The 46,608-nt window shown below is 71.2% G+C and carries 42 protein-coding genes and 1 tRNA gene; 16 read left to right on the forward strand and 27 right to left on the reverse strand.

The window, feature by feature from the left end:
* Positions 1-333 precede the first annotated feature (333 nt).
* Positions 334-1,467, reverse strand: a complete 1,134-nt coding sequence (locus tag LCD35_RS19980) for an Ig-like domain-containing protein (protein WP_308016929.1) — start codon at positions 1,465-1,467, stop codon at positions 334-336.
* 357 nt (positions 1,468-1,824) lie between these two features.
* On the opposite strand from LCD35_RS19980, the gene LCD35_RS19985 reads away from it, so the two are divergent.
* A tRNA-Lys gene (locus tag LCD35_RS19985) sits at positions 1,825-1,900 on the forward strand.
* A gap of 82 nt (positions 1,901-1,982) precedes the next feature.
* On the opposite strand, the gene LCD35_RS19990 is transcribed toward LCD35_RS19985, so the two are convergent.
* From LCD35_RS19990 to LCD35_RS20025, 8 genes are all read right to left on the reverse strand, one after another.
* A complete protein-coding gene (locus LCD35_RS19990) occupies positions 1,983-3,266 on the reverse strand; it encodes a tyrosine-type recombinase/integrase (RefSeq protein ID WP_308016930.1) in 1,284 nt (427 codons plus the stop codon).
* Between the two features lie 1,045 nt (positions 3,267-4,311).
* Entirely contained in the window at positions 4,312-4,518 is a 207-nt protein-coding gene (locus tag LCD35_RS19995; RefSeq protein ID WP_225044635.1) for a helix-turn-helix domain-containing protein, read from the reverse strand.
* Between the two features lie 581 nt (positions 4,519-5,099).
* Complete coding sequence (locus LCD35_RS20000; RefSeq protein WP_225044636.1) at positions 5,100-6,335, reverse strand: DUF3987 domain-containing protein; 1,236 nt, start codon at positions 6,333-6,335, stop codon at positions 5,100-5,102.
* A gap of 616 nt (positions 6,336-6,951) precedes the next feature.
* Positions 6,952-7,269, reverse strand: coding sequence for a hypothetical protein (locus LCD35_RS20005; RefSeq protein WP_225044637.1), 318 nt, complete (start codon positions 7,267-7,269; stop codon positions 6,952-6,954).
* On the reverse strand, positions 7,266-8,009 hold the full coding sequence (locus LCD35_RS20010; RefSeq protein ID WP_225044638.1) for a hypothetical protein: 744 nt from the start codon (positions 8,007-8,009) through the stop codon (positions 7,266-7,268). The genes LCD35_RS20005 and LCD35_RS20010 overlap by 4 nt, the downstream gene beginning before the upstream one ends.
* Complete coding sequence (locus LCD35_RS20015) at positions 8,009-8,383, reverse strand: helix-turn-helix transcriptional regulator (protein WP_225044639.1); 375 nt, start codon at positions 8,381-8,383, stop codon at positions 8,009-8,011. Before LCD35_RS20015 ends, LCD35_RS20010 begins: the two co-directional genes overlap by 1 nt.
* Positions 8,383-8,790, reverse strand: a complete 408-nt coding sequence (locus LCD35_RS20020; protein ID WP_225044640.1) for a hypothetical protein — start codon at positions 8,788-8,790, stop codon at positions 8,383-8,385. Before LCD35_RS20020 ends, LCD35_RS20015 begins: the two co-directional genes overlap by 1 nt.
* Positions 8,791-8,792: 2 nt before the next feature.
* A complete protein-coding gene (locus LCD35_RS20025; protein ID WP_225044641.1) occupies positions 8,793-9,068 on the reverse strand; it encodes a helix-turn-helix domain-containing protein in 276 nt (91 codons plus the stop codon).
* A 175-nt stretch (positions 9,069-9,243) separates the two neighbouring features.
* Between LCD35_RS20025 and LCD35_RS20030 the strand changes: the two genes are divergently transcribed.
* Positions 9,244-9,612 carry a GntR family transcriptional regulator gene (locus tag LCD35_RS20030; protein WP_225044642.1) on the forward strand — a complete coding sequence of 123 codons (369 nt, stop codon included), beginning with the start codon at positions 9,244-9,246 and terminating at the stop codon, positions 9,610-9,612.
* A 266-nt stretch (positions 9,613-9,878) separates the two neighbouring features.
* The gene (locus tag LCD35_RS20035; RefSeq protein ID WP_225044643.1) at positions 9,879-11,111 is read left to right on the forward strand and encodes a tetratricopeptide repeat protein; all 1,233 of its coding nucleotides are present in this window, start codon (positions 9,879-9,881) and stop codon (positions 11,109-11,111) included.
* 387 nt (positions 11,112-11,498) lie between these two features.
* Here the strand turns inward: LCD35_RS20035 and LCD35_RS20040 are convergent, their stop codons facing one another.
* The 3 genes from LCD35_RS20040 to LCD35_RS20050 form a co-directional block, all read right to left on the reverse strand.
* On the reverse strand, positions 11,499-11,720 hold the full coding sequence (locus tag LCD35_RS20040) for a hypothetical protein (protein WP_224961979.1): 222 nt from the start codon (positions 11,718-11,720) through the stop codon (positions 11,499-11,501).
* Positions 11,721-11,869: 149 nt separating this feature from the next.
* The gene (locus LCD35_RS20045; protein WP_224967189.1) at positions 11,870-12,838 is read right to left on the reverse strand and encodes a zinc-binding dehydrogenase; all 969 of its coding nucleotides are present in this window, start codon (positions 12,836-12,838) and stop codon (positions 11,870-11,872) included.
* A 37-nt stretch (positions 12,839-12,875) separates the two neighbouring features.
* Positions 12,876-14,291 (reverse strand): MFS transporter, encoded by a 1,416-nt coding sequence (locus tag LCD35_RS20050; protein ID WP_225044644.1) that lies wholly within the window; start codon positions 14,289-14,291, stop codon positions 12,876-12,878.
* 370 nt (positions 14,292-14,661) lie between these two features.
* Here LCD35_RS20050 and LCD35_RS20055 point away from each other — a divergent pair, with 370 nt between their 5' ends.
* Genes LCD35_RS20055 through LCD35_RS20065 form a run of 3 tightly spaced genes read left to right on the forward strand, consistent with a single transcriptional unit; the run spans position 14,662 to position 18,337 of the window.
* Entirely contained in the window at positions 14,662-15,231 is a 570-nt protein-coding gene (locus tag LCD35_RS20055) for a (2Fe-2S)-binding protein (RefSeq protein ID WP_224961974.1), read from the forward strand.
* Entirely contained in the window at positions 15,228-16,220 is a 993-nt protein-coding gene (locus LCD35_RS20060) for a xanthine dehydrogenase family protein subunit M (protein WP_224961972.1), read from the forward strand. The genes LCD35_RS20055 and LCD35_RS20060 overlap by 4 nt, the downstream gene beginning before the upstream one ends.
* On the forward strand, positions 16,217-18,337 hold the full coding sequence (locus LCD35_RS20065; protein ID WP_225044645.1) for a xanthine dehydrogenase family protein molybdopterin-binding subunit: 2,121 nt from the start codon (positions 16,217-16,219) through the stop codon (positions 18,335-18,337). Before LCD35_RS20060 ends, LCD35_RS20065 begins: the two co-directional genes overlap by 4 nt.
* Here LCD35_RS20065 and LCD35_RS20070 read toward each other — a convergent pair.
* The 8 genes from LCD35_RS20070 to LCD35_RS20105 form a co-directional block, all read right to left on the reverse strand.
* Entirely contained in the window at positions 18,303-18,947 is a 645-nt protein-coding gene (locus tag LCD35_RS20070; RefSeq protein WP_225044646.1) for a YbaB/EbfC family nucleoid-associated protein, read from the reverse strand. The genes LCD35_RS20065 and LCD35_RS20070 overlap by 35 nt on opposite strands.
* Positions 18,948-19,009: 62 nt before the next feature.
* Positions 19,010-19,504 (reverse strand): hypothetical protein, encoded by a 495-nt coding sequence (locus tag LCD35_RS20075; protein WP_225044647.1) that lies wholly within the window; start codon positions 19,502-19,504, stop codon positions 19,010-19,012.
* Between the two features lie 171 nt (positions 19,505-19,675).
* Positions 19,676-20,455 carry an ESX secretion-associated protein EspG gene (locus tag LCD35_RS20080; protein ID WP_225044648.1) on the reverse strand — a complete coding sequence of 260 codons (780 nt, stop codon included), beginning with the start codon at positions 20,453-20,455 and terminating at the stop codon, positions 19,676-19,678.
* A 70-nt stretch (positions 20,456-20,525) separates the two neighbouring features.
* Positions 20,526-20,690, reverse strand: coding sequence for a hypothetical protein (locus LCD35_RS20085; RefSeq protein WP_225044655.1), 165 nt, complete (start codon positions 20,688-20,690; stop codon positions 20,526-20,528).
* Positions 20,691-21,145: 455 nt separating this feature from the next.
* Entirely contained in the window at positions 21,146-21,778 is a 633-nt protein-coding gene (locus LCD35_RS20090; protein ID WP_224961963.1) for a PPE domain-containing protein, read from the reverse strand.
* Between the two features lie 496 nt (positions 21,779-22,274).
* Complete coding sequence (locus tag LCD35_RS20095) at positions 22,275-23,342, reverse strand: zinc-binding dehydrogenase (protein WP_224961987.1); 1,068 nt, start codon at positions 23,340-23,342, stop codon at positions 22,275-22,277.
* Between the two features lie 444 nt (positions 23,343-23,786).
* Entirely contained in the window at positions 23,787-24,407 is a 621-nt protein-coding gene (locus LCD35_RS20100; RefSeq protein ID WP_224961989.1) for a TetR/AcrR family transcriptional regulator, read from the reverse strand.
* 23 nt (positions 24,408-24,430) lie between these two features.
* The gene (locus tag LCD35_RS20105; RefSeq protein WP_224961991.1) at positions 24,431-25,240 is read right to left on the reverse strand and encodes an acetoacetate decarboxylase family protein; all 810 of its coding nucleotides are present in this window, start codon (positions 25,238-25,240) and stop codon (positions 24,431-24,433) included.
* Between the two features lie 190 nt (positions 25,241-25,430).
* On the opposite strand from LCD35_RS20105, the gene LCD35_RS20110 reads away from it, so the two are divergent.
* Positions 25,431-26,795, forward strand: a complete 1,365-nt coding sequence (locus tag LCD35_RS20110) for an MFS transporter (protein WP_308011316.1) — start codon at positions 25,431-25,433, stop codon at positions 26,793-26,795.
* On the opposite strand, the gene LCD35_RS20115 is transcribed toward LCD35_RS20110, so the two are convergent.
* Complete coding sequence (locus LCD35_RS20115; RefSeq protein ID WP_225044649.1) at positions 26,782-28,008, reverse strand: MFS transporter; 1,227 nt, start codon at positions 28,006-28,008, stop codon at positions 26,782-26,784. The genes LCD35_RS20110 and LCD35_RS20115 overlap by 14 nt on opposite strands.
* A 255-nt stretch (positions 28,009-28,263) precedes the next feature.
* On the opposite strand from LCD35_RS20115, the gene LCD35_RS20120 reads away from it, so the two are divergent.
* The 3 genes from LCD35_RS20120 (at position 28,264) to LCD35_RS20130 (ending at position 31,259) form a co-directional block, all read left to right on the forward strand.
* Positions 28,264-28,545 (forward strand): metal-sensitive transcriptional regulator, encoded by a 282-nt coding sequence (locus LCD35_RS20120; RefSeq protein WP_224961995.1) that lies wholly within the window; start codon positions 28,264-28,266, stop codon positions 28,543-28,545.
* 38 nt (positions 28,546-28,583) lie between these two features.
* Entirely contained in the window at positions 28,584-28,793 is a 210-nt protein-coding gene (locus LCD35_RS20125) for a heavy-metal-associated domain-containing protein (protein ID WP_224961997.1), read from the forward strand.
* Positions 28,794-29,024: 231 nt separating this feature from the next.
* Positions 29,025-31,259 (forward strand): cation-translocating P-type ATPase, encoded by a 2,235-nt coding sequence (locus LCD35_RS20130; protein WP_224962001.1) that lies wholly within the window; start codon positions 29,025-29,027, stop codon positions 31,257-31,259.
* Positions 31,260-31,469: 210 nt separating this feature from the next.
* On the opposite strand, the gene LCD35_RS20135 is transcribed toward LCD35_RS20130, so the two are convergent.
* Together LCD35_RS20135 and LCD35_RS20140 are read right to left on the reverse strand one after the other, a co-directional pair.
* Positions 31,470-32,612, reverse strand: a complete 1,143-nt coding sequence (locus tag LCD35_RS20135; protein WP_225044650.1) for a DUF1015 family protein — start codon at positions 32,610-32,612, stop codon at positions 31,470-31,472.
* 121 nt (positions 32,613-32,733) lie between these two features.
* Positions 32,734-33,177, reverse strand: a complete 444-nt coding sequence (locus tag LCD35_RS20140; protein ID WP_224962006.1) for a hypothetical protein — start codon at positions 33,175-33,177, stop codon at positions 32,734-32,736.
* A 359-nt stretch (positions 33,178-33,536) separates the two neighbouring features.
* On the opposite strand from LCD35_RS20140, the gene LCD35_RS20145 reads away from it, so the two are divergent.
* Positions 33,537-34,505, forward strand: a complete 969-nt coding sequence (locus LCD35_RS20145; protein WP_225044651.1) for a hypothetical protein — start codon at positions 33,537-33,539, stop codon at positions 34,503-34,505.
* 428 nt (positions 34,506-34,933) lie between these two features.
* On the opposite strand, the gene LCD35_RS20150 is transcribed toward LCD35_RS20145, so the two are convergent.
* The 3 genes from LCD35_RS20150 to LCD35_RS20160 all read right to left on the reverse strand — a co-directional run bounded on the left by LCD35_RS20150 (position 34,934) and on the right by LCD35_RS20160 (position 36,679).
* The gene (locus LCD35_RS20150; RefSeq protein ID WP_224962010.1) at positions 34,934-35,167 is read right to left on the reverse strand and encodes a hypothetical protein; all 234 of its coding nucleotides are present in this window, start codon (positions 35,165-35,167) and stop codon (positions 34,934-34,936) included.
* A 4-nt stretch (positions 35,168-35,171) separates the two neighbouring features.
* Positions 35,172-35,906, reverse strand: coding sequence for a TNT domain-containing protein (locus LCD35_RS20155; protein WP_224962012.1), 735 nt, complete (start codon positions 35,904-35,906; stop codon positions 35,172-35,174).
* A 512-nt stretch (positions 35,907-36,418) separates the two neighbouring features.
* Positions 36,419-36,679: a helix-turn-helix transcriptional regulator gene (locus LCD35_RS20160; protein WP_224967202.1), complete on the reverse strand. Its 261-nt coding sequence runs from the start codon at positions 36,677-36,679 to the stop codon at positions 36,419-36,421.
* Between the two features lie 743 nt (positions 36,680-37,422).
* Between LCD35_RS20160 and LCD35_RS20165 the strand changes: the two genes are divergently transcribed.
* The 4 genes from LCD35_RS20165 (at position 37,423) to LCD35_RS20180 (ending at position 43,481) form a co-directional block, all read left to right on the forward strand.
* Positions 37,423-38,829: a family 2B encapsulin nanocompartment shell protein gene (locus tag LCD35_RS20165; RefSeq protein WP_225044654.1), complete on the forward strand. Its 1,407-nt coding sequence runs from the start codon at positions 37,423-37,425 to the stop codon at positions 38,827-38,829.
* 273 nt (positions 38,830-39,102) lie between these two features.
* Positions 39,103-40,959 carry a hypothetical protein gene (locus tag LCD35_RS20170; RefSeq protein ID WP_225044652.1) on the forward strand — a complete coding sequence of 619 codons (1,857 nt, stop codon included), beginning with the start codon at positions 39,103-39,105 and terminating at the stop codon, positions 40,957-40,959.
* 59 nt (positions 40,960-41,018) lie between these two features.
* A complete protein-coding gene (locus LCD35_RS20175) occupies positions 41,019-42,434 on the forward strand; it encodes a family 2B encapsulin nanocompartment shell protein (protein WP_224978244.1) in 1,416 nt (471 codons plus the stop codon).
* A gap of 15 nt (positions 42,435-42,449) precedes the next feature.
* A complete protein-coding gene (locus LCD35_RS20180) occupies positions 42,450-43,481 on the forward strand; it encodes a family 2 encapsulin nanocompartment cargo protein polyprenyl transferase (protein ID WP_224962277.1) in 1,032 nt (343 codons plus the stop codon).
* A gap of 319 nt (positions 43,482-43,800) precedes the next feature.
* On the opposite strand, the gene LCD35_RS20185 is transcribed toward LCD35_RS20180, so the two are convergent.
* The gene (locus LCD35_RS20185) at positions 43,801-44,754 is read right to left on the reverse strand and encodes a sporulation protein (RefSeq protein WP_224962279.1); all 954 of its coding nucleotides are present in this window, start codon (positions 44,752-44,754) and stop codon (positions 43,801-43,803) included.
* Positions 44,755-45,388: 634 nt separating this feature from the next.
* Between LCD35_RS20185 and LCD35_RS20190 the strand changes: the two genes are divergently transcribed.
* Positions 45,389-46,608: amidohydrolase (locus tag LCD35_RS20190; protein WP_225044653.1), on the forward strand; the 1,220-nt coding region annotated here is incomplete at its 3' end.

Here is a 46,608-nt window from a genome sequence, read left to right on the forward strand (position 1 = left end):
TTCCCACATTTGGAAGACCAGGGGTGTGTGGCCCCGGGTGGCGCGGCTTCCACCCCGCTCACCCACCCCGGGGTAAACGCCCCGCGCGGTGCGCGGCGGGGGCCTTTCGCATTGCAGGGGGCGGAAACCGAGGCGGACCGCCGCCTTTCCCCGTTCGCGGCGAAGCCGATGAGCGGCGACCACGTGCGCAACGGGACCACCCGCGGGTTCTCAGCGGGCCCCTCGCGAGGACGGCCTGCGGCGGAGAGCCACCTGCGCGCACGAGCCCGCAGCGAGGGGGCCGCTGAGATCCCGCCACCCGCCCCGGGAAGCAGGGCGAGCGACCACCGAGGCTCACCGGTTCCCGGCGGTCCATTCGGCCCAGGGGACCTGCCAGTCGCCGAAGCCGTCCCAGGACCGCAGGTTCGGCCCGCCGGAGTTCGTGATCTCCACGACGTCGCCCTTCTTGAGCAGGTCGTAGACCCACTTGGCGTTGGCGTCGCTCATGTTGATGCAACCGTGGCTGACGTTGCTGCTGCCCTGCTGGGCGACCGACCACGGGGCCGCGTGCAGGAACTCACCGCCGTTGGAGATGCGCACCGCCCACTTCACCTCGGTGCGGTAGCCGCCGTCGTCGACGTCCAGGCCGTAGCTCGACGAGTCCATGATCTTCGTGGCGTGGTGCTCGGTGACCACGTGCACGCCGTTGTTCGACGGCCACGCCGGCTTGCCGAGCGACACCGGCATGGTGCGCCGGGTGGCCCCGTTGACCTCGACGGACATGGTGTGGCTGGAGCCGTCGGCGCGGAGCACGACGGCGTCGCCGATGGTGATGGTGGCGTTGCGGCTCTCCTCGCCCCAGGAGCCGTTGCCGAGGTCCTTGCCGTAGACGTCCGCGTTGATCGTGATCTTCGTGCCGGGCTTCCAGTACTCCTGGGGGCGCCAGTGCACCTCGCGGTCGTCGAACCAGTAGAAGGCGCCTTCCACGGCCGGTTCCGTCTGGATGCGGATGGCTTCTTCGGCCTTGGCCTTGTCCGGGGCGGGCGCGTTCTCGGAGAAGTAGAACGCGAGCGGCTGGCCGACGCCGACGGTCTCCCCGTCGAGCGGGTTCATCGACACGTAGGTCTGGTTCTCGGGATCGACGGTGCTGAACGTGGATTCCTGGACGACCGGGGCGCCTGCCGCGCCCTGCAGGGTGAGCTTCGCCGTGTAGGTCTTGCCGTAGCCGAGCGGCTCGGAGGCGGACCAGCTCGCGCCGTCCGGTGCGACGGTGTTCGCCACCGGCTTGCCGTCCTGGTTCACCAGTTCGGCGGCGGTGATCCGGCCGTCGACGGCGGTGGCCGTGATGGGCGCGGTCGGCGAGATCCGCTGGGCGCCGTTCGCCGGATCGAACCTGGCCGACGCGGGCGGCGGTGGCGGCGGGGCCGGGCTGCTCGCCCCGCCACCCGTGCACGACGCGAGGAGCATCCCCACCAACGCCACGACCACGGCCGGCACCGCACGAGACGACGCCCCCAGAACTCTCCCGACAGAGTTAAGACACAGCTTCATGCGTGACTGTCCGTTCGATCCGATCCCCACATCCGCCTGAGAACAGTGTGCATCAGCCCCCCGACCGTGTGGCCGACGACCAGCCCTGCACGAAGAGTCAACCGCGGATCTTCACCCGGGAGACGGATGACGACCCTCCTCGGTTGCTCGTCCAGCCACATCGGACCCCGCCGACCGGCTGAAACGCCACCGCGCACCCCGAAAGGCACCCCCCGATTCACCCCCCGGAACGGGGTGCTAAAGTTTCTTTCGTCGCCAGGGAGACGGCAAGAACGAAAACCTGGTGAACACCAAGCGCCAATAGCTCAACTGGCAGAGCAGCTGACTCTTAATCAGCGGGTTCGGGGTTCGAGTCCCTGTTGGCGCACCAGTGCTGAACTGCACAAACGAAGGCCCGTCCCAGTGGGACGGGCCTTCGTGGTTTCAGATGTGGTCTCACTACCCCTTCTTCGCTACGGGAACGCTGGCTCCCCCTGCCCTTCGGCGCCGCCGTCACGCTCGCCGCCGGCGTCCGCCCAAAGCAGCTTCCCGACGTCGGTGGCCACGCCGTCCAGGACTTCGTCCGGCACGTGCTGGTAGCGCTTGAGCATCGACTCCTGCGACCAGCCCATGATGGTCATCACGGTCCGGGAGGGGATGCGGAGGACCAGGAGCATGGTCGCCATCGTGTGCCGAGCGTCGTGCAGCCGGGCCGGGCGCACGTCCGCATCGGCGAGAAGATCAAGCCACTCGTCGTAGTCCCGCCGCGGGTCGATCGGATTGCCGTTCGGCTGGGCGAACACCCAGTCCTCGCCGGACCACTCGCTACCAGCCTCTTCACGTTCGCGCTCCTGGGCCATCTTGTGCACCTTCAGCGCTCGCACAACCGGATCGGGGATGCCGACCTTCCTCCTTCCCGAGTTCGATTTCGTGTCGACTTCCACCAGGCCGCCGCCATAGCGCTTAGGGCAGTCCGCGCCGCGCTTTCGCCCACAAGTGCCCTCGCACCCGTGCTGCCAAGTTCGCCGCTGAAGCGCCTTCCTCACCCACACCGTTCCGTTGTCGAGGTCGACGTACCGCCACCGCATCGCAAGCGCTTCCCCTTGGCGAATTCCGAGCGCCAGCGCTACGACAAACCGAACGCCGTTCCTGCGTTTCCCCGCACGCTCCAGCAACGCACGCGTTTCTTTGACCGTCAGAGGGTCGATTTCGCGTTCCTCTCCCGGCGGGGACTTCACAACCTCCATCGGACTGCTCTTGATGTAGCGCCTGCGGTATGCCTCGTTCAAGGCTGCGCGCAACGTCCGGTGCACCTGCTGCACGGTGCTCGGCTTCTTACCGGCATTGCGGAGCCGCGTGTACATCTTCTCGATGTGGTCAGGCTCTAGCCGATCGAGCCAATGCGCGCCGATTTCGGGAACGATGTAGTGCACAACAGCAGTGTGGTAGTACGACCACGTTTTCGGCCGAACGTTGGGGGGCACTGCGATGTGCTCGTGCCAGTGCTCCAACCACGCTTGGACTCGCCACCTGTTCCCCGGCTTCGAGATTCGCCCGCCTTCTCGCTCCCTCTCCAGTTCGCGAACCTTCGAAACGACCTCGGATTCGGTCTTTCCGCGAACATGGCGTCGATCGGGCTTACCGTCATCACGTACACCCATGGTTACTCGCCCGTGCCAGCGCCCATCCTTATCTTGGTAGATGCTGCCAGAGCCATTGGGTGCGCGGGTTCCTTCGGGTCGTTTTTTGCGCGGCATGGTTCGGTTCCTTCTCGGTCGCTTGTAGAGATGCTGGAACAGGGGTGTGGGTTTGCGTGTGGCGGCTTGGTGTTGCCGGGTGTGGTTCCGGGGTGCTCGGTGGATGAGCGTTGGCAGAGGGCTTCTCAGGGCGCGTTGAGAGCGCCGTGGAGGGCTTGGAGCGGGGTGGGTGGGGTGTTGGCACCGGTGGCCGGTCCGGGTGCCGAGACCCCCCACTGTTCCAGCCTCTTTTGCGGTGCTGGTGTCGTGCGTGTGGTGCGGGGCTGGGATTGGCGGTTTTATAGCCGCAAACCCGCAAAACGGGGTGTGACCTGGGGTTTTGGGGTGCGGGTTTGGTTCGGCTTGCCGGTTTCTAGACCCGCAAAGCAGCTGCTTTGCGGGTTTGGAGGTGTGGTTGGCGGGTTTGGTTTCGAGGGGTGTTTTCGGGTGTTGTTGCTGGTCAGGGTGGGGTTCTGCGGGTTTGCGGGTTTGCGGGTTTGATTCCGGCTGCTGTGAGCTGCGGCTCGGTGCCGGTGCGGCGCTTGGTGGGCTCGGAGGTCTCAGTGAGCGTCGGGCGGATGCAGGGTGGATGTGGTGGTGGATGCGCGGGTACGGGGTGGATCTCCACCCGGTGGTTCACCTGGGGTGGCCACCACGGTTGAGCTGCGCGAAGTGGTGTGTGGGTGGAGGGGTGGATGGGGTGGATGCCGGGCGGCAGAACCCCGCGAGGGCGGGTTCCGGTGTCCTGCTGGTGGGTGGCCTCTAGGCACTAGGCGCCTGGTCACCGCGCCCCGCGGGGTCTAGGCGGGGGGGGAGACCTAGACCCCTGGCGCTCTAGGTCTAGAGCCCCCGGACGAGCCGAGGGAGGGAACGCCGGCGTTCCTGCCCGAAGCACGTTCCGGCGGGGTTCCGCGCGGAACGTTCCCTTCGGTCCCTCGTTCCCTTCTGGCGGGTTCGTGCAGGTCGCCCCGAGGGAACCGGTAAGGGAGCGGGGAAGGGGAAATTCCCTTCGGGTGGTGGCGTTCCCTTCCCGAGTCCCTCTCGGTTCCCTTGCCCGCGGTGCGGTTCATGCGGCCCGCTGCTGGCTGGTCGAGAGGCGCCGGACGTAGTCGCCGATGGCCTCGGTGGGGACGCGGCGGGCGCGGCCGATGCGCACGGAGTGGAGTTCGCCGGTGCGGATGAGGCCGAACACGGTGGTGCGTCCGAGTCCCAACCGGCGGGCGGTCTCTTCGACGGTGAGCAGGACGTGCCGGGTCTGGTCGGTGTGGGTCATGGAAGTAATTCCTCGCTTACTCCCGCCAGGGGCGGGCTCGTGGACGGTGTGGATGGGGCGGTTCACTCGGGTCACTCGCTCACTTCTGTCGGTGTCGGTGCTGGTCGCACCGAGTGGGTGTCAGGAGTGGGCGGTGAAGTGGGTTCCCACTCGCCGCGGCCCGGTTCACTGGCCCGCTCACTCGCCGCGCCGACGTGAGAGCAGGGGTTAGCGCCGCCGCGGCGGGTTAGATTTCTAACCCGGCGCCTCACCGGCCCTGACCCGCCGGTGACCAGCAGGGAGTTAGCAAGTTAGCCGAGTTAGATCCCCGCGCGAGACCCGCTGCAACCCCCCGGAAACGGTCTCCCGCCACCACGCCGGTTCGCCTAACTCGGCCTCCCGGCGTGGCGCCGCCGACCGGGTTTCCGGGGCGGGGCGGCTACGCGGTTTACGTGGTTACGTGGTTTGGCCTTGACCTGCGGTTTTGCTGCACCCCTAACCACGTTCGCTACGTGGTTAGGGACCAAACCACGTGCCGTACGTGGTTAGGTCTGCCGTGTTTGTGCTGGTCAGCCCCTAACCGCGTAACCACGTAAACCACGTCAGGTCTCGGTGGTGTGGGTGGCGATGTAGACCTCCTTTCCGCGTCCGGGCTTGCCGTCGGCGCGCGGCAGCTTCGTGCAGGCGATGCGCCCGGCATCGACCAGGTCATTGAGGTGGCCGGTGATGGTGTCCTTGTCGGCGTTGCCCCGGAAGAACTTCGCCCGGACCTCCTCTCGGCTACGGCCCTGTTCTCCGGCTTGCGCAATCCAGTCGGCCAGCCGGTCGGCCGCGCTGCTCCCGAAGATGGCGCGGGCGGAGTCGACGGCGTAGCGGATGAAAGCGGCGGCTGCTTCGAGGTGGGTAGGGGTGATCAGGTGGGAGCCGTCGAGCGCGGCATGGATACCTGCGATGCGCAGGCAGTTCGGTGCGGCGCGGGAGAGGAACTGGACTACGGGGCCGTCGTCGGTGGTGTAGCCGCCGAACTCGACGTAGAGGCGCCGCCACAGGTAGGCGGCCTGGTCGGTGAGGTCGAGCCCACGCAGCTGCCCGCCGGTCTCCAGCCTGGTGCCGAGGTCGGCGCCGAGGCGGGTCAGCAGGTGCGGGTCCGCGCCGGTGCCGCCGGGCAGGAACCGGGTTTGGGCGACCAGGACGGGCAGGAACCGGTTGTAGGTGCCCCCGGCCAGGTCCGAGCCCGACAGCTTCGAGCGGAACTCACCGGGCGTGATGTGGGTCAGGATGCCGATGTGGGTGTCGCGCACGATGCGCGCGTTCACCCCGAGGGTGGACAGGTCGCCGCCCTCCCACGCGGCGCGCAGCGTCGCCGACAGGGTGTTGCCGTCGCGGCGCATCCGGGCCATGACCGAGGCCCATTCCGGCTCGAACGCCAACAGGCGCCGGTCCCCCGGCGGCAACAGCCCACCGCGCCGCTTCGCCTTGCCCGCGGAGTCCTCCGCCGCGTCGTCGGTGGACTCGGTGTCGTCGGCGGCGAACATCTGCGCCAGGCCCTCACCGGAGGTCAGTCCGGAGTGGACGTGCGAGGCCAGAAACCACGGATCAGCCCCGTGGAGAAGGCGTTTCGCCGCCGACCACCCGGCGCCCTTGCGGCCGATACCGGTCCGGCCGATCACCATCGGCCACACCAGCAGCGGATGCCGATCGTCCCCGGCCCGGATGTGCGGACCGCTCCCGAGGTGCACGCCGGTGGTGGCCAGCAGTGAGGCCAGGATGTTGACCGGGTCCGCCTCGCTGGTCGGCTCGACCTGGCCGACCAGGTGCCCGAGGAACGTCGAGAACATCGCGTCGTCGCGTTCGGGGAGTTCGACGCGGGCGCGCTGGATCTGAGCGTGCGCCTGCCGGTCGATCTCCGGGTCCGGCGGCAGGGCTACCGCAGGGCTACCGGGGGCGCGGCCAGCGCCGGTAGGGGTCTCGGTAGCGGTGGGGTTACCGGGGTTACTGGCGGTGCGACCGGCATCGGTAACCCCCGGCGGGTCGCCGACCAGGTGCAGCCGGGGCCGCCCTGGTTCGGTGCCCGAAGTGGGCTCGTGTGTGCTCATCGGTAGGGGTCTCCCGTTCGTCACCCACCGGCCCGACAGAGGCCGGGACAGTGGGGGTCAGCGGTAGGCGGAAGGGGTGCGGCGGGAGGGGTATCCGGGGGTATCCCGTTGCAGTTCACCGGCCCCGAGAACCCGGTTCTCGGGAGGGGCCTCGGCCCCTCTCCGGCGGGTTCTTCCCATGCAGGTCACCGGGGTCTCGGACCCGGCTCAATCCGGGGTCGATCGCGGGGGTCGATCGCCCTCGATCCGGCCTCGATTCGTGCTGGTCGCAGCCCGATCGAGGCACGACCAGCACCAATCGGTGTTCCTGCTGGTCGCGTCCTCGCGACCAGGCCGGACACCCCGTCCCGCCGGGCGACTAGTTGGGGTGGCAGTGGTCCGGTGCGAACTCGACCGGGTGCACCGCCACATCCAGCTCCATCGCTGTCAGCGCGTCGGTGAGGGCCTCGGCCAAGGCGTAGCGCGTCCGATCGAGGTACGGGCCGCGCTGGTCCACCAGCACCCGCAACCCACGACCCAACCGGTCCCACTCCGAGCGGGGCGCGATGGTGTAGAGCCTGGCGACGTAGGCAGCCAGCTGCGGCACCGTCGCCGCCCGAAGCTCCCAGTCCTCCACCGGGCACAGGTACAGGGCCGTAAGCACCCCGTCGCGGGTGATCTCCTGATCGACCCTCACGAGATCACCCCCAACTCGACCGGGTCCGCGGCGGCGTCGGCCAGCGCCCGCAGGTGCCGTGTCAGCACGGAGCGGGTGCCGCCGTTGTCCACCGCGGTCAAGCACACCTTGATCCAGTGCGGGGCCGGGCCGTGAGCACAGGAGTGCGCCACCGCGCCCTCCACCGCCGCCTGACACGACACCACGCCGTGCACGTACGCCCGGTTCGCCCGGCCCCCGTACCCGCCTGACCTGGTCGACCAGGTCAGGCCCGCGACGTCCCCGAGGCGATAGACGGCCCGCAGGGGGCTGTTCCAGTGCCGCCGGACCGTGACCGGGGTGTCCGGTGGCAGCCACCGCCCCCGGTGCTCGACCAAAGCCGCCTGGTGGCGCGGGCTGACCTTGCGGGCCAGGTGCCGGTCCTGCCGGTAGGCCCACGCCCGTTCCAGGTCCACCCGATGCGCCCCGTTCTGAAGCCACGAGTGCAGGCGGCCGAACGCGGCCCGCTGCCCGGTCTGCGCCTGCCGGTGGTGCACCGCCTGCACCGCGCGCACCGCGGTCTGCGACCAGGTGTCCTGCCCGTACCCGGACAACGTGCCCGAACACAGGATCACCCCCTGTTCCAGCCCCGGAACCCGCACCGTCACCAACGCCTGCTGCTCTGCGGGCAACAGCGGCACGAACCGGCCGATCTCGGTCCGCACCCCGAACCCGCCACCACCCGGCGCGGGGTCGCCGGGCCGCCGCGTCAACGCCGGCATCACGCGGTCACCCCCCACTCGCCGGAAGTAGCGACGGCGTCCGTGCAGATCAGCAGCGACAGGTGACCGCGCCGACGCACGCAGCGCCACCCCTGCGCCTGATCGCCCGGCTGCTGGACGGGGCCGGACTCGGCGAACCCGAGCGTCGCCGGGGACACCCCGAACACCTCGCACAGCTCGGCGCACCAGTCCGTCGGCGACACCCTGCCCAGTTCCCACTCGGTGTACATCCGCTTCAGGCTGGCGTCCTTCGGCGGCATCTTCCCCTGCCCCCGTCGCGCGGCCTTGAGCTTCGCCCGGACCTCGCCCTGCGTCATCCCACTGGCCGCCCGCGCCTGCTTCAGCAACGTCACACCTACCTCCGCTGCGGCCATCACGCGCTCACCTCCGCCAGCGCGCGGCGCCGCGAAGCGCTCTTCGCCGACCGGGACGCGGTCGGAGCGAACACCTCGACCACCCGCGCCCGCAGCGCCTGGGCCAAGGCGTACTCGGCCGAACCGGACCGGGCCTCCTCAAGATCCACGCTGACGCTGGTCAGGAACGCGCTGTCCTCGGACAGCAGCGTCTCCACCACCACCCGCCGCACCATGTCGTCGTCGGCCAGCTCGTCCAGCCCCATCCCGCCGGTGGCCACGATGTAGAGCGCGGCCACGATGTCCTCATAGGACATCGGAACCGTCATCGACACCTGCACCGCCGCAGGCGTGTCGTTGCCATCCCGGTGCGCCGCCTGGAAAACCACGCCGTGACCACCGATCGAACCCTTGGCGAACTCACCCATGATCACGCCACCTCTCCAGCCGAACCCTGCTCGTTGTCGGCCAACTCGCCCGACAGCGATTCCTCGCCGGTCACGAACGCCTCGTAGGCCGCCTGCGAGCACTGCTCGACGTAGTGGTTCAGCGCCTCCCCCTGGATCCGCACCGCGCCCTTGCCTTCACCGAGCTTCATCGCGTCCAGCCGTCCGGACTCGATGGCCCGGTAGATCGTGTTCACCGACACGTCGAACATCTCGGCGACTGCCTTGACCCGGTAGAACCGGCTACCCTCGAACTGCATCGAGATCTCCCAACTTCGATGTCCGCCCCGATCGGTGTGCCAGCACCGGTCGGGGCTTTTGCTTGGCTTCCGCTGGGATCAGCGGGACATGTGCAACGTTAGACAACTTAGCCGACCTAGTCAAAGCTATGTCGCCTAGTTGGCCTAGCGGCGAGATCTCGCTACCCTTGCTGACATGCGAAAAGTCGACCCAGATGACCCTCAAGCGCCCTTTCAACAGGTAGCCGATGACCTCCGCTCCTCGATCCACTCCGGCGAGCTCCAGCCCGGCGTCCGCCTCCCCAAGCAATCCGAGCTGGCGGACGGCTACGGCGTATCCCTGGGCACGGTGAAGTCGGCCCTCGGCGTTCTGCGCGAGGAAGGCCTGATCGTTAGCCGCCAGGGCGAAGGTTCCTGGGTACGCCGCTCGCTTCCGGACCTTGTCGAGCGGGCGGCATCCGCCTCCGCGAATGACGTGCCCGCCATGCTGGAGCGGGTCCTGCAACAGCTCGATCAGATCAACACGCGCCTTGCGCGTATCGAAGAACGTCAAGAGCGCTTGTGATCCGCGCAGCACCTTCGCCCGCGCCGAGGCAGCCGACGGCGGAGGCCCGCCGACCGTCACCCGCAATCCACTAAGGACCCACGAAAGCCCTTGTGTGCCTGCTATTTCCATGACTCCACAATCACCTGGGCCCCCACGTGTCCCACAGTGTCGGGAGGGGGTCACCGAGGTGACACGGTGATACGGCCGTGTCACCTCGGTGACACCGCCCGCATCACGGACGGGCAGTGCCACACTGGAGCCGGGCACCTACCTTGGGAGGCCGGATGACCGAGGACGCACCGACCTGGGCGCGCCGAATCCGTGCTATGCGCGAAGCACGCGGATGGTCGCAGCCGAAGGCGGTTGAGGAAATGCGCTCGCATTCCTCCGACGAACTGCCGAGCGCGGAACATCTGCTTCGCCGCTGGAAGGCATGGGAGCGCGGAGAGAACAAGCCCAGCGATTTCTATGCATCGATCGTTGCGGCAACACTGGGCACGGTCACCGCCGCCCTATTCCCACCCCCCACGCGCCCCGGAAACGATCTCGATCTCGTCAATGCGACGGGGATGGATACGCTCGAAATTGTCAGCCATCTTCATCGATCTGACGTCAATGACGCCACCCTCGAAGCTGTACGCATCACGGTGGACAAGTTGTGCTCGGAGTACTCCCGCCTTCCAGCGAAAGACCTGATCGGCGAGGGGCGCCAGTGGCTACGCCGCCTTGTTGAGATGCAAGAGCAGAGGCTCACCTTCCGTCAGCGCCGCGAAACGCTCGAACTCGCCGGTTGGCTGGCCTTGTTGGTTGGCTGCCTGGAGTACGACTTGGGCGACCGCCGACGCGCCGAGTCCACTCGCCGGTCGGCACTCAGCCTTGGCAAAGAGGTTGGCAGCAATGGCATTCTCGGCTGGGCGCACGAAATGCAAGCTTGGTTCGCCCTGACGTCAGGGAACTACCGGGGCGTGATCTCGGCAGCAGCAGCCGGGCAGCAAGCCGCAGGAAACCACAGTGTGGCCGTTCAGCTCATCGCGCAGGAAGCGAAGGCATGGGCACGAATGGGACGTACCGAGGAGATGCGCAACGCCCTTGAACGGGGCCGCCTGGTTCTCGACGGAATGCCCTACCCCGAGAACATCGAGAACCATTTCGTCGTCGACCCGTCGAAGTACGACTTCTACGTGATGGACTGCTATAGGCACGTCGGAGAGAACCGCATGGCGCGAGAACTGTCCGAGGAAGTCATTCGGGCAAGCAAGGACTTCAACGGGTTCGAGCGCTGGCCGATGCGAATCGCCGAGGCCCAGGTGACACTCGGAGTCGTGGCCGCACGAGAGGGGGACTTGGAGGAGGCGGTGACGCATGGCCGACGGGCGCTGAGCGGCGACCGGAAGTCGCTTCCCTCGCTCACGATGGTCGCCCAAGACCTGTCCCAGGTGCTCGGCGAGCGCTACCGGGGTGAGCCCGAAGCAGACGCCTACGTGGAGCAGCTCAAGGCGCTTCGGCCTGACGTCTGAGCCTTCGGAGGCCCGGGCACGGTGGGCTCAGTTGTGGGCTCAGTTCGCCGCCGTTCGCCGTTCCCCTGATGTCCCGCGACTCACGGTGAGCAGGGCGGTTGAACCCAGCCGCACCCCGGTGAACTCCGCGCCCAATCCCTCTTAATCAGCGGGTTCGGGGTTCGAGTCCCTGTTGGCGCACCGAAACCCCAGGTCATCGACCTGGGGTTTTTCTTTTGCCCATCGAGCCGGTGAGAATCCCGCGCCTTTCCGCGATCGCGTCCAGCAGGGCGGAAGAATCCGGGGGCCGGAGATCCGGCATCGGCCGGTCCCGCCCCCCGCGAGGAACGGGACCGGCCTCGTCGGTGCCCCGCGGGCACGCGCCGCGCACCCGGGAACCGCCGCCGATCAGCGGACCGAGCCGACCATCTGCCCGTCCGGAGCGCACTCGGCGCCGCCGACGTCCGGCCGCGACACGACCTCGTCCAAGTGCTTGCTGCAGTTCTCGAACGTCCCGTACTCCCCGAGGACCTCGTTGTGCCAGGCGAGCGCGGTACCCGCGCCCATCAGGGAGGCACCGGCGCCGGTGGCGCAGAGGACCATCGCAGCCATGCTCTTGCGGAACCGCATCAACAACACCTTCTCCACGAGGATCACGTGCGAGCGGCGCTCTGCCGCTCTGCCGCCCGCGACCCTAGGAACCACCCGCGGCCGGCCTCGGGGCTCGTTCGGCCGGACGGGGGATCCCCTCACGGGAGCGCCGCCCCGGAGCTCGCGGTTCAGGGGATGAGCAGGACCCGGCCGAAGGCGCCGCGGCCCTCGATGTGGCGGTGCGCCTCGGCCGCTTCGGCGAGCGGGAACTCGCGGTCGACGACCACGGTCAGCTCGCCCGCGGCGACCCGGGCGATGAGGCGTTCGATCAGCGCGCGGGTGCGGGCGGGGTCGTGCGCCATCTCGCCGCCGAAGTAGACGCCGTTGAGCGAGGCGCTCTTGAACATCAGCGGATCCAGCCGCGGCGGGTTCGGCTCCCGCCCGGCCTGGCCGACCCAGCTGATCCGGCCCCGGTAGGCCAGCGCGGCCACGCTGCTCTCCAAGGTGCGGCCGCCGACCGGATCCACCACCAGGTCGACGCCGCGGCCATCGGTGAGCTCGGCGACCCGGGCGGCGACGTCCTCCTCCCGGTAGTTGATCGCGTGGTGCAGGCCGTGCTCGCCGAGCCGCGCCAGCTTCTCCGCGCTGGAGGCGGTGCCGAGCACCGTGGCGCCCGCCGCCGCGGCCAGCTGCACCGCGGCCAGGCCGACACCACCCGCCGCGGCCTGCACCAGCACCACCTCGCCCGCGCGCAACCGGCCGAACTCGAACAGGCAGTCGTCGGCGGTGCCGAACTCGACGGGGATGCCCGCGGCCAGCCGCGGATCCAGGTCGTCCGGGACCCGGTAGGCGTTGTGCTCCGGCACCGCGGCCAGCTCGGCGTGCGAACCGTGCGGCATGAACGCCACCGCCCGCTGCCCCTCGCGCAGGCCGGTGACGCCCTCGCCGACCGCGGCGACCGTGCCCGCGGCCTGGTAGCCGACGACGTGCGGCGTGGTCTCCGGCGGCGCGGACTGCCGGTGCAGCAGGTCGCCGCCCTGCACGCCGACGGCCTCGATGCGCAGCAGCACCTCCCCCGGACCGATCTCCGGGTCGGGGACGTCCGCGTAGCGCAGCACGTCCGGCCCGCCGTTCTCGTAGTACACCGCTGCTTTCACGACCACCACTCCCGATTCGATCGACGTCCGTTCCCGATCATGCCTCGTCCCGCTCGCGCATCTCCCGCACCGCTTCGCGGGCCTCCGCGCGGGAGGACGCGGTGGGCTTCGCCCCCGGCAGCGGCAGCCCCGCGGACTCCCGGGCGAACCAGGCCGCGACCAGCCCCACCACCCCGGCGGCCATCAGCAGGAACGCGGGCGCGGTGCTGTGGCCGGTGCCGGTGACCAGCGCCTGCGACAGCAGCGGGGTCGTCCCGCCGAACAGGGCCACCGAGATGTTGAACCCGATCGACACGCCGCCGTAGCGGACCTCGGTGGGGAACAGCGCGGGCAGGCTCGACGGCATCGTGGAGCTGAACGCGATGAGCATCAGCCCGATCAGCACCAACCCGGCCACCACCAGCCCCACCGAACCGCGGCTGATCAGCCAGAACGCCGGCCAGGACAGCACCACCAGCGCCCCCGACCCCGCCGCGATGATCGGCAACCGGCCGATCTTGTCCGAGGCGCGCCCGAGCCGCACCACGAAACCCATGATGATCAGCATGGTGACCAGCACGAACACCAGTGCCGAGGTGTGCGCGTAGTGCAGGTCCGCGGTGATGTAGGTCGGCATGTAGGAGGTGAGCATGTAGTTGACCACGTTGAACACCGCCACCATCGCCACGCACAGCAGCAGCGGCCGCCAGTGGTCGCGGAAGATGGTGCGGTAACCGGCCAGCCGGCCCTCGTCCTCGCCGCCGCTCTCCTGCTGCTGTTGGGCGGGCGTCTCCTCCAGCCGGAATCGCAGGTACAGCCCGATCACGCCGAGCGGCGCCGCCAGCAGGAACGGGATCCGCCAGCCCCAGTTCACCATGTCCTGCTCGCCCAGGGTCGTCAGCAGCGCGGTGACCACGGCGGCACCGAGCGAATACCCCGCCAGGGTGCCGAACTCCAGCCAGCTGGCGAGGAAACCGCGCCGCTTGTCCGGCGAGTACTCGGAGACGAACGTGGTGGCCCCGCCGTACTCGCCGCCGGTGGAGAAGCCCTGCACGACCCGGGCCACCAGCAGCAGGATCGGCGACCAGATGCCGATGGTGGCGTACGAGGGGATCAGGCCGATGGCGGTGGTGCCCGCCGCCATGGTCATCATCGTGATGGCCAGCACCTTCTTCCGCCCGATCCGGTCCCCCAGCGGGCCGAACACGAACCCGCCGAGCGGCCGCACCAGGAACGCGACGGCGAACGTGGCGAAGGTGGCCAGCAGCTGCGCGGTGGCGTTCCCGGCCGGGAAGAACACCTTGCCGGTGATGACCACGAGGTAGCTGAAGACCCCGAAGTCGAACCACTCCATCATGTTGCCGATGCCGGCCGCGGTGACCGCCCGCCGCACGTTACCGACCTTGACGATGGTGACGAGGTCGTCGAGCCGACGAACCGGCCCGGTGCGACGTCCCGTCCTCGACGATGGCATCCGCTGCGCCTCCTCGGCCTGGTTCCGGGTCCGGGCCAGGGGGTACCCGAGATCGGGTCCGGGCACGCCCGCCGCTCCCCGACCGGGTGCACGAGCACCGCTGACCAGGCACGTCGCCTGCTGGGATTTTTTCCGGGCCCCCGTTCGTTGATCCCTTCCGACGGATCGGCCTGCGTTTGTGCCTGGGGGGTGGTGTGGAGCAGTCCGGACGCACGTTCCCCGCACCTCCGGCAGCGCGCCCGGTCCGGCCGCGCGAAACCGGCCGCGCCCGTTCCCGTCCAGCACACTCGGACGCGGCCTGCGCGGCGCGTTCCGGGAACGACCGCGCGGCACCTCTTCCCGTTCTTGTCGGACACCGACGGAGATCTCCATGTCCCACCACACCACCATCTCGCTGCGGGTGAACGGCGAGGACCGTTCGCTCGCGGTCGACAACCGCACGACGCTGCTCGACGCGCTCCGCGAGGGCCTCGACCTGACGGGCACCAAGAAGGGCTGCGACCAGGGCCAGTGCGGCGCCTGCACCGTGCTGCTCGACGGGCAGCGCGCCGTGTCCTGCCTGCAGCTGGCCGTCGCCGCCGACGGATCCGAGGTCACCACCGTCGAGGGCATCGCCGACGGCGACCGGCTGCACCCGGTGCAGCAGGCGTTCCTCGACTTCGACGGCTACCAGTGCGGCTACTGCACGCCCGGGCAGATCTGCTCGGCGGTCGCCGTCCTCCAGGAGCACGCGGCGGGCTGGCCCAGCGCCGCCACCGAGGACGTGCGGCCCGAGGCCGGCGCCCCCGCCCTGGACGCCGCGGAGATCCGCGAGCGGATGAGCGGCAACCTGTGCCGCTGCGGCGCGCACAACTCCATCGTCCGCGCGGTCGCGCAGGCCGCCACCATGCACGAGGTCGAGAGCACCGTGTCCCGCGGTGGAACGGAGGTCTCGGCGTGAAGGAGTTCGAGTACCGGCGCGCCACCGACGTGCGCACCGCCACCACCCTGCTCGCCGAGAACCCGGACGCGCGGTTCCTCGGCGGCGGCACCAACCTCGTCGACCTGATGAAGGTCGGGGTGGAGACGCCGCCGCAGCTGGTGGACGTGCGCCGGCTGCCGCTGGACGCCATCGAGGTCGCCGCGGACGGCGGGCTGCGCATCGGCGCCACCGCCACCAACAGCGACGTCGCCAACCACCCGGAGGTGCGGCGCCGCTTCCCCGCGCTCGCCCAAGCGGTGCTCGCGGGCGCCTCCGGTCAGCTGCGCAACGTGGCCACCGTCGGCGGGAACCTGCTGCAGCGCACCCGCTGCGGCTACTTCGCCGACGTCACCCAGCCCTGCAACAAGCGGGTGCCGGGCAGCGGGTGCCCGGCCATCGAGGGCGAGCACCACAACCACGCGATCTTCGACTGGTCCGAGCAGTGCGCGGCGACCAGCCCGTCGGACATGGCGGTGCCGCTGGCCGCGTTCGACGCCGTGGTGTCCTACGAGACCGCCGACGGCACCGGCGAACTGTCCTATTCGGACTTCCACCGCCCGGTGGGCGACCGGCCGGACGCGGACGTCGCGCTGCCCGCGGGCGCGCTGATCACCGGGATCACGTTGCCCGGAGCGGAGATCGCGGCCCGCTCCCGGTACCGGAAGGTGCGGGAACGGGCCTCCTACGCGTTCGCGAACGGCTCGATCGCCGCCGCGCTCGACGTGCGCGACGGGGTCGTCTCCGACGTGCGGATCGCGTTCGGCGCGGTCGCCAACCGGCCGTGGCGGGCGCGCGCGGCGGAACGCGCGCTGCTGGGCCGCCCCGCCACCGCCGCCGAGTTCGGGGCCGCCGCCGACGCCGAACTCGCCGCCGCGACACCCCTGCCGGACAACGCCTACAAGGTTCCGCTGGTCCGGAACCTCGTGGTGTCCGTGCTGACCGAGCTCGCCGAGGAGGCCACCCGATGACCACCGTCGACCCGCGGCTGAGCGCCACCGGCACCACCACCGCACCCGCGGACACCGGCACCGCCGGATCCGCGCGCACCCGGCTCGAAGGCCGCGCCAAGGTCACCGGCGAAGCCCGCTACGCGGGCGACCACCCCATCGAGGACCTCGCGCACGGCTCGCTGGTGCTGTCCACGATCGCCCGCGGCCGGATCCGCTCCATCGACGACGCCGCGGTGCTGGACATGCCGGGCGTGCTCACCGTGCTGCACCACGGCAACGCGCCGCGGCTCAACCCGGAAGCGGGGATCTTCGGCCCCGACGCCGGGCTGCAGCTCCTCCAGGACGACCGGGTGCAGTACGTGGGGCACCCGGTGGCGCTGGTGGTGGCGAAGACGCCGGAGCAGGCGCGCGCCGCCGCCGACGCGCTCCAGGTCGCCTACGAGGAGGAACCGCACGACGCCGAGTTCCGCGCCGACCACCCCGCCGAGTACGCGCCGCAGGGTGCGGGCACCGTCGACAAGGGCGACGTGGACGCGGAAGCCGACGCGGCCGCGGCCGTCGTCGAGCACACCTACACCACCCCCGAAGAGCACCACACGGCGATGGAACCGCACGCCTCCATGGCCCGCTGGGAGGACGGCAGGCTGGAGGTCGTCGACGCCAACCAGGGCTCCTACCTGGTCGCGCAGGTCGTGGCGACGCTGTTCGACCTGGACCCGGCGGCGGTGCGGATCCGCTCCGAGCACGTCGGCGGCGGTTTCGGCTCCAAGGCCCTCGGCCCGCAGCTGGTGCTGGCGGTCATGGCCGCGACGCGGCTGCAGCGCCCGGTGCGGGTGGTGCTGACCCGGCCGCAGGTCTTCGCGATCACCTCGTTGCGCTCGGCGACCGAACAGCGGGTGCGGCTGGCCGCGGACGCCGACGGCCGGTTGCGCGCCGTCGACCACGAATCGCGCTCGTTCACCTCCACCGTGAAGGAGTTCGTGGAGCTCGGCACCGAGCTCACCGGCGTGATGTACGCGTCCGAGGCGATCCGCACCCGAACCGGGGTGGTGCCGCTGAACGTGCCCTCGCCCGGCTGGATGCGCGCGCCCGGCGCGGCACCCGGCTCGTTCGCGCTGGAATCGGCGATGGACGAGCTCGCGCAGCGGCTCGACGTCGACCCGGTGGAGCTGCGGCTGCGCAACGAACCGACCGTCGGCCCCGCCTCCGGGAAGCCGTTCAGCAGCCGCAGGCTGGTGGACTGCCTGGAGCAGGGCGCGAGCCGCTTCGGCTGGTGGCAGCGGGATCCGCGGCCCGGGGTGCGCCGGGACGGGCGCTGGCTGCTCGGCACCGGGGTCGCCGCCGGATCGTTCGGCGCCGGGCCGATGCCCTCCACCGCCGCGATCACCGCCGAGGAAGACGGGACCTACGAGGTGCGCATCGCCGCCGCCGACATCGGCACCGGGGCGCGCACCGCGCTCGCCCAGGTCGCCGCGGAGGCGCTGGACGTGCCGCTGGAGGCGGTGCGGATCCGGATCGCCGACAGCGACTTCGGACCCGCGTTCATCGCGGGCGGCTCGCGCGGCACCGAATCCTGGTCGTTCGCGATCATCGAGGCCGCGCGGGCGCTGCAGAAGAAGCTCGCGGCCGGGGAATCCGCCCCGGTGACCGCGCGCGCCGACACCACCGAACTCATCGGCGCCCGCGAACAGCTCGAACGGCACTCGTTCAGCTCCCAGTTCGCCGAGGTCGCCGTCGACGTCACCAGCGGTGAAGTGCGGGTGCGGCGACTGCTGGGCATGTTCGCCGTCGGGCGGATCATCAACCCGCTCACCGCGCGCAGCCAGTTCGCCGGCGGCATGATCATGGGCTTGTCGATGGCGCTGCACGAAGAGGGCGTGCGGGACTCCAGCGGCCGCCAGGCCAACGCGAACCTCGCCGGGTACCACATCGCCGCGCACGCCGACATCCCCGAGATCGACGTCGACTGGGTCGACGACCCCGACCCGGGCAACCCGTCCGGGGTGAAGGGCATCGGTGAGGTCGGCATCGTCGGCACGGCCGCGGCGATCGCCAACGCCGTGTGGCACGCGACCGGGGTGCGGCACCGGGAGCTGCCGATCAGCTTGGACAGGGTGCTGGAGGCGGCCGGGTAACCGCGTCGGCGGCCCGCTCGCCCCGCAACGGGAAGTCCTCGTCGTCGTCCGGTCTGCGCGGGCGGCGCTGGCCGGTCGGGCGGGTCGCGGACGAGCCGGGCGGGCCGGACCCCGGCGGGCTCGGCGGCGTCGGGCCGGGCCGCTGCTGCGGCTCGTCGTCCTCCGGCGCCGCCCACGTGGCGGACCCCGGTGCCTCGTCCTCCGGCTCGTCCGGTTCCTCCGGGAAGCGGTCGCGCAGGTTGTCCAGCATCAGCGACCGGGTCTGGCGATCCTCGTCGCCGAGCTGCTCGGACATCACCTCGCCGACGCGGGAGGCGATGTCGCCCTGCGCCTGGCGGATGGTGCCGAGGATCTGCGCGGACAGCTCATCCAACGGCATCGAGCGGATCTTCTCCGAGAACTCGATGCCGGTGAGGCCGCCGTCGGCGCGCACCGTCACCTTCACCCGGCCGTCCGGGCCCGTGGCGGTCAACCGGATCTGCTCGGTCTCCTCGCGCACCGCCTCGTAGCGGCGGGCCTTCTCCTCGACGCCCTTCACCCAGTCTTCGATGCGCCGTTCCGGGTCGTCCGGGTCGCTGCCGAGTGCGGCGAAGCCCGCTGGTCCGGACATGTTCTTCCCTCCGATGTGCTGCTCGATGACGTGCGCGCCCGCGCGCCCGCGGCGGGGTGGGGCTACGGCATCGTCTCCGGGTCGATCCGCGGGGTGGTGCCGAGCACCTGCTGCGAATGACCCTGGACGGCCGGAGTCTGCACCTGCCCGCCGTGCGGAGCGTTCATCGCCGTCGGGGCTTGGACCTGCTCGGTCGGGCGGGGCACGGTTCCCCGCTGCTGCTCGGTCATGCCGTCCGACGGAGTTCCCCGCTGCCGCTGGGAAAACCCGGTGGGTGACGTGCCCTGCTGCTGTTCGGAGGCGCCGCCGGGCAGCGTGCCCTGCTGCTGTCCGGTAGGGCCGGCGCCGCCGGACAGCAGTTGGAACTGCTCGGATCCCTCCGGCACGGTGCCGTGCAACTTCTGGAAGGACTGCGAGTCGTCCTCGTCGTTGGTGTCGTACTCCTCGGCGCTGGTGCGGACGTTCTGCGCGGTGGTCTCGATGCCTTCGCGGGCGGCCTGCAGCGCCGGATCCCTTCCTGCTCGGTCGGGTTGATGATCGGCGGCAGGAACGAGCACAGCAGCCCGTAGGCCTCGTCGGACATGCTGACCTGTTCAGCGGCCGAGATCGCGGTGTCGATCCGGTCGGTGAGCGCGTCGAGGTGGGCGGCGTGCGCCGTCAGATCCTCGGAGACGACTTCGTAGGCCATGCGGGGAGATCCTCTCCGGATGCGTTGCGCGGCAGGGTGATCATCGGGACATGAGCTCCGCGGAGTCCACATTGGACAGAACTTCGCCGAGCCGCTGCTCGACGCGGCCCGGCTCGGCGGACATGATGCTCAGCCAGCCCCGCTCGCCGATCAGCAGGTAGCGGCCCTGGGCGGTGCCCAGCCAGCTGATGAGCGTCCGCGCCCGGGCCCCGCCGCGGCGGACGCCAAGCTGCCCACCACCGCGGCGGTTCTCCGCCAGCTCCACCAGCGCGGCCGCGTCCTGTTCGGACACTCCCGCCCGCACCAGCGCGGTGTGCTCGTCGAGATCGCCACCGAACGGGTCGTCACCGGGATCGTCCTCGTCCGCGGCCTTCGCCGGCACCTCCTGGCGCACCGTCAAGGACCGCCCCTTGCCCGGATCGGCGGGTGGCAGCACGCCCGCCACCACCGCGGCCAGCGCGCCCGGCCGGAAACCGCGCAGCGACAACCGGTCCCCGTCCAGCACCGCCAGCACCCCGGACCGGCGGTCCGCGGCGGCCAGCGCCCGGACCGTCCCGCCCACGTGGCCGACGACGCGCACCGAGATCTCGTGGACCGCCGGCAATCGCAGCAGCCCCTCCAGCTCGGCGTCCAGCCGGTCGCCGGTGGCGAGACCGCGCTCGGTCAGCGTGCGGAACGCCTCGGCGGTGCGCGCCGCGCGCTCCCCGCCGGTCGCACCGATGCTCGGCACCCGCAGCGGGTACGGCACCCGGCCCAGGTCGAGCGCCCCGGACACCAGGTCGAACTCGACGGCGGACAGCACGAAGTCCGCTTCGCCCATCACTTTCCCCTCATCAGCACGCGCGTGATCGCGCACCGGCCCGGATAGGCCGGTGCGCCGGACGACGCGGTCAGTCCTTGTCCTTCTTCTTCGGCTTGCCACCGCCGATGACCGGCGGCGGCAGGTTCACGCCGTGGGCCTCGACGATCGGCGTGCTCTCCAGGTACTTCGCGCGGCGCTCCTGGTCCTCGCCGCCCTTGCCGCGGTTCGCCTGCCCCGGCGCACCACCGGCCATGCCGCCCGCACCGGCCTGGCCGGTCGCACCCGCCGCGCCGGCCGCACCCGCCGGCTGGCCACCTGCCGTGCCGCCGGTGGGTCCGACGCCGGCCCGGCCGCCCGCACCGGGGCCGGAACCGCCCGAAGCGGCACCTCCCGAGCCCGCGCCACCGGCGCCGACCGCTCCGCCGGAGCCACCGGACGTGCCCGGAACCGACGGGATCGAACCGGACCAGCCACCGCGGGAACCACCCGGACCACCGGAACCGGGGCCACCGCCCGGGTTCTTGGCGAACGGGTTGGGGGGGTGATCGCGGTCGGCGCGTCCGGCCGGACACCGGCCGCGGCGGCTGGTAGGTGCCGCGACCGGTGATGTCCGGCGACGACGGGTTCGGCACCGAGCGGGGCTTCGCGGACTGCGGGGTCGTGCCGCTCGGCTTGACGTGCTTGACCGTCGGCGGGTCGAAGTTCGACTTAGCCGCGGGCGTCCGGCCACCCGGCCCCGAACGCGAGGTCGGCGTCCAGCGCGCGGGAGTGGTGCTCCATCTTCCGCATGACCTGCACGGCCTCGTCGTGCTTGGAGTCCACTTCTTCCGCCTGTTCGGACAGGTCGCTGTAGGCCATCACCATGCCTTGGAGCGCGTTCATCCCGGTTCCGCCCGCGGCCCACCGGTCGGCGATCTCGTGGTTGAACTCGACGTCGACCGGCTCCGGCATGCTGGACTTGGCCTCTTCCATGGCCCGGCCCTGCTCCTCGACGTGCTTGCCGAGGTCACCGGCCGTCGAGCCCGCCTCCGAGGTCCACCCGGCGATCTCGTGGATCGCGCCGCGCGCCGCGGTCGCCGCCTCGCCCTGCCAGCCGTGCTCGGTACCGCGGAGCCGTTCCGCCATGCGCTGCGCGGCCTCGCCCATCTCGGCGCCCAGCCGGGACCACTCGCCGGCGAGTTCGCCGACGCGGCCCGGATCGTTGTCCTGGTGCACCGCGTCGTACAGCTCGCGGTGGCTGTAGGAACTCCAGTTCTGGACGTCCACCAAGGCCCGGTCGTCGTCGGACGACCGCGCGCTCTTCGCCCGCATCACGGCCTGCTGCTGTTCTGCCACTTCCACTTCCCCCTCCGGGGGCGGTTCGCGTGCGCATCGCCACCGGCCTGGTCCTGCGGCCGAACCGGCCGCGCCACTCCGCTGCACGCCCCGGACGCGCAGGCGTCCCACCGAAGCCACGGCGGGGCGCTCGTTCTCGATCGTCGAGCCGGAACGCGGCCCGCTACCCGCGGCCGGTCCGATCTCATCATGAAGATGTCCGCGGTCTTCTCCGTGGCCCCGCTGGACCACCGATCCGAAGGAGCTCCGAATGCGCGATTCAACGAGGGTGCGGGCGGCCGCCCCCGCCCGGGACCGCCCAAGGCCTCCATCCCCGCGACCGGAGTGGAGTGAACGGACCGCCTGTCCGATCTAGTTGGACGAACGGTCCGTTCACTCACGTCCGAGGCGGAGCGACGATCGCGGTGCCGCGACCCTCCGCGCCGCCGGCCGCCACCGCGGGAAGAGCGGGTGAACGGACCGTTCGTCCCATCCGGTTGGACGAACGGTCCGTTCACCCACATCACGGGCGGAGCAGGATCCTGATCGGGTCCCCCTCGTGCTCCCGCAGCCGCCGGATCCCCTCGGCGACTTCGTCCAGCGGGAGCACGGCGCTGACCGAGCCGGACACGTCGAGCCTGCCGCGGTCGGTCAGCTCCACCAGGTCTTCGAGGTGGCGCATCCGATAACCGGTGTGGCCGATGACGGTGTGCCGGTTGCGGACGAAGTGGATCTCCGGTCCGACGGCGAGCCGGTCGGGTGAGATGCCGACGAGCACGAGCCTGCCGCGGTGCCCGAGCGCGGCGTCGGCTTGGGTGAAGGTGGCGCTGCGCCCGACGCAGTCGAAGGCGGCACGCAGCCCGCGTCCGCCGGTGATCTCCGCGATCCGCGCCGCGACGTCCGGGTCCCCCGGGTCGAGGGCGAAGTCGGCGCCGAGCCCGATGGCGCGTTCGCGGGCGGATTCCAGCGGGTCGAGTGCGATGATCGGCGAGGCCCCGCAGATCCGGGCGAGCTGCACGAGGTGGGTGCCGATGCCGCCGAGTCCCCAGACGCCGACGGATTCGGCGGGCCGCAGCTGCGCGGTGTCGAGGGCGCCGTACGGGGTGGACACGGCGTCGGCGAGCACGGCGGCGTGTTCCAGCGGCACCGATTCGGGGACGTCGACGAGCGACACCGCCGAGGTCAGCACGTATTCGGCCCACGCGCCGTCGTAGTGGAACGCCAGCACTTGCAGGTCTTCGCACCGGTCGGTGCCACCACCGAGGAGGCACTCGGGGCATTCACCGCAGTCCTTGCCCGCGGCGATGACGACCCGGTCGCCGAGCTGCCGGTTGCGCACGCCCGCGCCGAGCGCGGCGACGACCCCGGCGGCCTCGTGCCCGGGCGTGATCTCGGGGAGCCGCGGCCGGATGTGCCCGTCGAGCTGGCTGAGGTCGGATTGGCAGATACCGCAGGCGGCGACGCGCACGAGCACTTCACCGGGCCCGGGCTGGGGGACGGGCACGTCGCGGACGGCGAGCTCACCGGTGGCGGCGTCGAACCGGACCGCGCGCATGGTGGCGGGAACCGGTCGGTCGAGGACAGCTGGCATGGGAGTGCCCTTTCTCGGTGTGCCCCGGCTTCGGGGCGCGGGAGGCGGTCGCGCACCGGCTCGCCCGGCACGACGGGCACGACGGGCGGCGGAGCACGAACGGGTCGGTGGATCAGTCGACGGCGGGTCGGTCGACGGTGGGTCGGTCGATTGGTGGAGTCGGTCGATCGGTGGAGTCGGCCGGAAACGGACTGCGGCGCAGGCGATCGGCGACGAGCACCGCTGCTCGACGGCACGAACGATCGGCGTAGCTCAACGGCGCGGACGGTCGGCAGCCAACCGCTCGACGGCACGAACGACCGGCAAGTGCAGCCACCGCGAGCGGCGAGCACGCACCCCCGGACCACCAGCACCACGACGCCCGGCAGCGGAAGCAGCGACACGCGCACCCGCCGAGCTCACCGCCCGATCAGCGAAGCGACCGAGCCGATCCGACCCGCGCGCTCACCCCCGGAATCCGGGCACCCCGCCGGAGAACAAGGTGCTCACCGAGTCGGCGAGCTCCGCGGGCGTCCAGTCGGCGTCGGCGTCGAGCAGCAGCCGGGCACCGGATTCGGCGGCGCCGACGGCGAGCGCCGCCAGCACACCGGCGCGGCGGTCGGCCTCGGGCGCGGTGTCGCCGAGCCAGTCGCGCAGCACCGGGGTGAGCCGTTCGACGGCCCGCGCCCGGGAGCCCTGCACGGCGCGCGCCCGGTCGGCCCGCACCTGGGTCCCGTACAGCAGCCGGTAGCTCTCCGGCGCGTCGCGGACGGCGGTGTAGTAGGCGATGAGCACGTCGCGCAGCGCGTTCGCCGGGTCCGGCTCGGCGCGGGCGGCGTCGAGTGCGGTGGCGAGCTGTTCGGTGAACCGGCGGCTTTCCCGCTCGTCGAGGGCGTGCAGCATGGTGTCGCGGTTGTTCCAGCACCGGTAGAGCACGGTCTTGGCGACTCCGGCTTCGGCGGCGACGGCGTCCATGGACACGGCGTCCCCCTCGCGCGCGGTCACGCGCAGCGCGGCGTCGAGCACGAGTTCCTTGCGGACGGCGAGCGGCAGGTGCTGCGCGCGTCCCCCCTTGGCGCCGGTCATGGCCGCGTCCTCCCCGGTTCGTCTCAGCTGTCGCGCATCGGGTGCATGCGCAGCAGGAAGGTCGGCGAGACCAGTCCCACCGGCAGCGGCAGCTTGCCGACCCTCATGTTGACGCGGCGGTAGTGCGCGTTCAGCGGCGGGCCGGAGATGAGGGTGTCGAGCGGGTCGGTGTAGGAGCCGCCGATGGTGAGGTCGACGTCGGCGGCGCGCTGCTCCAGCGGGTGATCGACGGTGCTGAAGGTGACGAGCCGGGGGACGGAGAGCCCGACGGTGCCGATGACGTTGCGGAACGGCTGGTTGAAGATCGGCGGCACCGAGTCGACCTCGTCGCCGAAGCGGCCGGTGATGCGGATGAGGTCGACGCCGCGGCGGCGCACGACGGCTTCGACGCGGTCGTCGTGCTCGGCCCAGTCGATCTCGGCCATCTTCTTGGGGAAGCCGAGGGTGTCGCGACCGCCGATGAGCGCGGTGTCGTCGTCGACGACGATCCACGGGCAGTGGGCGGCGCGGAACGGGCCGTGCTTGACGTTCAGGAACAGCGCGGCTTCGTGGTAGGTGCTGTTGAAGTTCGTCCACGGGTAGTCGACGACGAACAGGGTGGCGGTGCTGCTCTCGTCCATCTTGACCCCGGCGGGCAGCACGTGGTTCGCGGCGTCGCGGTCGATGGGGACGGTGGCGGAGAGGAACTTCGCGTTCTTGTACTTGTCGGCCTGGGGGCTCTGCCTGCGGCGGAGGTCGGCCTTGGCCTCGTCGAAGGTGAACTCCGGGCGGGCGTCGGCGGGGGCGACGCCTTCTTCGGACATCTGGACCTTGCCGACCTGGTGGGTCGTCATCTGTGCCTCCTCGTGTTTTGTACCTCGCAGTACAATCATTGTACTTACGGGTACAAAAGTCAAAGGTGCAGGTGAACAGCGCTGTTCGGCCGCCCGAGGCCGCGGACCGCCGCACGGGCGATCAACCGGCGGCCGAGCCGTCGTATCGTCCAGGACCGTCGGTGCCCGATCGGCTGCGAAGGAGCGGGCGGTGTCGAGTTCCACCACCGGAGGACCCTCGATCGCGGGGCGGATGGATCGCCTCCCGCTGATCGGCACGCATCGGAAGGCCACCACCGCCGTCGGGCTGGGGCTCTTCTTCGACATGTACGAGATCTTCCTGACGCCGGTGCTCAGCACCGCCCTCGTGCAGGAGTTCCAGCTCAGCACGGCCGAACTGCCGCTCGTGCTGGCCTCCACGTTCCTCGGCATGTTCGTCGGCACGCTGCTGCTCGGCAGGCTCGCCGACCGCATCGGGCGCCGCCGCGCGTTCTTGCTCAGCCTCGCCGTGTACTCGCTGTTCTCACTGCTCGGCGCGTTCAGCACCGGGCCGTGGATGCTGGCCGCCACCCGGTTCGTCGCCGGCGTCGGCATCGGCGCCGAACCACCGCTGGCGGACGCCTACCTCAGCGACCTGCTACCCGCGAAGCGCCGCGGCCGGTACATCGCCTGGGCCTACACCGTGGCGTTCCTCGGCGTGCCCGCCGCCGGATTCCTCGCGCACTGGCTCGTCCCCGCCGCACCACTGGGCATCGCGGGCTGGCGTTGGATGTTCGCGCTCGGCGCGCTCGGCGCCGTCGTCGTGTTCCTGCTGCGGCGCGGGCTCCCCGAGTCACCGCGCTGGCTGGCCGCCACCGGCAGGCAGGCCGAGGCCGAAGCCCTCGTCGACGAGTTCGAAGCGCAGGCCCGCGCCACCGGAGCCGCACTGCCCGAGCCCGAACCCGCGCGCACCGCGCCCCGCCCGGCCGGTGGACTCCGCGACCTCGTCGCCGCCCCGTACGGGAAGCGCACCGCGATGATGGCCGCGTTCCAGGTGCTGCAGACCGTCGGCTACTACGGGTTCGGCACGATGGTGCCGCTGGTGCTCGCCGCGAAGAGTTACGAGATCACCGACACGCTGCTGTTCAGCGCGGTCACCTACCTCGGCTACCCGGCGGGTGCGGCGCTGTCGCTGCCGTTCGTGGAGCGGATGGAGCGCAAGCACCTGGTGATCGCCTCCGCGCTGGGCATGATGGTGCTGGGGCTGGCGTTCGGGTTGTCCGCCTCGACGGTGCCGATCGTGGCGTTCGGGTTCCTCTACACCGCGGTGAGCAACGTGTTCTCGAACGCGTTCCACATCTACCAGGCGGAGATCTTCCCGACGCACATCCGCGCGACCGCCGCGTCGTGGACGTACTCGCTGTCCCGGCTGACCACCGGTGCGATGCCGTTCGTGCTGGTGCCGCTGCTGCACGCGCAGGGCGCCGGGGTGCTGTTCGCGGTGGTCGCCGCCGCGATGATCGGGGTCGGCGTGGACATCGGCCTGTTCGGACCGCGCTCGACCGGGCGACCCCTGGAAGACGTCAGCGAGCGGTAGCGAGCTCCGGCTCCGGCTCGAACCGGGCCCGGAACCGCTCGGTGGTCTGCGGCACCACCAGCACCACCGCGATCGCCAGCGCCGGCCCCACCAGCAGCGCGGTGAACGCGGCGGAGTAGCCGCCGTGCTCCACGACGTAGCCGAACACGCCGGGGCTGAGCACCCCGGCCAGCTGCCCGCCGAACATGATCACTCCCCCGGCGACGCCGGTGAGCCCGGCGGGCAGGCTGCGCAGCGGCACCGAGAAGCACGGCAGGTACGCCAGCCCCGCCACCCCGCCGAGCACGGTCACGCACGCCACGAACAGCGGCACCGACGGCATCCGCGGCAGCAGGGGCAGCAGGGGCAGCAGCAGCCCCACCACCAGCATGCTCGGCACCACCAGCAGCCGCGGCCGTCCGCCGAGGCGGTCCGACAATCGCCCGCCCAGCACCGTCCCGGCCGCTCCCAGCAGCGTCGGGCCGATCAGCGCCAGGCTCGCCTCGCCGATCGCCAGGCCGCGCGCCTCCACCAGGTACGAGGTCGTCCAGGTGCCGATGCCCCAGCTCACCACGTCGTAGGCGAAGAACATCACCGCGAACCCCCACAGCACCGGGGAGCGCAGCAACCGCGCGGTGCCACCGCCGGCGCGCGCGGACCCGGTGAGCTCCGGGGCCATCGGCTCCGGCATCCACCGCAGCACCGCGGCGAACACCAGCAGCCCCAGCACGGCCACCACCAGGAACCCGACCCGCCAGTCCCACAGCGACAGCAGCACCGCGCCCACCACGGCGGCCAGCAGCGCCCCCACCGCGTTCGAGCTCTGCATCCACCCGTTCGCGGTGAGCCGCTGCTGCGGGGTGCTGCGCGCGCTCAACGCGCTGACCGACGCCCCGGGGAACAGCCCCTGCGCGGCGCCGAAGCACAGCCGCAGCACCACCAGCGAGGCGAACGACCAGGCCAGCGCGGTCAACCCGGTGCACACCGACCACAGCAGCAGCGCGATCGCCGCCACCCGCACCCCGCCGAAGCGGTCCGCGAGCAGCCCGCCCGGGATCTGCACCAGGGCGTAGGTCAGGAAGAACGCCGACACCACCAGCCCGCGCTCCCCGTGCCCGAGGCCGAACTCCTCGCCGATCGACGGCAGCGCCACGTTGATGAGGAGCCGATCCACGTAGTCCACGGTCCAGGCCGCGAACAGCAGGGCCACGGTGATGCGGGTCGTCCGGTGCACGAGCGCTCCTCCCGCCCCTGCGGGGCGAACGGCCGACGGGGCCACCGGAACCTACGCCGGACGGACCCTCCCCGGGGAGGCCCGGCGTGAATTCGATCTTGCGAATGGACGGCGCCGGGCCGAGCGCGCCACCATCCCGGCACTGCACAGCACCTACCCCCGTCCGAGTGACCGTCCACGATTGACACGCATACCCCCCAGGGGTATACCTGGCACGGCGGAGGAACGGTGCGCACCGGAGCGGGGAGGACGTCGATGCACGGGTACACCCAGGACAAGGACGAGTACGCCAAACGGCTGCGCCGAATCGAGGGACAGGTCCGCGGCCTCGCCAAGATGATCGAGGACGACAAGTACTGCATCGATGTGCTCACCCAGATCAGCGCCACCACCAAAGCGCTGCAATCGGTCGCGCTGGGACTGCTCGACGAGCACCTCAAGCACTGCGTCGCCGAAGCGCTCACCGAAGGCGGTGCGGCCGCCGACGCCAAGGTCGCCGAGGCCGCCGCGGCGATCGCCCGGCTGGTCCGGTCCTGACCACCGGCAGCACCACGAACCACGAGAAGGGGACGTACATGAGCCAGTCGACCTACACCGTCACCGGGATGACCTGCGGCCACTGCGTGAGCTCGGTGACCGAGGAGATCAGCGAGATCGCCGGCGTCTCCGACGTCGCCGTCGACCTCGCCACCGGATCGGTGACCGTGACCAGCGCCGAACCGCTGTCCGACAGCGCGGTCCGCGGCGCGGTCGAGGAGGCCGGCTATCAGCTGGTGACGGCGTGACCACCGCGGCGGGGGGGGGGCGGGCCCCCCCCCCCCCGGCCCCCCCCCCCCCCCGGCCCCGCGGCCCCCCCCCCCGGGGGGCGCCCCCCCCCCGGCCCCCCCCCGGCGCGGGGGGGGGGGCGGGGGTTGGGGGGCGGGGGTCCGTGGGGTAGGCGCCCCCCCCGGGGGGGGGGCGGCGCCCCCCCCCCCCCCCCCCGCTCCCGCACCTCCGGGCGAACAGGAGACCGCACGATGAGCACTGCAACGCCGGCCGGCACCGGACGGCACGTCGAGCTGATCATCGGAGGCATGACCTGCGCCTCCTGCGCGAACCGGGTGGAGCGCAAGCTGCGCAAGCTCGACGGCGTCACCGCCACCGTCAACTACGCCACCGAGAAGGCCGCCGTCACCTACCCCGCCGAACTCGACCGGCAGCGGCTCATCGACCAGGTCGAAGCCGCCGGGTACACCGCCTCCGTCCCCGAACCGGACGAGACCGGCGACGCCGCCGAGACCACCGACCTGCGCGACCGGCTGATCACCTCCGCCGTGCTGGCGGTGCCGGTGATCGTGCTCGCGATGGTGCCCGCGTTCCAGTTCACCTACTGGCAGTGGGTGTCGCTGGTGCTCGCCGCGCCCGTCGTCGTCCTCGGCGGCGCCCCGTTCCACCGGGCGGCCTGGACCAACCTGCGCCACGGCGCCGCCACCATGGACACCCTCGTGTCCCTCGGCACGCTCGCCGCGTTCCTCTGGTCGCTGTACGCGCTCGTGCTCGGCACCGCCGGGATGCCCGGCATGACCCACGGGTTCGAATTCGGCACCAGCCCCGGCGGCAGCGGCGCCGGATCCATCTACCTGGAGGTCGCGGCCGGAGTCACCACGTTCCTCCTCGCCGGGCGCTACTTCGAAGCGCGCTCCAAGCGGCGCACCGGAGCAGCGCTGCGCGCCCTCCTGGAACTCGGCGCGAAGGACGTCGCCGTGCTGCGCGACGGGCGGGAGCACCGCATCCCCGTCGACGACCTCGCCGTCGGCGACCTGTTCGTGGTGCGGCCCGGCGAGAAGATCGCCACCGACGGGACCGTCGACGAAGGCGGCTCCGCCATCGACAGCTCCATGCTCACCGGCGAATCCGTGCCCGTCGAAGTGGGGCCCGGGGACGGGGTCGTCGGCGCCACGGTCAACTCCGGTGGACGGCTCGTGGTGCGCGCCACCCGCGTGGGGACGGACACCCAGCTCGCGCAGATGGCGCGGCTCGTCGAACAAGCCCAGACCGGCAAGGCCGCCGTGCAGCGGCTCGCCGACCGGATCTCCGCGGTGTTCGTGCCGATCGTCATCGGCCTCGCGCTCGCCACCCTCGGCGGATGGCTGCTCGCCGGTGGCGGCGCCGACGCCGCGTTCACCGCCGCCGTCGCCGTGCTCATCATCGCCTGCCCCTGCGCGCTCGGACTCGCCACCCCGACGGCGCTGCTAGTCGGCACGGGCCGCGGTGCCCAGCTCGGGGTGCTCATCAAGGGCCCCGAAGTGCTCGAATCGACGCGGCGCATCGACACCGTCGTGCTCGACAAGACCGGCACCGTCACCACCGGGCAGATGTCGCTGTCCGCCGTGCACCTCGCCGACGGCACCGACGAGCAGCAGGTGCTGCGGCTCGCGGGCGCCGCCGAACACGGCTCCGAGCACCCCATCGCCCGCGCCATCGCCCGCGGCGCCGCCGACCGCGTCGGCGAACTGCCCGCCGCCACCGACTTCGGCAACGTCGAAGGCCTCGGCGTGCGGGCCACCGTCGACGGGCACCAGGTCAGCATCGGGCGCCTCTTCGACGGCGAGCTGCCCGCCGTGCTGCGCGACGCCAAGACCGCCGCGGAGAACGCCGGGCGCACCGCCGTCGTCCTCGCCTGGGACGGCGCCGCGCGAGCCGTGCTCGACGTCGCCGACACCGTGAAACCCTCCTCCGCTGAAGCCGTGCGCGGGCTCCGCGACCTCGGGTTGCGGCCCGTGCTCCTGACCGGCGACAACGAGGCCGTGGCCAGGACCGTCGCCACCGAAGTCGGCATCGACGAGGTCATCGCCGAAGTCCTGCCGCAGGACAAGGCCGCCGTCGTCAGCCGCCTGCAAGGCGAAGGGCGGGCCGTGGCGATGGTCGGCGACGGCATCAACGACGCCGCCGCGCTCGCCCAAGCCGACCTGGGGCTCGCCATGGGCACCGGCACCGACGTGGCCATCGAGGCCTCCGACCTCACCCTCGTCCGGGGCGACCTGCGCGCCGCCGTCGACGCCATCCGGTTGTCCCGCGCCACGTTGCGCACCATCAAGGGCAACCTGTTCTGGGCGTTCGCCTACAACGTCGCCGCCATCCCGCTCGCCGCTGCGGGCCTGCTCAACCCGATGATCGCCGGGGCTGCGATGGCCTTCTCCTCGGCGTTCGTGGTGGCGAACAGCTTGCGGCTGCGCCGCTTCCACCCCACCACCCACCCGCCATCGGAGTGAACGGACCGTTAGTCCCATCTAGTTGGGCGAAGGGTCCGTTCACTCCAGCTGGCTCGGGACTGCACGGGGTCGCCGCGGTCTTGCGGAACGGCGAACCGCGACCGACGAGGACTCCGAGTGAACGGACCGTTCGTCCAACTAGATCGGACGAACGGTCCGTTCACTCGCTCAACCGCGTGGCGCCGCGCCTCCGCCAGGCCGAAGCGGACCTCAGGGGCGCCGCGGGCTCGGCAACGCCCGGAGCACCAGCGCAGGATGCGGGTCCGGGCCGAACGCCGTGGACTTCACCGGCAGGCGAACCCCGGTCGCCGCGGCAGCCGACAGGTCCAAGTGGCTCGGCGGGAACGCGATCGCCGCGATGCCGCCGAGTTCGCGCACCGCGTGCAACGCCCGCGGCGCACTCGGCTCATACAGCACTGGTGACTCGGCCACCACATCGAGGAACGCCTGCAGCACCGAGATGTGCATCGACCGCAACGACTCCGGGAACCGTTCGCACGGTCCCTGCAGGAACTCGACGTTGGGCCGGTCCAGCAAGAAAGCGCGGTCCGGCGTCGCGACGATGAACGCGGCCCCGTGGTAGGAGCGGGCCCGCAGCACGTCGAGCCACTCCTCCAGCGGCCCGGCCAACGCGGTGATCTGGAACCACTGCTGCGCGGCGGCGAGCGCCTTCCACGGATCGACGTGCGGCAGCACACGGTGCACCGGACGCAACCGCATCGGGCTGCGCTTGGTGTCGACGAGCAACGCGGGGATGTAGTCCCACGGCCCGCGCCCGTACCCGGCGGCGTGCACCTCACGCCGGAACCGGCGGGCGGCCACGTGGCGGTGGTGCCCATCGGCGATCAACGCGGCCCGCTCGTGCAGCGCATCGATGATCTCCCCGCAGGTGGAGCGTTCGGTGAGCCGCCACACCCGGTGCTGCTGGCCGTCCGGAGTGCGCAGCTCGGTCAGCGGCCGCTGCCGGACGGCGGTGTCTAGCTGCGCGGCGGTGCGGTCGGTACCGCCGTAGCCGAGCAGAATCGGCGGCATGCTCATCCGTCCGGCGCGCATCAGCTCGACCATGGCGTCGGTGTGCGCAGGTGCCACGTCTTCGTGCGGAAGCAGCCGGCTGTCCAGGTGCACCGCGGAGATCACACCGCGTTGCACGCCAAGCGGACCGGTCTGCTCGTAGACGTACATGGCGGGACGTTCTTCGCGGGCGAGCGCCTCGAGGCGCTTCCACTCGTCCAGCAACCGCACCGAGTTCTCGACGTCCACGCGGTCCCACGGAGTGGCGTGGCGATCAGCGAGGCCGCGCAGCCGCTCGGGCGCGAGTACCCAGGCGCGGAACGGGCGGATGTCGACTCCCACTCGTACCGAACTCGTCACCACCGCAGTATCAACCCGCGGCTGAGCGTGCGGTGAAGCGGTCGCGGAAAGCACCGATTTGTGCGCTATGCCAGAGGTTTCCTCGACGGAGAGTGATCTCCACTCACCCTGGCGGGGCTGCGACGAGCGCGGCGTGGAGGTCGTCCAACGCCCCGTCCGCGGCGATGAGGAGGCGGGTGCATTCCTGCTCGGTACCGGGCTGCGGCGGGAAGCACCCGCGTCCGGACAGCTCGGTCACCCGCTGCTCCAGCGTGCGCGCCGGGTCGGTGATCTGCGGCGGGTTCTCGGTGGAGTCGGTGGCGCTGAGCGCGATGTTGCGCACCTGCGCCAGATAGCGTTCGCAGCGCTCGGTGCCGTGCTGAGCAGCACGCGTGTAGCACTGGTCCTGCGTGACGAAGCCGATCTTGGTGATGATGTCCTGCCGGGACACGCTCGGCACGTGGCGCTGCACGCCGGGGTCGGTCTGGTAGCCGGCGCACCCGGTCAACGCCAGCGCCGCCAGCGCCACGACCACCGCCGATTTCCGGTGTGATGTCGTCGTTCGCATCCCTCACCCCTTCCGCGGGTCACAGTACGCCCGGGTGGGTTCGGTCGGAGCGGTAGGCGGAGGTCGCGACGCCCCCGCACGCAGCCCCCCGGAGTGAACGGACCGTTCGTCCGATCGTTCTGGATGAACAGTCCGTTCACTCGAGCCGAAAGCTCGTCGAGCCGGCTTCGACGAGCGGCGGACGTCGCGTCGCACGCCCAAGACCTCTCTCGGGTGAACGGACCGTTCGTCCGATTTAATCGGACGAACGGTCCGTTCACTCCACCAGGAATCGGGAAGTTGTCCACAGGTCGGCGATTCATCCACAGATCTCGAAATCGATGTGGCGCCGAGGTGAGCTGAGTGGTCATCGTGGAGTCATGCCGAGGAGAACGATCGCTGACTGGGACGGGGTGGCCACCGCGGCCACCTACGGCGTCATCACAGCGCGCGCTCTCGACGAACTCGGCGTACCGAGGCAGACCGTCTACCACCGGGCCTCGATCGGCGGCCCGTGGAAGCGGCTGCTCCCCGGGGTCATCATGCTGTCGTCGGGCACCCCCACTCGCGAGCAGCGCCTGGACGCCGCGCTCCAGTACGCGGGCACCGGCGCGATGATCACCGGAATCGCCGCTTGCCGGTTGCACGGGATGACGCAGTTCCCCGGCACGGAAGAAGTGCACATGCTCATCCCGGAAGCTCGAAAGCGCGCCAGCAAGGAGTTCGTCGAGATCGAGCGGACCACCCGCTTGCCGCGGCCCGCATCTCAAGGCGGCTTCCGGGTTGCGCCTCTCGTCCGTGCGCTGCTCGACGCGGCACGTCGACTGCCGACGCTGGACCAGGTGCGAGCACTGCTCGCCGAGGCCGTGCAACGCGGAATGGTCACTGCGGAAGCTCTTGCCAAGGAAGCGAAGGCCGGGTCGCGGCGAGGGGTCGCCCGCTGCCGCATCGTGCTCGAAGAGCTGGGTGCCAACGTCCATTCCGCGGCCGAAGGGTGGGCGTACCGGCTGGCGCGGAAAGCCGGTTTGCCGCGGATGCAGTGGAACGTCCGGTTGCTCGGCCCCGACGGGAAGCTGTTGGGCGTACCCGACGGCTGGATCGACGAGGTCGGGCTCGCCTGGCAGATCGATTCCCTCAACTTCCATCTACGGCCGGCCGGCTACGAGAACACGGTGCGACGGCACACGCTCATGACCGCCGCAGGTGTCGTCGTCGTGCACACGCTCCCGAAGCACATCCGATCGAACCCGGCCGCGGTGCTGGATGAGCTCCGACGCTCGTACCAGGTTGCTCGACAACGTCCCCGTCCACGAGTGACAGCCGTTCCCCACACGACCGAACGCCGCTGAACCACCCGCGCCCCGAACGGATCCCGTGCTTCGCGCACGGCGTCGCGTCTCCCCGCCACCGGCTCCCCAGCGCCGACCTACGCACCACTCACGCTGCCTTTCGACCCACCGCGCGTCGGCTACAGCACGCGCGGCGTTCTGCTGCCGGGAGGAAGGTGAACGGACCGTTCGCCCAATCCGGTTGGACGAACGGTCCGTTCACTTCAGAGGATCTCGAGCGCGCTTGAATCGGTCTGCTGGTCACCACGCCGACAGCCGACGCAGGTAATCGACCGAATCAGTTGGTGAACGGACCGTTCGTCCCATCTAGCCGGACGAACGGTCCGTTCACTCCTGGACGGTGCGTGCGGGACCGAACGGCGTTTTTCGAGTGAACGGACCGTTCGTCCCGATCTATTGGAACGACGGTCCGTTCACTCGGGTGCCGGTTAGGGCTGGGCTAGGCGGAGCAGGCGCGCGCACGCCGTGTCCTCATCCGGCGAGGTGGCGATCACGTGCCACTCGCCGCGTTCGGCGACGCCGGTGTCCCAGCCCTGCGTGCCCTTGCGCAGGAACAGGAACTCGGTGGGCGGCATCCGCGGTTCGTGCACGCCCTCGATCCACAGCTCGCTCTCGGCCACACCCGATCCGCGCAGGAGGGTGAACAGTTCGCGGCGGTCCATCCGCCTACCGTAGATCGTCCGCGGGCTTGAGGTAGCCGTTGGACAACAGCCACCGGACGTTCAGCCGCTGCCCGTCGCCCGGCTGGAGGAACGCGGGGTCGAGCAGAATCTGGGTGCCACCACCGGGCTGGGCGAACCAGGCGGCGATGGGTCCTTCCCACGCGGTGAACGGCCGCGCCACCTCGTACCGGTGGTAGCCGCAGGGGAAGTCGGCTTCCCTGGTGGTCAGGCTCTGCGGCGGCAGCGAACGTTCGGCGTAGTCGTCGCCGGCAGGGGCGAGGAAGGAGCCGTACTCGGAGCCGAAGCGGTCCAGTTTTTCGCCCACTTCCAGTACTTCGGCGTCCTTGTCGGCACTTCCGTCGGGGAGCACTTCGAACCCGTCCAGCGGCGGGTACTTCCAGCTCTCCGCCGTGGAGTCCCAGTACTCCGCCAGGAACCGGTCCGGCGGGAGGTTCCCGCTGCGTGAGTAGCCGGCCAGCAGCGGTCCGACGGGCTCCTGCCACGGCCGGGGCAGCACCGCAGGCCCCCATCGTTCGTCGCCGGCGTGGACCCCGGTGCAGGGTTCGGGCCGGTCGGCGTGCGGCGCCGCTTGGGCCGGTGCGGCGGGCACCAGCACGGCCACCAGCCCGAAGCACAGCGCGAGCAGGGCTCGTCTGCGGCGCGGCACGCGCGGGTGCGGGACGGCCGCGCCGCTGCGTCGGATCGCGTTTCGGGAACACGGCATTTCGAACCCCAGCATGGAACTCCTCCTGATCGCTGTGCTGGCCCCACTGATAGCGGCCGAGTGATCACCCGGGGAACGTTCCACGTGGATTGCGCTCGATCGGTTCGCACTCGCTACCTGATCGGATGGATCTTGGTTCTGATTCTGACGCTCCGCATCCGAAGTCGTCGGTGCCACCGCCGCGGGCTGCTCGGAACCCGCCGCTGAACTCGGCGACCGGCCCGCAGGTCCTTTTTGGACGTGCCGAATCCGGGACTTTTCCCTGGCGGTGAACGCTCGACCTTCCCCGGAAGGCGGCCGCGGACCCCGCTGCGCGAACCCGGCACCGTCCACGCTGAGTCACCACGGAACCGACCGGACTCCCGCGAGTGGAAATTCCGGATCCGGCCACGACTCGAATCCACCGGGAAAAAGCAATCCGGCATTGCCGGAACGCGCGCTCTGAAATCCGCTGCGCACATCGACCCAGCCCCGCCGAAACGGCGAACCGGCGGCGGAACGCCCGGCCCCCCGACGATTCGGCGGGCTCAGCCCGTGCCGGTCCCGCCGGTCCCGTCCCCGAACCGGACGTGCTCGGGCTGCGGGATGAGCAGTTCGTCGACCCCGCAGCCGAGCACGGCGCAGAGCACGTCCAGGTCGGCGAGCTTCACGCTCCCGGGCTGCCCGGACCACAACGCGGACATCTTGCCCGCGGAGATCACCATCCCGCGCTCGGCGAGCCTGCGCTGCAGGTCACCGGCCTTCCATATGCCCCGGTTGGCCGCAGCCAGCCGCAGGTTCCACCGCATCCGGACCTCCTCCTGCCCCAGCCGGCACCGCGGACGCGCGCGCGGCACCAGTCGCGAGACCACCCCGTTCTGATCGCCACACCGTTCCCCGCCCAACACCGCACGACGCCTTTCGGGATTGTTTCAGGAATGCCGAATTCGCCTCGACAAGGTCGGGTTAATCGCGAACGCTACTGCATCTATCCAAGCACTCCGCAACCGGTTCCCACCGACCGCCCCCGCACTTCGCCCGGCCGGAGCAGCACGTCGTGCACGGCGCGAATCGGACCCGCTGGAAAACGGGTTCGATCGTCCGCGGAACGACCAGAGAACACCGATTTATTTCCAAGCGCAACTACTTCCCGTGATCACAATAGGCGAAACGAGTGATGGTCGGTGATGTAGCTCCCGCCCGCCACCGGAGCAGCCACTCTTAGCACCTTCGGGTGACTGTACGGCCCCATCCGGCGGTGCTAGCGTCTTCTCCGCCAGGAAATGAGCACGCAATTTGCCGATGCCCGGTTTCCACGTCGGCGTCTTTCCATTCACGCGAAACCCAGCGGAAAACAAGCGAACTCAGTCGAAGAATCGGCCTGTTCCCCTCGAACCGGCCGATTGGCGACCCCGCGACCCGAACCGGGCCGGGCCGGGTCGTTCACCGGCACGGCGGCCAGCGAAGCCCGCCGCGGTCGAGCACGCCCCGCTCCACCGGAGCATTCGGCGCTTTCCCCAGAACTCGAACGAAAGATTAGGTGGTGTACGTCGTGACCGTGGCGGATTCGGGTGTCGACGAGAACGAGCGGCCGCAGCTGAGCCTGGGTACGGCCGCCGCGCGGAACCTCGCGACGACGACCAAGACCCCACCGCAGATGCAGGGCATCACCTCGCGGTGGCTGCTGCGGATGCTCCCGTGGGTGCAGGCGACCGGCGGGACCTACCGGGTCAACCGCAGGCTCACCTACACCTTGGGCGACGGGCGGGTGACCTTCACCAACACCGGCTCCGACGTCCGGGTCATCCCCCAAGAGCTGCGCGAGCTGCCGCTGCTGCGCGACTTCGACGACGAGTCGGTGCTCGGCGCGCTCGCCGACCGCTTCGTCCAGCAGAACTTCGAGCCCGGCGACGTCCTCGTCGAGGCCGGGCAGCCCGTGGACCAGGTCTTCCTGCTGGCGCACGGCAAGGTGAACAAGCTCGGCCGCGGCGAGTACGGCGACGACACCGTGCTCGGCGTCCTCGCCAACGGCGAGTACTTCGGGGAGTCCGCGCTGCTCAGCGCCGACGGCACTTGGGCCCACACCATCAAGGCCGTCACCTCCGGCACCGTGCTCGCGCTGCGGCACCAGAGCCTGCAGGAGATGAACGCCGCCGAGCCGCTGCGCCAGCACCTCGCCGGCATCGACACCTCCACCGGGAAACCGCAGAACGAGCACGGCGAAGCCGAGATCGGCATCCACTCCGGACACAGCGGCGAAGCTCTGCTCGGCGGCACCTACGTGGACTACGAGCTCAGCCCGCGCGAGTACGAGCTCAGCGTCGCCCAGACCGTGCTGCGCGTGCACAGCCGGGTCACGGACCTCTACAACCAGCCGATGAACCAGACCGAGCAGCAGCTGCGGCTCACCATCGAAGCACTCCGCGAACGCCAAGAGCACGACCTGCTCAACAACCCCGACTTCGGACTCCTCCACAACGCAGACCTCTCCCAACGCATCCACACCCGCACCGGCCCACCCACCCCCGACGACCTCGACGAACTCCTGTCCACGGTGTGGAAGGAGCCGACGTTCTTCCTGGCGCACCCGCGGGCGATCGCCGCGTTCGGCCGGGAGTGCAGCAAGCGCGGGCTGTACCCGCAGAACGTGGACTTCCAGGGCCACCAGGTCCCGGCGTGGCGCGGCGTGCCGCTGCTGCCGAGCAACAAGATCGGGGTGTCGGACACCCGCACCACCTCGATCATGCTGTTGCGCGCCGGGGAGCAGAACCAGGGCGTCGTCGGCCTGCACCAGACCGGCATCCCGGACGAGTACCAGCCGGGCCTGTCGGTGCGGTTCATGGGCATCAACGAGAGCGCCGTCATCTCGTACCTGGTCAGCACCTACTACTCGGCCGCGATCCTGGTGCCGGATGCCCTCGGCGTGCTGGAGCACGTCGAGATCGGGCGCGAGGGCTGACCCGGGATGCGGGCCTTGGAGATCCCCGGTTCCGGTGCACCGTGCGGTGCGCGGCTGAACCCGCACGTGGATCGCGCGCACGCGCTCGCCGCCAGGTGGACGCGGGAACAAGGCCTGCTTCTGTCCGATGTGGACTTATCCGGTCCACGTCGGCCCGCGGACGCGGGGATCCCGAGCTCCCCGCACTCCCCCGGCGCGGACCCGTTCCGGGTCGCACCCGGGGAGGAAGCTCCGGGGCCGGTGGCTCACACGCCTGACGCCACCGGCCCCGGGGTGACCGCATCCGCCGTGCGGGACCAGGTGCTGCTCGCCGCCTGGACCCATCCCGACGTGCCCGGCGCGGAGCTGGCGCTGATCGCCTGCTTCGAGGTGTGGGTGGCGGCGGTGCGCGGGCACGTCCGGCGCTGCTCGGGGGCAGTCGCCGAGCGCTCCGTGGCGGGGTTGCACCAGGTGCTGACCGGTGCGGCCGAATCCCGAGACGCCGCTGACCCCGCCGGCAGGGCGTTGCGCGACCTGCGTTCCCGAGTCGCGCCGTCGTGGCGGCGGCAGGTCGATGCCGCGCTGATCGACCTGCTGCGCGGGCAGGCCGCCGAGTCGGCGGGGGCGGCGGTGTCCCGGGTGCCCAACCCGATCGACCACCTGGGCGCGGGCCGCACCAGCGGGCCTGGTCCGTGGGCCGCGCGGCTGGTGGCCTACGGGCTGCGGGTGCGGATCCCGCGGCAGGTCGCCGCGAGCGCCGCGTTCCGCGCGGTGCACGACGCGTTCTGCGACGTGGTGCTGCTGCGCACCCGGAACGCGGGCGCGCCGGAGGAACCGCGGGACGAGCTCTCCGACAGCGTCGTGGTGCTGCAGCGGCACTTCGGGCAGTCCCGGGCGCGAGCGCTCGCCATGCTCGACGACCTGTTGTCGTGGCGCGCGGAACGGTTCGACGAGCTCACCGGCACCGGCCTGCCCGTGCTGCTGGCGGAGTGCGCGGACGCGGCGCAGCGCGACGCGGTGCTGCGCTACGTCCAGGGGCTGCGGGACTGGTCGGCGGGCCTGCTGGCGTGCCGGCCGGACACGGCGCCGCGGGACGCCGGGCCGCCGCGCCCGGCCCCCCCCCACGCCTCGAACCGGGTGCGGCTGCCCGAGTTCTTCATGCCCTTCGACACCAGGCGGAATCCGGCGGTGGACGCGGCGCGGCGGCACTGCCGCGAGTGGGCCGAGGAGCACGGGTTGCTGCGCGGCACCCGCTCGTGGACTCCCGCCGCGTTCGACTCCGCCGACTACGCGCTGCTGGCCGCGCTGACCGAACCCGATGCGGCGGCGGCCGAGCTGGATTTGGCCGCCGATTGGCAGGTGTGGTCGTGGTACGCCGATGACCACCTCCGGTCCCGGGCCTCGGGTGCGGCGTTCCGGGATCGGCTCGCGGACCTGCTCCGCGACGGGCCGGAACCGCGGGAACCGTGGGAGCGGGCGCTGGTCGACCTGTGGCGGCGCACCACCGACGAGCTGGAACCCCGGCGGCGGCGCGAGTTCGCGGTGCGGCTCGCGGAACGCTTCGAGTACCGGGTGGCGGAACTGCGCGGCCCGGAGCCGGCCGATCCGCTGGCGCTGCTCGCGTCCCGGCGGCGCAGCTGCGGCGCCGAGTTCAGCGCCGCGCTGCTGCGGCACCGCCACGCCGCGCAGCTGCCCGCCGAACTGTTCACCGGCACCCCGATGCGGGCGCTCGCCGAGGCGTTCGCCGAGGTCAGCGCGCTGCGGCACGACCTGCTCCGCTACCGGACGACGTCTCCCGGCCCGCCGCGGACGCCGAACGTGGTGGCGGCGGTGGCGGCGTTCCTCGGCTGCCGGCCGCAGCAGGCGGTGTCGCTGACCGACGACCTGTGCACGGCGCGGCTGCGGCGGTTCGAGTCGGTCGCGCACTGGGAACTTCCCGCGCTCACCGGCGAGTTCGACCTCGACGCGGCGGGCTGCGCACGGCTGGAGCGGTACGTGCGCGGCATGCAGCAGTGGATGGCGGGCGAGCTGCGGTGGGTCGCGGTCACCGGCCGCTACGCCGGTACCGGAGACCGGCCGCGCCGGGCGCGGCGCGCGCACGGCCGACCCGGGCGCCCGGACGAGCGCTTCCTGCGCCGGGCTCCCGGCTAGTACCCCGGGCCGCCTCCCGGCCCGGTTCTTCCAGCAACGACAACGGGATTGGTGACTGCATGACCCGCGAGACCCACACCGGGGACCCCACGGACGCGGGTTCCGGCGCTCGCCCCGCGCTCAGCCTGGGCACCGAGGCGGCGCGGAACCTGTCGACCACGACGAAGACCCCGCCGCAGATGCAGGGCATCACGTCCCGCTGGCTGCAACGCACCCTGCCGTGGGTGGAGGCGAGCTCCGGCACCTACCGGGTGAACCGCCGGTTGACCTACACCCTCGGCGACGGGCGCGTCACGTTCGTCAGCACCGGCAAACACGTGCAGGTGGTGCCGCAGGAGCTGCGGGAGCTGCCCGCGCTGCGCGACTTCGACGACGACGCGGTGCTCGGTGCGCTCGCCGACCGGTTCGTGCAGCGCGAGTACGAGGCGGGCGCGGTGCTCGCCGAGGCGGGCGCGCCGGTCGATCGGATCCTGCTGCTGGCGCACGGCAAGGCGCACAAGCTGACCCGCGGCGAGTACGGCGACGACGCGGTGCTCGGGTTGCTCGCCGATGGGGACCACGCCGGGTCCGGGCTGCTGCTCGACCAGGGCTCGCGGTGGCCGCACACCGTGAAGGCCGTCACGCCCTGCACCGTGCTGGAACTGCGCGGTGACGTCGTGGAGGAGACGGCGGCCCGCGCCGACGGACTGCGCGCCCACCTCGACGACGTGCGTTCGCGGCCGTCGAAGTCGCAGAACAAGCACGGCGAAGCCGAGATCGGCATCCACTCCGGACACAGCGGCGAAGCTCCGCTCGGCGGCACCTTCGTCGACTACGAGACCTCGCCGCGCGAGTACGAGCTGGCCGTCGCCCAAGCGGTGCTGCGCGTGCACAGCCGCGTGTCCGACCTCTACAGCACGCCGATGGACCAGACCGAGCAGCAGCTGCGGCTCACCATCGAAGCACTCCGCGAACGCCAAGAGCACGACCTGCTCAACAACCCCGACTTCGGACTCCTCCACAACGCAGACCTCTCCCAACGCATCCACACCCGCACCGGCCCACCCACCCCCGACGACCTCGACGAACTCCTGTCGAGCCGGCGCAAGACCCGGCTGGTGCTGGCGCATCCGCGGGCCATCGCCGCGTTCCGGCGCGAGTGCAACCGGCGCGGGGTGCTCCCGGACGTGGTGGAGGTCGAAGGAACCCGGGTCACCGGGTGGCGCGGGGTGCCGATGCTGCCCAGCGACAAGATCCCGGTGTCCGAGGTGGGCACCACCTCGATCCTCGCCATGCGCACCGGCGCCGAGGACCACGGCGTCGTCGGCCTGCGGCAGACCGGCATCCCCGACGAGCACGAGCCCGGGCTGAACGTGCGGTTCATGGGGATGGACGAGCACGCCGTGGTGTCCTACCTGGTCAGCACCTACTACTCGGCGGCGGTGCTGGTCCCCGACGCGCTCGGCGTGCTCGAACACGTCGAGACCACCCGGTGAAGGAGATCGGCGCAGATGACCGCACATGTGGACGAGGCACGACGGACGGTGGCCGACACGCTGCGCACCGGCCGGGAGCTGCTGGACCCGGCGCTGCGCGCCGCGGTCGGTTCGCTGCCGGAGTCGATGCAGCGCATCGTCGGCCACCACTTCGGCTGGCGGGACGAGCACGGCGCGCCCGTCGACGAAGACCAGGGCAAAGCGATCCGGCCCACCCTGGTGCTGCTCGCCGGGCGGGCCGTCGGCGCCGACGCGCGGCAGGTGCTGCCCGCGGCGGTCGCCGTGGAGCTGGTGCACAACTTCTCGCTGCTGCACGACGACGTGATGGACGGTGACCTCACCCGGCGGCACCGGCCCACCGCGTGGCGGGTGTTCGGGTCCGGGCCGGCGATCCTCGCCGGGGACGCGCTGTTGACGCTCGCCGCCGACGTGCTCACCGGCAGCGGGCATCCGGCGGCGCTCGCCGGGTTGAAGGAGCTCAACGCCACCGTGCTCGACCTGGTGGACGGGCAGAGCTCCGACATGTCGTTCGAGCGGCGCGCCGATGTGGCGCTGCCCGAAGTCCTCACCATGGTCGGGGCGAAGACGGGGGCGCTGCTCGGGTGCAGCTGCGCGCTCGGCGCGTTCTTCGGCGGTGCCGGGCAGGAGCGGGTGGAGCACCTGCGGCGCTTCGGCTACCGGCTCGGCCTGGCGTTCCAGCTGGTCGACGACATCCTGGGCATCTGGGGGGATCCGGCGGTGACCGGGAAGCCGGTGCACTCCGACCTGCGGAACCGGAAGAAGTCGCTGCCGGTGGTGGCCGCGTTGAACTCCGGCACGGCCGCCGGTCGGGAGCTCACCGAGCTGTACTCCCGCGAGATGTCCGATGAGGACGCGGTGCGGGCCGCGCGGCTGGTGTCCGACTCCGGGGCCCGGGAGTGGAGCCGCGGCCACATCGCCACGTTGGAGGCCGAAGCGCTGCACCACCTGGACGCGGCCGCCCTCGAACCGGGGCCGGCTGCGGAGCTGGCGGCGCTGACGCGGATGTTGACGGGGCGCGAGTTCTGACCCCCGCCCGGCTACGGGAGTGAACGGACCGTTCGTCCGATCTAGTTGGGCGAACGGTCCGTTCACCCGTGTCTGAAGCCGCCTCCGGGTGGGGTTCGGTTCGCACTCGCGAGCCGATCACCTCGACCGCGGAACCGGGTGAACGGACCGTTCGACCAATGGAGTGGGACGAACGGTCCGTTCACCCGGAACTCGGCCCGTGGTGGGCCGGGACGGGTGTGTCGGCACCCGCCCGAGTCCACCCGCTCCGGAGGTACGGGAGTGAACGGACCGTTCGTCCGATCTGGTTGGGCGAACGGTCCGTTCACTCCACCGGAGCTCAGTCCTCGTCGCCTTCGGCGGCGTCTCCGGCTTCGTCCAGGACCTCGCCGAGGACCATGCCGCCGACGAGTCCGGCGCCTGCGCCGAGCGCGGCTCCAGCCGCGACGCCACCCCAGCCCGGGCCGCCGCCCTGCTGTTCCTGGTAGTGCTCGTGCTGCTCGGGGTGTCCGCCGCCGAACATGCCACCGCGCTGCGCCGCCTCATCGAGCCAGTGGGTCAGCTCCGCGACCCAGTCCGCCTGCTCCGCCTCCGCGTGGGTGCGGCGGAACCGCCCGAACGCGTCCTCGCCGGAGCGGAACATGCCGCCGCGGCGGTCGGCTTCGAGCACGACGTGCAGGCCGTCGGCGTCGGCGACGAAGGTCAGCTCGACCTCGTCGACGCGGCCGCGGTACTGCTCCGGAGCGAAGAACTCGATCTCTTGGAACATCGGCAGCTGCTGGTCGATGCCGTGCAGCCGCCCGATCTCCAGGTCGGTCGACTTGAACTGAAAACCGAGCGCGCCGAACGCGTCGAGCACCCTGGACTGCGAGGGCAGCGGGGCCACGAACAAGCCGTCCAGGTCGCCCTTGTCGGCGCTCTTCGCGACGACCAGTTCGGTGCGCACGCCGAGGGCGACGCCGGGGAGCTGCGCGCCGTCGACGACGTTGATCGGTGTTTCCGCTGGCACGGGGATCGCGAACGGGATCACCTTGTGCTCGCCGTCGCCGACGTGGAAGTTCTCGGCGACGACGACCTGCATGAACTCGATGGTGGCGTCGTGCTGCTCGTCGCCCCGCTCCACCTCGGCGCGGGCTTCGAACCTGAGGACGATCCGCTCGATGTCGACTTCGTCGTCTCCGGTGACTCGGACTTCACCGGAGAGCGTCGAGCCCGGTTGGACGTGCGGTTCGGAGAACACCGTGTCGACGGTGGGTCCTCCGATCCCGAGCGCCCGCAGCATCTTCTTGAACACCAACGCGACCTCCCAGTCGTTTCAAGATCATCATACGAGCCCCCACCCCGCGTCTGATCTTGCCCCAATGTCCGATTCGTCCGCCATCGCCGTGCCGCCGCGCCGCGAAGATCCGTCGAATGCCGCAGCGCTCACCCCTGGCCTCCCCACCACGTCACTCACCGCGGCCGGAGACGAGTGAACGGACCGTTCGACCAACTAGATGGGACGAACGGTCCGTTCACTCCATCCACCGGGCGGGTGCCGCCGCTGCCCGCGATCTCCAGCCGCACCGGCACGACACCGAGTGAAGGGGGCCGGAGGGCCGGAAAGCGGGGCGGCCGGGGGGGGGTCAGACCAACCGGGGGGGGGGGGGGGGGGCGGGGGGGGGCGGGGGCCGANNNNCGCCGCCCCCCCGGGGGGGGCGCCCCGCCGCCCCCCCCCCCCCCCCCCCCCCCCACCCCCCCCCCGCCCCCCCCCCCCCCCCCAACCCCCCCCCCCCCACGGGCCCGTTCACTCACAACCGGTGGTGGGGCGGCGGCGCCGGTGATGAGCTGTCCCCACCACCCCGGCTGGCCACGACCGCCACGCCGGGGGACGGTGTTGACGCGCCGCGGCGAGTGGTTCGCGGTCACCGAGCACGAGGAGTCGACGTATGCCTTCGGGTCCGTTCCCCGAGCTGGAAGCCGCGCTGCCCGAGTTGGAGCGCTGCTACCTGGCTCTGCACCGCCACCCGGAGCTGGCGTTCGCGGAGCACCGCACCGCCGAGGTGGGCGCGCGGGCGCTGCGGGCCGCCGGTTGCGAGGTCACCACCGGCGTCGGCGGCACCGGAGTGGTGGGCGTGCTGCGCAGCGGGGAGGGCCCGACGGTGCTGCTGCGCGCCGACATGGACGGGTTGCCGTTGCGGGAGCAGACGGGCCTGGACTACGCGAGCACGGAGGTCGCGGACGGCGAGGTCCCGGTGGCGCACGCCTGCGGCCACGACATGCACGTGACGTGGCTGCTGGGCGCGGCACGGCTGTTGGCGGGCCGCCGCGCCGAGTGGTCGGGCACGGTGCTGTTCGTGCTGCAACCGGCCGAGGAGCACGGCGGGGGCGCGCGGGCGATGCTCGCGGACGGCGTGTTCGACCGGTTCGGCACACCGGACGTGGTGCTGGGCCAGCACGTCGGCCCGATGCCCGCGGGGCACGTGTTCACCCGCCCGGGGTTGACGATGTCGGCGAGCGATTCGGTGCACGTGCGGATGTTCGGCCGCGGCGGCCACGGTTCGCGCCCGGAGACGACGGTGGATCCGGTGGTGATGGCGGCGGCGACGGTCATGCGGTTGCAGACGGTCGTGTCGCGGGAGGTGGCGGCGACGGAGTCGGCGGTGGTGACGGTGGGCGCGTTGAACGCGGGCAGCAAGGACAACGTGATCCCGGACGAGGCGGAGCTGCAGCTGAGCATCCGGTCGTTCGCGGAGCCGGTCCGGACCCGGGTGCACGAGGCGGTGCGGCGCATCGTGCGCGCGGAGGCGGCTGCCGCGGGTGCGCCGCGCGAACCGGAGTTCACCGAGGTCGATTCGTATCCGGCGACGGTGAACGACGAGCGGGCCACGGAGGCCTTGACCGCGCGGTTCCGGGAGGTGTTCGGCGAGCAGCGGGTGCACCCGGCGCCGGTCGTGACGGGCAGCGAGGACTTCGGCGAGTTCGGTGCGGCGAGCGGGGCTCCTTCGGTGTTCTGGTTCGTCGGCGGCGTGGACGCGGAGCGCTTCGCGGCCGCGTCGGAGGCGGGCACGGTGGAGCGGGACGTGCCGTCGAACCATTCGCCGCAGTTCGCCCCGCAGCTGCACCCGACGTTGTCGGCCGGGGTGGAAACCCTGGTGACGGCGGCCCT

The sequence above is a fragment of the Saccharopolyspora sp. 6V genome, assembly GCF_020176785.1.
GTDB lineage: Bacteria > Actinomycetota > Actinomycetes > Mycobacteriales > Pseudonocardiaceae > Saccharopolyspora_C > Saccharopolyspora_C gregorii.

Bases quoted from the DNA above. Each gene is read 5' to 3' on its own strand.
- LCD35_RS20105 (WP_224961991.1), bottom strand. From the start codon at position 25,240: ATGACGACCCACCAGGTCGGCAAGGTCCAGATGTCCGAAGAAGGCGTC.
- LCD35_RS20065 (WP_225044645.1), top strand. From the start codon at position 16,217: ATGACCACCGTCGACCCGCGGCTGAGCGCCACCGGCACCACCACCGCA.
- LCD35_RS20160 (WP_224967202.1), bottom strand. From the start codon at position 36,679: ATGCGGTGGAACCTGCGGCTGGCTGCGGCCAACCGGGGCATATGGAAG.
- LCD35_RS20055 (WP_224961974.1), top strand. From the start codon at position 14,662: ATGTCCCACCACACCACCATCTCGCTGCGGGTGAACGGCGAGGACCGT.
- LCD35_RS20120 (WP_224961995.1), top strand. From the start codon at position 28,264: ATGCACGGGTACACCCAGGACAAGGACGAGTACGCCAAACGGCTGCGC.
- LCD35_RS20180 (WP_224962277.1), top strand. From the start codon at position 42,450: ATGACCGCACATGTGGACGAGGCACGACGGACGGTGGCCGACACGCTG.
- LCD35_RS20070 (WP_225044646.1), bottom strand. From the start codon at position 18,947: ATGTCCGGACCAGCGGGCTTCGCCGCACTCGGCAGCGACCCGGACGAC.
- LCD35_RS19995 (WP_225044635.1), bottom strand. From the start codon at position 4,518: ATGACCCACACCGACCAGACCCGGCACGTCCTGCTCACCGTCGAAGAG.
- LCD35_RS20080 (WP_225044648.1), bottom strand. From the start codon at position 20,455: ATGGGCGAAGCGGACTTCGTGCTGTCCGCCGTCGAGTTCGACCTGGTG.
- LCD35_RS20140 (WP_224962006.1), bottom strand. From the start codon at position 33,177: ATGCGAACGACGACATCACACCGGAAATCGGCGGTGGTCGTGGCGCTG.
- LCD35_RS20025 (WP_225044641.1), bottom strand. From the start codon at position 9,068: ATGCAGTTCGAGGGTAGCCGGTTCTACCGGGTCAAGGCAGTCGCCGAG.
- LCD35_RS20030 (WP_225044642.1), top strand. From the start codon at position 9,244: ATGCGAAAAGTCGACCCAGATGACCCTCAAGCGCCCTTTCAACAGGTA.
- LCD35_RS20150 (WP_224962010.1), bottom strand. From the start codon at position 35,167: ATGGACCGCCGCGAACTGTTCACCCTCCTGCGCGGATCGGGTGTGGCC.
- LCD35_RS20010 (WP_225044638.1), bottom strand. From the start codon at position 8,009: ATGCCGGCGTTGACGCGGCGGCCCGGCGACCCCGCGCCGGGTGGTGGC.
- LCD35_RS20035 (WP_225044643.1), top strand. From the start codon at position 9,879: ATGACCGAGGACGCACCGACCTGGGCGCGCCGAATCCGTGCTATGCGC.
- LCD35_RS20020 (WP_225044640.1), bottom strand. From the start codon at position 8,790: ATGGGTGAGTTCGCCAAGGGTTCGATCGGTGGTCACGGCGTGGTTTTC.
- LCD35_RS20130 (WP_224962001.1), top strand. From the start codon at position 29,025: ATGAGCACTGCAACGCCGGCCGGCACCGGACGGCACGTCGAGCTGATC.
- LCD35_RS20050 (WP_225044644.1), bottom strand. From the start codon at position 14,291: ATGCCATCGTCGAGGACGGGACGTCGCACCGGGCCGGTTCGTCGGCTC.
- LCD35_RS20145 (WP_225044651.1), top strand. From the start codon at position 33,537: ATGCCGAGGAGAACGATCGCTGACTGGGACGGGGTGGCCACCGCGGCC.
- LCD35_RS20155 (WP_224962012.1), bottom strand. From the start codon at position 35,906: ATGCTGGGGTTCGAAATGCCGTGTTCCCGAAACGCGATCCGACGCAGC.
- LCD35_RS20100 (WP_224961989.1), bottom strand. From the start codon at position 24,407: ATGACCGGCGCCAAGGGGGGACGCGCGCAGCACCTGCCGCTCGCCGTC.
- LCD35_RS20015 (WP_225044639.1), bottom strand. From the start codon at position 8,383: ATGGCCGCAGCGGAGGTAGGTGTGACGTTGCTGAAGCAGGCGCGGGCG.
- LCD35_RS20125 (WP_224961997.1), top strand. From the start codon at position 28,584: ATGAGCCAGTCGACCTACACCGTCACCGGGATGACCTGCGGCCACTGC.
- LCD35_RS19990 (WP_308016930.1), bottom strand. From the start codon at position 3,266: ATGCCGCGCAAAAAACGACCCGAAGGAACCCGCGCACCCAATGGCTCT.
- LCD35_RS20095 (WP_224961987.1), bottom strand. From the start codon at position 23,342: ATGCCAGCTGTCCTCGACCGACCGGTTCCCGCCACCATGCGCGCGGTC.
- LCD35_RS20040 (WP_224961979.1), bottom strand. From the start codon at position 11,720: ATGCGGTTCCGCAAGAGCATGGCTGCGATGGTCCTCTGCGCCACCGGC.
- LCD35_RS20175 (WP_224978244.1), top strand. From the start codon at position 41,019: ATGACCCGCGAGACCCACACCGGGGACCCCACGGACGCGGGTTCCGGC.
- LCD35_RS20085 (WP_225044655.1), bottom strand. From the start codon at position 20,690: ATGGCCGGTGGTGCGCCGGGGCAGGCGAACCGCGGCAAGGGCGGCGAG.
- LCD35_RS20000 (WP_225044636.1), bottom strand. From the start codon at position 6,335: ATGTTCTCGACGTTCCTCGGGCACCTGGTCGGCCAGGTCGAGCCGACC.